The sequence below is a fragment of the Bacteroidota bacterium genome (assembly GCA_026391695.1).
Lineage (GTDB): Bacteria > Bacteroidota > Bacteroidia > Bacteroidales > JAGONC01 > JAPLDP01.
In genome coordinates, this window is sequence record JAPLDP010000031.1 from 57,672 (window position 1) to 111,613 (window position 53,942).

Genomic DNA, 53,942 nt, shown 5'->3' on the forward strand with positions numbered 1-53,942 from the left:
TCCCGCCGGATTACAGCATGGAGATAGGATTTGATTTTACCACCTTTGAACGGAATGCCGTCAGGGAGGTCAAGGAAACCATGCTGCTTGCATTCTTCCTCGTTGTCATGATCATCTTCTTTTTCCTGCGCGACTGGCGTTCAACGGTGATACCTGTGGTAGCTATACCTATTTCCATTATCGGCACATTTTTTATCATGTTCCTTACAGGAATCACAATAAATGTACTCACCCTTATCGGGATGATCCTCGCCATTGGACTGGTGTGTGATGATGCTATCATTGTCCTTGAGATCATTTATTCAAAGGTCGATATGGGTTTGTCACCAATAAAAGCCGCACACCAGGGCATACAGGAGATATTCTTCGCGGTTATTTCAACAACTATAACACTGGCTGTGGTGTTCCTGCCGATTATGTTCTTGCAGGGGCTGACAGGTCGGCTTTTCCGTGAGTTTGCCATCGTCGTGGCAGGATCGGTACTGATATCTGGATTTGTTGCACTTACCTTGTCACCGATGATGGGATCACGCATACTCAAGTACCAGCGACACCTCAACGTCAACTGGTTTTTCCGCATCACTGAACCTTTCTTCCTGGATCTTAACCACCATTACCGTTATTCGCTTGCTGCCTTTATAAAACACCGGTGGCTGGTGTTTCCCATTTTTATTGTGATTCTCGGAATGGTCATTCTGCTGGGACGATCACTGCACTCGGAACTTGCACCGTATGAAGACCGTTCGAACATACGTATCCCGACACTGGCGCCCGAAGGATGCTCGTATGAATATATGGAGAAATACATGGATGAACTCAGTCAGTACGTCACGGATTCTATACCCGAATCGATAAGGAACTTCAGCCTGATTGCTCCCAGCCTGACGGTTCTTGATGCACCGAATAAAGGACAGGAGCTTTTCTATTTATGTGATCCTTCTGAACGTAAACGGACGCAGGAGCAAATCTTCCGGAAGGTTTCAAACGACCTGCAGATGATAACGGGGATTAGCGCCTTTCCTTATGAGCCACCAACCATCGGCAGCCGTTTCGGAGGCCAGGCCCTTCAATATGTGATACTGACTTCAAGCTTCGATTCACTTAAGCGGGTGCTGCCACTTTTTCTTGAAGAAGCCCGTAAAAGTCCCATACTGCGTTTTGTCGACGCAAATCTCAAAGTCAACAAACCGGAAATACGGCTCACCATTGACCGTGAAAGAGCCGCACAGCTGGGCGTTTCAGTGGCAGATGTGGCCAGGACACTGCAATTGGCCTTAAGCGGACAGCGTTTCGATTACTTTTACATGAATGGCAAGCAATACCAGATTATTGGCCAGGTGATGCGTGAGAACAGGGATTCACCTGAAGATCTTAAAGCTCTGTATGTAAGAAATACAGCCGGGGAGCTGATATCCCTTGAAAACCTTATCAACTGGGAAGAGGGCATCAATCCTTCCACCATTTTCTCGTACGACAGGTACCTTTCGACAACAATATCGGCAGGTACGGTGGAGGGCACAACACTTGGTGATGGCATCAGCGAAATGGACAGGATAGCAGATAAAGTCCTTCCGTCGACGTTCCGGACGGCGCTTGCAGGCCAGGCCCGCGATTACCAGGAGAGCTCATCAAGTCTGGTCTATGTTTTTATCCTCGCCCTGATCCTCATTTACCTGATCCTTGCCGCCCAGTTTGACAGTTGGGTCGATCCGCTGGTTATCCTGATAACCGTGCCGCTGGCACTATTTGGCGCACTGTTGGCACTATGGTTTTTAGATCAAACCCTCAATATTTTCAGCGAGATAGGCATCATCATGCTGATAGGACTGGTGACAAAAAATGGCATCCTGATCGTGGAATTTGCTAATCAACGGAAAAAAAGAGGTTCCGGCAAACACGAAGCTGTACAGAAAGCCGCGACAGCACGCTTACGCCCAATCTTGATGACAGCCTCAGCCACCATTTTGGGAATTCTTCCTATCGCCCTGTCGCTGGGTTCTACTTCGGGAAGCAGACGATCGATGGGCGTGGCTGTGGTTGGAGGAATGATATTCGCTACATTCTTCTCACTGTATTTTGTTCCGGCTTTTTATACATATTTATCGCGCGAGAAAGTGAAACCTGTTAAAACTAACGAAAAAAAACATGATTGATCATCTCATCAAAATAGGCTTTCTTATGATAAAACAGGCCATTCTAATTGTATCGGCATTTCTGGTACTTCATTACAATGGCACTTGCCAGGACGTCATGAGCATGAATGATGCCATCAGGATAGGTCTTGAGAACAACTATGGCGTTTTAATAGCCCGTAATGAATCGCAGATTGCCGCTAATAATGTGACATGGGGAAATGCCGGTCTTTTGCCTTCGGTAAATATTAATGCAGCGTATGATAAAGCCATTAGCTCAGCAGATATCAAAGTTGTCTCCGGAACTGAGTTGCAGGACACTAAAGCCCAAACGGATTGGATCAACGCAGGCGTAAACCTGAAATGGACACTGTTCGATGGATTGAACATGTTCATCAGATATGACAGACTTAAGAAGATGCACGATATGGGCGAGGTGGAATTCAGAAAAGCAGTTGAAAACACGATGGCGAACATTATCATCACCTATTTTGATATTGTTCAACAGCAAATGGTCAAGCGTGTCCTCGAAGAACAGGTAGCCCTCTCACAGGAACGTGTAAATATAGCTGAAACAAGAAAAAGCGTTGGGTCCGGTTCTGAGCTGGATCTGCTTCAGGCGCAGGTTGACCTTAATGGTGATGCATCTGCGCTGTTTAACCAGAACACCAGCCTTGCAAATGCCAAGACCGGTTTGAATGAATTGCTTTCGAGGGACGCAAGCCTTGATTTCCGGGTGATCGACACAGTCATCCTTGGCCCTCAGCTGGCGCTGGATACATTGCGAAAGTATACGTTGCAACATAACAAGGATCTATTGCTTCTTTCCATGCAAAAGGATGCTGCGCTGCTTGATATGAAATCATTCAAGGCAGAACGGCTTCCGGTGATCAATTTCAATTCCGGCTATAATTTTCTCAGGAATGAAACACAGGCTTCCTTTATCCAATACAACCGGCAGCTTGGCCCGCATTTTGGCATTTCAGCCGATTTCAATCTTTTTGATGGTTTTAACCAGCACCGTAAGGTTCAGAATGCTCAGATCGCATTTTTAAATTCCGAGCTTCAGGTCCAGCAGACCTGGAACCAGCTGGATGCTTATCTCATCAGACTTAATAATGATTATCAGAATGATCTGCAGCTCATCGGATTTGAGAGCGAGAACCTGAAGCTGGCAATAAAGAACATGGACATTGCCAAAGAAAGTTATTCGATAGGGACCATTTCACCGATTCAACTGAGGGAGGTTCAGAAAAATCTCATGTCGGCAAACAACCGGCTGATCTATGCTCTGTATAAAGCAAAGGTGAAGGAAACGGAGCTGTTGCTATTAAGCGGGCAATTGGTGAAATAAGTTTACACGAATGGACAGGTTGCCATGCCGGCCTTTAGCTGGCGCGCGTTTCCGAACGCGTGCCTGGTATCAGCGCGTTTGAAACGCGCAATCCGGCTATTCCATTGTTGTTTTGTAATTGAAAAAGGTACAAACCGCTTTCCATATCCTTATTCTCAATTTCAACCGCCATATTTCTAATCAGTTCCCTTGAGGCCCATTATTAATTAAACTGAAATTTATTTGACCTCAAAAGCTGTTCTTTTGTATCTTTATATTTTCAAGCTATCTAATTTGTTATCCATGAGAAAATTAGCATTACTTTTCAGTCTGGCTTCCCTCATCAGCCTCACACTTGCCCAGAATCAAACAATCAAATTGACCTTCACAGGTGTTAACAACACTACTTATGTCCAGCTCGACAGCATCAAAGTGATGAACCGAACCCAGGGTGGTGATACGGTTTTGTATTGGCCTGATACAGTACTCGTGTTGAATTATGTGGGCATCAACGAAAATCCGGTCATGTTCAATGGTTTCAGGATGATGCAGAACTATCCAAATCCTGCCCTTGATCAGACTACGATCAGCATCTACGTCCCTGAACGGGATAACGTGAACTTGAGGATTACAGATATACTTGGGCGGCAACTCCTCACCACGGAGAGATTACTGGATAAAGGATATCATTCCTTCAGGTTTCTCCCGGGAAACGAGGAACTCTATTTTTTCACAGCTTCCTGGAGAGGGGTTAATCAGTACATTAAGATCCTCTCCACAGTGACTGGTTCAGAGCGGGATTGCAAGCTTGAATACTCAGGAAGCCTTGGTACTACTTCAGTGCCATTAAAAAGTATTGCAGCTGACCGGGACTTTACATTTACTCCGGGTGATGAGCTGCTTTATATAGGGTATATAGATACTTTGGAATCCGGAAGGATTGATAAACCTGAGACCAGTCAAACATACACCTTCCAGTTTGCCATCAACATCCCCTGCCCGGGAATTCCGACGGTTGAATACGAAGGCCAGGTATATAATACCATACAGATATTCAGCCAATGCTGGCTGAAGGAAAATTTGAATGTTGGGACAATAATTCCCGGTTCACAAGAAATGACCAGTAATGGAATAATTGAGAAATACTGTTATAATAATCAAGAGGATAGCTGTGAGGTTTATGGTGGGCTTTACCTGTGGAAAGAATCGATGCAGTACTCGTTCGATGAAGGTGCGCAGGGTATTTGTCCGACAGGTTGGCATCTTCCGACAGATGATGCATGGAAAATTCTGGAAGGGAATGTTGATAGCTATTATGAAGTTGGGGATCCAGTATGGGATGGCTGGATGGACAGAGGATTTGATGTTGGTCAGAATCTAAAATCACAAAACGGCTGGGATGATAACGGCAACGGAACTGATCTTTATGGTTTCACTGCTCTTCCAGGTGGTATTCGTTGGCCCACTACTGGATCTTTTGACCATCTGGGTATTAGTTGCAATTTTTGGTCGTCAACACCACCTGGTGTGAGTGCATTGTTTCGTTATCTTTCCTACTCTAAATCAACTGTGTTCAGATATGATATTGGGTGGTCTAATGGGCTATCAGTCCGCTGCCTCAAAGACGACTAATCCTATATTACTCACCTGTGCCACCAGGTGAGGGTCATGTCAGGTGCCATAATTATTTTCTATAATGGCTAAACTTGAACGATATATATTCAGCCAAAAGTGGACTAATTCAGGAGTAGATTAAGGGTTTGTCCGGATTTGGCAGAAGACATTCAGTGCTTGCCACCCCGGTGATGTACCTGTTTGAAGCAGAATCGTGTGAAATCGTTACTCTACCTAATTCAATGACTGAATTGTCCGCAGCTATGAAATAAGTTTATTCTTTGGTTTTTCCCAAAAAGAATACAAAACTGAACCTCATGCCAAAAGCCCCGACTACTATCCTGTCGTTATCCTCATTATCTTTTTTGTTCTTCATCGTATTGGAATTATATCCGAGCATAATATCAAACGACGCCTTATTTCCGATAGGAAGTGCAACCCCGAGTCCCCCACCATAGGTATTGTTGCTCATTTTACTATCCCAATTTTCATCATAGCCCTCTTCATTATATTTAGCAATCCCGAAATAAGAATAGCCTTCCAGGAAGGGCTTAACTTTCTTTGTGGGAAAATAATACCTGACAAATGGACCTGCACTGAATATGGTGTAGGTGTCTTTGTGCTTTGAATCACCGTATTTTTCGCTCCACCTGCTTAAATTGAGGTCAAGACCGGCTACAAAATTATTTACTAAGAAATACCCATACCTTGGTGACAAGTTGAAGGCGGTGATTTTATCAGATTCTGGATCTTCATTGTTATCACTTTTGTATTTGATATTAGCAAAACCAAAGCTCATGAAGTCAGGACCAGTCCCAACAACATTGAGCCCAAGCCCAATCCTGGAGGAAACGCCTACCAGCATTTTGCCTTTTTCGGTCTGGGCATTTGTTAATGATGGAAAGATGAAGCAAATCGCTACGATACATAAAATTACTTTTTTCATGGTAGTAAAGGTTTTAATTACCATCCCTGTAAAGGACGGCGTTGTTAATAAAATATCGAAAAAATTGCAATGAACTGGCATATCAAAAGCAATTTAGAATGCTATAAATATATAAAGAAAAATTTAGAAAATGCAAATCTTCAGCTAATAATGGACATATTCAAGAATAAATAAATGCCTGTTTTACCATACCCATTACCTCCTTTTTTGCATGATCACCGAACAGTAGTACCTGATATCAACTTTTCTAAATGACGCATGATTTGCTTATATACAACATAACCAGCGGGCATTCCTGAGGACGTTGACCACCAAGATGGAACATAATAGTAATGGTTATCACTTCGCTGTCGCTCATAGTAAAGACTTTGTTGCGTTTGGGCTTTCCGTCACTTATTTGATGTTTTTTAAGTTCGCTCTTAAAAACATTGCAAAAATCATCGACCGAGCAAAAAACTTCTATAACTTTATCCTGTGGTACTATACATCGGACTCACGTTAATTTATTCACCTGACATGAAAAAAATACTTTCTGTTCTACTTTGCAGCTACTCATTCTTATTTGTATACAGTCAAAACGATAATCAGTCTGTTTTTGAAGGGCGCAAAGTCACTGTAATCACAACTGCCGACAGCACAAATTTCAGGCTTACAGAAACTGCAATACTTCAGTTTTCACCACACGGGCAGCCCTTCGAATATGAGCCCTGCATTTTTGTGGATTCATCGAAAGTGTTTCAGACCTTTATCGGAATCGGTGCAGCGCTGACCGACGCCTCGGCAGAAACTTTCGCAAAATTGTCACCCGACAGGCAAGAGGCCTTTTTAAAAGCCTATTTTGATAAAAACTCAGGAATTGGATATTCACTCGCCCGCACCAATATGAACAGTTGTGATTTTTCAAGCAGCAGTTATACCTACGTAAAGGAGAACGATAAAGATTTGAAGACATTCAGCGTAGAGCACGATGAACAATTTCGTATACCATTTATCAAAAAAGTCATTGCCGCTGCAGGAGGCCAGATCAACCTGTTTGTCAGCCCCTGGAGCCCACCTGCCTGGATGAAGGACAACAATAATATGCTTAATGGTGGTAAACTTTTACCTGAATACTACACGTCGTGGGCGAATTATTATGTCAGATTTATTAAAGCCTATGAAGATCAGGGCATTCCTGTGTGGGGATTGACAGTGCAAAACGAACCGATGGCAAAACAAACCTGGGAGTCATGCATGTACACTGCCGAAGAAGAGCGCGATTTCATTAAAGAATATCTCGGTCCGGCGCTATGGAAAAACGGCATGCAAGGTAAAAAACTTATCGCCTGGGATCACAACAGAGATCTCATTTACCACAGGGCATCCATCGTTCTGAGTGACACCGCAGCAGCCAAATATATCTGGGGCATCGGCTTCCACTGGTACGAAAGCTGGACCGGCGCTCCTATTCCGGAAAATGTAAAACGCGTGGCTGAAGCCTATCCCGACATTCCACTGTTGCTTACCGAAGCATGCAATTCCCCTTTCAGTTGGGATACGTTTAACCAGTGGCAGTGGGGCGAAAACTACGGATCGGCCATGATCAGCGATTTCAACAATGGCGCATCCGGATGGACAGACTGGAATATCCTCCTTGATGAATACGGTGGTCCCAATCATGTGAAAAATTTCTGTTTCGCACCTGTTCATGCGGATACACGGAACAATAGCCTCCATTTCATGAACTCTTATTATTACATTGGACACTTTTCGAGATACATCCGCCCCGGAGCTAGGCGAATTGCCTGTTCTTCAAGCCGGGCACAGCTTCTCACAACCGGTTTTCGCAATCCCGACGGATCAATAGCCATCATAGTGATGAATACGGGGAAGACAAAAGTAAATTATCACTTGTATGAAGGAAATCAGGCAGTAGAAACGGTCAGCCTGCCACATTCGATTACCACCCTGGTGATTCATTAGGTGAGAACCGAATATTTGCAATCCAATGCCTCAGTGGCGATTAACCTTACTTCAGCTTCTCCACTATCTCCCTGAAGCTCTCCAGCCCAGCCTCCAGGTTCTCGACAATTTCCTGTGCCAGAACGTCGGGGTCAGGCAGGTTGTCAAGGTCGGCAAGACTCTTGTCCTTCAGCCAGAATATATCCAGGCTGGTCTTGTCACGTGTCAGGATTTCCTCATAGGTGTATTTCCTCCACCTGCCTTCAGGATTGTATTCCGACCATAACTCCTTCCTTTCATGCCTGTTTGCCGGATTATAACATCCGATGAACTCCTGAAGGTCTTCATATTTGAGAGGATTGGTTTTCAGGGTGAAGTGCACGTTGGTGCGCAGGTCGTAAAACCAGACGTCTTTTGTCCAAGGCTCTTTGCTGGCCGGCTTGTTATCGAAGAAGATGACATTGGCCTTCACACCCTGGGCATAGAATAAACCTGTCGGTAACCTCAGGACGGTATGCAGGTCAGTGTTCTGCATCAACTTTTTACGGACTGTTTCACCGGCACCACCTTCAAAGAGGACATTATCTGGCACCACGACAGCCGCTTTGCCTGTCGTCTTGAGCATGGTGCGGATATGTTGAACGAAGTTCAATTGCTTGTTTGATGTCGTCGCCCAGAAGTCCTGGCGGTTGTATTGCATCTCTTCCCTTACCTGTGTGCCTTCATCGTTGGTAATGGTCATGGAGCTTTTTTTGCCGAAAGGGGGATTGGTGAGCACATAATCAAACCGTTCGCCTGTGTCAGCCAGAAGGGAGTCGTTGGGTGATATCATCGATTCGCCTGTCAGCTCGCCGATGTTGTGAAGGAACATATTCATCAGGCAAAGCCTGCGTGCCGACGACACGATCTCATTGCCGGAAAAGGTGCTGTGCTTGAGGAATTCTTTCTGTGCTTTATCCAGTTGGTAGTGATTTAACAGAAAGTCGTAGGTAACCAGGAAAAAGCCTCCAGTACCGTTGGCCGGGTCGGCAATGGTCTTCATTGGTTCAGGATGGATACACTCCACCATGGCTTTAATCAGCGCCCTGGGAGTGAAATACTGTCCAGCGCCGCTCTTGGTATCCTCGGCATTCTTCTCCAGTAATCCCTCATAGATATCACCTTTTACATCAGTGCCCATCATCACCCAGTTCTCCTTGTCGATCATGTCGATGATCTTATACAGTTTTGCCGGGTCTTGTATCTTGTTCTGTGATTTGGTGAATATCTGACCAAGCATGCCTGTCTGTTTTCCAAGCTCACGGAGAAGGGTCACATAGTGAGTATCCAGTTCAGCGCCTCTCTTGCTGCGCAGGCTTTCCCAGTTATATTCCGGCGGTATAAAGATATTCCGGTTATACGGTGGCCTGTTGAATTCATCGGCCATCTTCAGGAAGAGCAGGTAGGTGAGCTGCTCGAGGTAATCGCCATAGCTGACGCCATCATCCCTGAGGACATTGCAGTAAGACCAGACTTTAGAGACTATTGTGGAAGTATTCATATTGGAAAATATATTTATTTTGTAACAAAGTGAGGGTAAATTTCTTTTTATTTTGTATCAAAGTGAGGGTAAAGTCATCAGCATTCATAATTCATCATTCATCATTGTCCACCAGCCTTCCCTCAAACGCCCTCTTCAATATCGACTGCCGCAATGCTTCCGATTGTTGCAGGCTCTCATTAATGCTTTTCTCAAGCTTATCCGCAACAAAGAAGCGAGATTCGATTTCTTGAACAATAATACCTTGTTCACTAATTGAGGGTACCGGTATACTGATATCTATTAATTGTGTTGATGATACACTCGGAAACGTTGAACCTGTTCCTAAGTCATATATTTTTTGTCTATTGAATAATACAAAATAATTCAAGTAGAACTGATTGTTGTAAGCTCTTATAGCAGCTACGCCTCGACCAATACAGGCTTTGAAACCTGATAAATTAATACGACCAGTTGTAGAACCACGTACACAAAGAATGAGATCATCCTTCTGGCAAAGTTTCGTCGGTTTAGTTGTCCACTTAGATTTTACAGTACTTGAGAACGGTTGCGGTCCAAATTCAACAGGACCGTTTATCAAGGGCATACCTTCTCCGATTATATTATAGGAATCCCCTGGAGGGCTTTGCCCCATAATTACTTGTGAAATTCCTCCGAGCTTAACCCATCTCCACCCCTCCGGCAACACACCATCCTTCACATCCTCATTCGTCAACATTCCTTCGAACGCCCACTTCAAGACACTCTGGCGGTACACTTTTAGTTGCTCTTTGGCTTTCTTTAAATTTTCCAGCCCGTTATCGAGGTCGGAAAAGAGTTCTTCGAGTTTTACCACAATTCTGTTCTGCTCGGAAAGCGGAGGAAGGGGAATTATAACCTTACTTGTGAAATTTGTACTAATACCTCCTTGCGCCGCTCCTCTAAAATCAGATAGGATATCCTTTTTACCTGATTCAGACCAAAGTTTGAAAAATACGAATTTAGGATTTATTCCTTCTTTTAGTCTACAAATAAAAACATGCTCATTGATGACAGCATTATCAAATGGAAAGTTAGCTCTGACAAGGGAAGTTTTTCCAGTAGTAGCACCATCTTTAACAATAATAATATCATGAAGTTTAATGTTGCCCTTTTTCATTCCTTTAGCAAAGTCATCAGGAACAAACCTTATATTCGATAAATTGAATCCGCCATTTGCATTTAAATGTTCTCCGCCTATACTGGGAATACCTGAGTTTATGTTTTGAACTCCACCTTTTGGTCTTTTACCACTTTCGAGAGTAGATATTAAGACAGAAAGACTTGTATTTTTCCAATGACTGGACATCATTAATAACTATTTATGGGTCATCATAATAATGCGTACCTAGGATTAGAATTCGCGATTTAAATGTCCCCGGACTTCAGTCCGGGGTTAAAGGCAGATAAATAAAACCTGGGCTTCAGCCCGAAACAAAAGCATGTACCCAGATTTTCACATATGCCATATCGTTAACAAGGTTTTGGGCTAAAGCCCGGTTTTGTGTTGTTTTTTAACCCCGAGCTAAAGCACGGGGTAATTCATATTAACTTCTTTAACTTAGAAGTACGCATTTCTGCGATGACCCATATTTATATTCAAAACTCCCCATGGTTCAATCTTCTATTTTTCTTTGCAATTACTTTCCCTGATGGATTGAGGTATCCTCATTTACTTATTTTGTTTTCGGAACATATTCGGAACCGATGTTATCAAAGGTAGTTTATCTTATTTACTGATAATCAATTTATTGATATCTCATTACTCTGTAGTCGGACCTTTCCCATCAAAATATTCTCTTATTTTGGATGAAGGTGTTCCTCCTGATGAAATTATACCTATATCACCAAGCTTTACAGTTTTCCAATGGGTTGGGATATTTAACGGCAATTCCGGCATCTTTTCAGATTACATTAAACTCGGGCATTTCATCATAAATTTTACCATATAGTTTCCGGCCGGTCTTCTTTTTATTAGTACCTCCCCATTGTTTAAAATAAAAAGCAACTCCGGCTTTCTCGCACTGTTCTTTTATATCCAGAACCCATTCTATCTTCATTTGACGAGGATTTCGTCCGCTTTCGCCGCCTACAATAATCCAATCAATATTATTCAATATCATTTCCGGTATTGGGCTCAGCAGGGGTTCGCATGATAAAAATTTTACCCTTGCTCCGGTTTTACTGAGAAGGTCTATCCGGTGTTGGACTTCGTCATTTTCAACCGTTACACCCATCCAAAGGTTGTGAGTCCATTCAAGCCAACCTTCGCTGTCATAATAGCGTAAAATATCTGCCCTTTTTGTCAATATCTGAAATACATGCTGAGGATTCTCTTTTATTACCTTGAAGACTTGCTGTATGTATTTTAATGGAACATCTTTATGAAACAGATCGCTCATAGAATTCACAAAAATCATTTTAGGCTTTTTCCACAAATAGGGTTCATTGAGTGTATCGGGATGCATTGTAAGATTAAAGCCATTCCTGTATTTATTCTGACCCATAGCCTTTAATCTGCGAGCCATTATTTCGGCATAGCAGAATTTGCATCCAGATGTAATTTTTGTGCAGCCTGTGATCGGATTCCAGGTGCTTTGTGTCCACTCAATTTTAGATTGTGCCATTCTTAAACGGTATTTATAATATCTCCTGCTATCTTTACTGCATTCACGTTGTTGGATGCAAATACGAGATGAAAAAGAGGTACTCCTTTTGAATTATCAAGTATCAGAGGCCGATCAGTCACATAATTCCATATTGATCTCAGTCGAGAAATATAGACATCCGCAATCGCTTCAATGGGTTTCATGATCTTCTTTATGACCTCCTGCTCACCGAATAGGGTGTTTTCGGATTCATACCTGTAAAAGTATTGTTTTATTTCACCCGGGGATAATCCGAAAAACATACATAGTTTTCCAATATGGATGTTTTTTCATTATTGCCAGGTATGACCAGACATATTTTGAAAAAGCATCAAGTTTTTTAATTGTCCATACACCGCCCCATACTGGTGGAATATTATCATGAACAACATCCTTCTTAATCATCTTTTTAAAAATAATTATATATTGACAAAAAGGTACTTATGAGCTAAATATTTTGATGTGCAGGAAATTGAGTAGTGTAGTTCTGAAATTAAAGATGTATTTCATAGATGCAGACTTTTTCAGCATATTTTTTAAAGGCCTTAGGGTTTGCAGGCGGGGCACCCACTGGGCGAAGATTCCGTTAAAGCCAGACGGAGAAGTGAGGGAGCGAAGCGACCGAACGGCTTGGCTGGCTTAGGAATCGAGCCCATAGTGGGTCGCCGAAAACCCAGGCTGTCCTTTTCTTTCGTACTTTCTGGAGTTTATCCCGCCGAAAGGCGGGAGACACTCAAAAGAAAGTACATAATTAAAAAACATTCTCAATCCATTTCTCTTTTTCATTGAACATCAGCTCTATTCGCATTGAAACATAGCTGAGACGCAGGCAATAAAAAAAAGAGGTCATTTCGCATTCAGTCCTCAAAATCAATTTACCTGGTACATCAAAACATTATTTACCATACTTATGCTACCAATACTTCATTCAACTCATTAATAACTACATCCAGCTCCTCACCAAAAAGTCGATGCATTCTTCCAATCCCACCCATTGCATCAAACGGAGCAAAATCCAGGTCTTCTTTATCCAAATGGATACTGCCGGCAATGTGATCCTTTATCATCCTCAGCCAGCTCATTTGCTCTTCATTGAACTTCACCATACCTGCCTGTTTGCGGAATACCCATGTCTGGAAGTTCTTGTCAACAATATTGTCAAATGGTGTAAGTTGTGTGTCAATCTCAGTCACCCGACGTATAAGAGAAACAAGCGCCGTTAACTCATTCTTTGGGCTGCGTTCATCCACCTTTTCTATCTGCCTGTATGCCTCCCATATCCTCATAGGAGCAAGGGCAGGTTTCTCCCGTTTGAGGACATCAAGCACCTCCCTGATCATCTTAAAGGTGATTTCCCTCCGGTTATAGGGTTGGTTATAAAAAATACTCAGCGCTTTTATCTCATCCCTGTGTTCTTCAAGGAATATCTTAAACTCTGAAATGAGGTCAACTGATTTCTCTTTGGCATCTTTATCCCACCCGGCAAAGGTCAAATGATCAGGATTGACGTTATCCATGATCTGTTCGATAGTCCGCCTGACATTCTCGATATAGTCGATAAGCTTTGAATTGAAGTTAGCCTTGGAATCATAGATCAGTTTCTCTTTAGTCTGTGTGAACTCATCATCAGATATTTCAGCCTTATCAGAACGGTGTAATATCTTTCGTGCATGTTCCAGCACCCTGTCAGGATCGAAAGGAGCAAGTAATTCACCGGTGACCTGATTGATACTTTTACCACTGGATAATCCTGTAAATTGCTGCTTCTGATCGCTATTCATCTGTTTACCAAGTCGTGCGAGTCGACCGGCAAGGGATAAGAATACATCTTCATCCCTTGCACCGAACATGACAGCATTCAGAAGATCTTTCAGCGGAATGCCCTTCTTCCGCTCCAGCGGCCTGCTGTCGGTCTTCAGGGATTTTGTGACACCAATAGCATCCACAATCACAAAATGGGTCTTGGAAGTCCTTACCGATGGAGTTACCTGTCTCAAGTCTTCGTAATCGAGTGTCCGTGTACCCCTGCCTTTCATCTGCTCAAAATAATTCCTCGATTTTACATCACGCATGAACATCAGGCACTCCAGTGGCTTGATATCCGTACCAGTGGCAATCATATCCACGGTGACAGCGACGCGGGGGTAATACTCATTCCTGAATTGGGCAAGAACCGATTTGGGATCCTCCAGTGATTTATAGGTCACCTTTTTACAGAACTCATTGCCCTCATTGAACTCCTCCCGAACGATGTTGATGATATCATCGGCATGGCTGTCGGTCTTGGCGAAAATAAGTGTTTTGGGTAGCTCATCCCGGCCGGGGAATATCTCCGGCAACGATTCCATGAACGTGCGTATGATCTCGCGTATCTGGCTTATATTGACAATTTCATCATCGAGTTGCATTGAGGAGTATTCCTGGTCTTCATCTAATTGTTTCCAGCGCTTTTCACGTGTAAGTCTGTTACGGATGTCAACAAATTCCTTTGCCCTGAGCACAGCGCCATTCTTTGTGATCTCCGTTTCGATTGTATAAACGTCATAGCCGACATTCACGCCATCGGCGACAGCCTGTTCATGTGAATATTCACTGACGATGTTCTCATTAAAGAAACCAAATGTTCTTCCGTCAGGAGTAGCAGTGAGGCCGATCAGGAAAGCATCAAAATAGTCCAGTACCTGCTTCCATAAGTTATAAATAGACCGGTGGCACTCATCTATCACAATGAAATCGAAGAATTCGGCAGGTACCCTGGGGTTATAGACGACAGGCAATGGCTCCTTTGGTTGCCAGGTACTCTCATTCGGGTTTATATCCTCCACCTCCTCTTCCAGTTCTTCCCCCTTGAGTATAGAATACAGCCGCTGAATTGTACTAATACATACCTGGCTGTTGGGAGGCACATACGAAGACTTGAGCCGCTGCAGCACGTATAACTCAGTGAACTTGCGGTTATCATCCTGCGGGATGAACTTCATAAATTCCTGCTCAGCCTGCTCGCCAAGGTTGCGGGTATCCACAAGGAACAGTATTCTCCGGGCATTGGCAAACTTCAGAAGTCTGTAAACAGAAGTGATTGCCGTATAGGTCTTGCCGCTCCCGGTAGCCATCTGTATAAGGGCACGAGGCTTGTTGAGTCTGAATGATTTCTCAAGCTTGTTTATAGCACTATACTGACATTCACGAAGGTTAACGTTGCTGAGTTCCGGGATATTATCAAACCTGGCGCGCAACGTTTTATTTTCATGCAGCCATAACTGAAGCGTTTCGGGACGGTGAAAAGTAAACACCGGATGTGAGCGTGGTTTAGGATCGCTATAATCAGTAAATCGGGTAACCGTACCGGTGCTTTCATAAACAAACCGAAGGGGTTCATTGTCAAAGTACTTCAGTTTGCTTTTTGCATATCCGGACGACTGTTCCTCAGTAACCGTCAGCCTGTGTCCTTCTTCTTCCTTCTTGGCCTCGATGACACCAATGGGTTTCCTGTCGATGAATAGTACATAGTCTGCAGGGCCGATGGCAGTTTGATACTCACTAATTGCAAGTCCGTTACCAGCCGCGAAGTTGATGTTATCCTTAGATTGCACGACCCATCCGGCCTGTTCAAGCTGGCGGTCGATCTGTTCTCTGGCTTTCTGCTCCGGATTGAGATTCACGGTGATGGATATATTTTGCGGTAAAGTTAAGGAGTTACATGATAAGTATCGTTATAGGAGGCAGAAAATGTGGGTTGTTTATGTATTTGTTAGGATAGTGATATACTATGAAATAATTAATAAGTGGCGATGCAGTATGCCTAATAGTCATGGAAAACCATAATACCGTTTCCATCTTTTCCAATAGATAAATGCCTAAGGTAAGTATAATAGTTTATTAATGAATAGCTTTGTGATGTGTAGTAATTATATATATCTTGACTAGGTTCTACAGAATGGATTGACCTGTAAAAAAGATAATAGTGTTTACTATTTGCTAAAGTATTATAGTATAATAATTTTAGCTGTAATGATTTTGATATATAATCAGAATAGTTGTCATTATTTATTTCTGAAATGAATAAAGAAAACTCAAGCAAGGATTCTGCATCTGTAGTAATAATATTTATATCACTGTTTTCTTTTTCAGAAGATGGTAATAAGCTATCTGAAAGTATATATAATTTGAGTAAGCGAAATAGGCCTTCTGTGATTTGTTCTTTGAACTTGAATTGATGAAGTTGCCTTTGAGTAATCTGAATTCGATTTTCATTTATGAACCCCTTGGTTAATGCGATATTAAACTCTCCTGATTTATGTATACTAAGTTTGAATACTCCAGCAAAAGGTCTAATAGCGAAATATATGTCATTTTTATTATGCCAAATCCGCCAGACTGATGATTGATTACCTTGATTGTCATTTACGACAAATCGAAAATGAGCAGTTGATTTCATTTTGTATTTACTTCTAACATGTGGCAGGCAACCTCAATTAGGAGGATTTTTGTAATATAAAACAATGCGCTATCATAGTTGCGGTTCATATTGTTGCGTGTAGTGCTTATAATTCGACATCAGTTTCTTCATTAATTTTAAGATCAATGCCTTTTGATTTAAGAAATGAATCGGTTTGTTTATCAACTTCAATTGGATAATCTGGGGAATTCAAATTAATAGAGGACACAAGATCTTTTTTAAATAATTCAATGTCTCTCTTAAACTCCCAATTCTGCATTTCAGGAGAGGCATAGTTTATTATTCTATCCATAATTCGAGCACCAGCTGATAAAGTTTTCTCACTAAATGTTGCTACTGAGTGAAGAAGCGAAACAAATTGAGTCTCAGAAAGTGGTTTACTGGATTCCGTAATATCAATGAACTTACTTGGATTTGTTACCCAACCATTATACTTGTCTGTTTTTGCAAAAGAAATAAGTGACCTATCATAAGTTAGTATAATCCAGTGCTCATTATTATTAGTAATTCTGTCATTTGTGAATTGAAGTCCCCAAATATCATGATTAATAAGATGGGAAGGTTTTTCAATTCCAATTTCATTTAATTGGTATAAATATTCCTTTTCAAAATTTGCACAATCTTCATGATTATAAAATGGAACTTGGACAAATTCTATACCTGATTTATTGAGAATTGATTGAAGATCTGTCATTAATGAACGAACCCAGGATTTGACATCAATTCGTTCTGTTTTTAATGAAGAGCTATATGAACACAAATAATCCATGAAACTTTCTGGTATTCTTGCACCTTGAAGTTTTAAAGCATAATAATTTGCCACAAACGCATTACCTGAAAACTGAAGTTCGTTTTTATCCAATTCAATCCCATCATATTTTCTCGCCTGAAGTAGATGACCGGCACACTCATTTATATAAAAATATGGAATATGTAATCTAGCACCTAACCTTTTGGCTCTTTTAATAGACTTAACACTCATGTCAAAATATCTATTGACAAACCCTTGATATAGTTGAGAGCATGTATATGGAATAGCCACAGTTGGTTCTACCATTATATTAAAATCAGACCATCTATTTCCACCCAAGGATTTAGCACTTGAAACTGGATTGGAACCTTCTAAAGCTAAATAAATAGACGCCCTTGTAATTTTAGTAATTACTGGGTGGTTTGAAGCAAGTTTTAATAAATCCTCAATCAATTTATCAACACTTTCAATATCAACACGTTTCTTTTTGATTAGAAATTCTTTGATTTTGTCTAAACTGTTATCATCAACTTTAAAGAGAGGATGAGAAACAATACTTGCCTTTATTTCCTTTAGATTAGATATTTGTTGTGCAATAAAGGCTTCAGCAATCCAAACAGATATTTTCTTAGAATCATCAACAGTCCAATCTATATGATAATCATTTCGCATCAAATCAGTTTGAGCTGAAACGATGTCAGCTAGTTCTATTTCATATACTCTTTTTCGAGAGTCAATATCATTTTTTGATTTTTCACTTAGTATGATATTACCATTAAAATTTCTTTTCAATTTTTCCCTTCCGAAAAGAGCTCCAATTCTTTTCTTTAGAATTTCTTCTTTGATTGAATTTAGCCCAAGAAACCCTTTTACTTGGGTTATTATCTCATCTTCACTTAGCTCTCCAGAATTTGAAAGGATAAATAAAACTGTATCGTCATAAATGCCTTCTTTTAGATCACTTGCGTCACTGGATAACAAAGTATATGAATGAAGGGCTATCTCTCTATAGTCAATACTTTTTGGTGAGTAATCTCTAGGCAAGGGATAGTTGTTTTCATCAAGAAATTGATTTAATAATCCATCAGATAAGATTAATCCAGCTATTAAATTAGCACTTAAGCATGTACTTGGTATATTGAGATCAGAGGTAATTTGATTTTCAATTTTTCTAGCCTCTGTTTCACTTAACACGAATGTAGTTAAGTAGAAGAATCTGTTTATACCTAATTTGCGGAGTGACTTTTCGGCATCCTTATAAGCTTTTCTAGCAATATCAGTTTTTTGAGTAGTTATTTGATATGCTACGAGAGTTCTTTCACCAGAATCCCCTAAAGCAATGAAGTCAGTACCCCCATCATTCTTACCATCAACATTTATTGCTTTCAAGTTGAATACTTGGTTCAATACCAACTTACAAGCATTATCGAAATAATACTTCCCTAATCTTGTAATATGATTTGTTAAAGTTTCTTGATCCATGGTTTTATCTTTTAGTATAACATGCAATATATTTGTATACAATTGTATTTATGTATACCATATAAGAGTATTTTGTAAACTTAAACAAATTTAACAATTTTAAATTAGTAATATAGCTTTTTCAGACGATTATATCCCACTAAAAAATACCAACCCGTCGGAATGCTATTTTGACGAATCTGAAAGTGGAGACAATTCACACAGCACTTTTGGGAGCAAAAAGGCAAAAAATGGCGAAGAAAAACTTTTAAATGAACTCTCTCTTATTTCGTTTCCTTTTCTTCTTCCTTCTTTCTCCTTAGTATGATTCCACTTTCTCATGAATCACAACATATCATTTAAGAAATCCCTAGTCTCAATTAAGAAATTTGTTCTTGCAAAATGACTCTTTTTTGACGTGCTTTACCAACTGGCCAGAAAGTGCTCATATTTACTTCTCTATTCCCATGTTTTACACACGATCTCTATTCAGGTGGTATAAGAATATCATCCTGGGATGACATCTCATGTTTCTGCACAACGATAGGTGAATAAGGGCATTTTATATTATCGGAGAGAATATTCTTTCCTATGTTTCCAGAATTCAAGAAAACCAATGGGTTTTGCCCCATACCCCAAGTAGTCATGTAGTCAAATAGTCTAATAATCCCTCACGCACCAGACACTAAAACCGTAGATCCTAACCTGGACAAGCCAGAACCAAAAAGGGGAAATGCGTAACTTTATTGCATGGAACTATTAACTAACACATACAAAAGGGATATAACCTGCGTGCTCTCATGTTACGATAGACTTATCATCAGCGGTACAATGCCAGAGATATCCTTTAGCCAAGGGATGACAAGATATATGTATCAAAATGAGGTTAAGATATTTGATTATCCCAAATTTGCTGAGCCATTTAAAGATGCCATTCGGGCAAATGCTGAACGTATAGCCAAAGAACATGGAGTGGAAATTGAGTTCATTCGCAAAGCCGGCGTTAGAAAAGAATCAATTATTTCCGAGAAAATTAAACAGCGGGGCGATCATCCTGGCATTGTCCATATTATCTCAGCAATGGAGACATGCAATACATATAAACCATGGCACGACAAAACAACAGGAAAAACATTTTTAAAACCAGACCAAAGCAAATGTTTGCATTACTATTTTTATTTCATTGACCAGCAGGTTGGTTTAGGATATGTACGCGTACCTACATGGTGTCCTTTCCGTTTGCAGATTTATATTAACGGGCACAATTTATTGGCCACAGAATTGAAACAAGCAGGGATTAAATATACCATGATAGACAATGCTTTTGATAGTCTCGAAGATGTTGATAAAGCGCAAGAACTTTCGGACAATATCAGTATTGAGAAACTTCACCGAAAATTAGATGAGTTTGCATGGCAGTTCTGCCCTGTCTATAAAGACTTTAACCTGAGATACCATTGGAGTGTGGTGCAAGCAGAATACGCCACCGATATCGTTTTTAAAGAGCAGGACGATTTGCAACAAATTTACAGTGAACTTATAGCCACAGCCATACACACGGTTAAACCTGAAAATATCGCAACTTTTTTGGGTCAAAAACTTGACAACCGATATCAAGGTGAAGTTGGCAATAATTACAATGTACGCATTGAAGGCAGTCGCATAAAACATACGATGGGATCGGTGTCTATAAAAATGTACGACAAGTTCAGTAAAATACTGCGCATAGAAACAACATCCAACGATATAAGTTTTTTTAAACACTTCCGGGAGGTAGTACACCGTGACGGGTCAAAGTCGCATGAAATGGCTCCGCTGAAGAAAAACATCTACAGTCTTTCATTTCTAACAGATAACCTGAAAGCTTCGAATAAAAGATATTTGGAGTTTATTTCAGCTTTCGATAACAAAGAAGTCGGAAGAAAAAGGCTTGGGAAAATTACTTCATCAAAAAGTGACAATAATCGAAACTACAAAGGCTTTAACTTCTTTAGTGACGATGATTTATCAGTTTTAACAGCCATTGTTCGTGGTGAATTTAATATTAATGGTTTTAGAAACAAAAACCTGCAAAAACTACTCGGATTTAAGGGTGGCAAAATAAGCAGGTTAATCAAACGGTTGAGGGTACATGGGCTTATTAAAAAAGCTTCAGATTCATACAAATATTATATGACTAAAATCGGTAAAGAAACCATTATTATGGCCCAGAAAATTAAAGAGTTGCTGCTAGTTCCTGCTTATTGCTACTGAATATTATGCCAAAATAAACATCAAAATAAAAGATAAGGTACTAATGTAGTCGAGCTGGAAATCCATTCCATCTGGTAAAAAGGTAATCGGCCTTAACTCCAAAATTTAAAGAAACTTAACGCAATCCACATAGAACCAGTGGTAACTACCTTTGGTTCCCTCGCAAGCGGGGCAGGCAGTGCAACAGGGCGTTCATCGTTCGTCCTACGGACGCAACGAACGCTTAGTTATTAGGTGCTGTGCATTTCCTTTCTTAGTTTCTTAATTGTTCTGTATATATGTATATGGTGATTAAACACTGACTTGATTCTTACACTATATTCGTTACGTCTCTGCAATTTAGCAGCAAGCTTATCATCAGCATATATCTTCAGTTTATTTCCTTTGTTCGATTCATTGCATATTTCTACCCAAACTTCCCATTCATCTTGCACAGGATCCTTTCTGAAGATATGTATATGTAATTCTTTTTTCTCGTGGAGTTTTGTGTAATTAATCTCATTTCCGTCATATTTCCTTTTACCTATTTTTTCTCCTTTCTTTGAAAGCCGGTCGGTTTTTATTCCTTCTTTTTTCCCCGATTTGGCAAGTTTATCAGCGATTTTGTTTTGTTTCCTCGGTCTAAATTCAATATTTACTCTAGCATATGTTTTATCAGATAGTTTCTTCCGAGTTTTATCAAGTTCATCCAGTAATTTATGGTTTTTAATGGGTTTACCTTCATAATTTTTCCACTTATTACTTCTCCAATTCTTTATTTTATTAGGAGAAGTTTTTTCTGATTCACTTAATCCAAATCTATCCGTTATAAAAATTATCTGCTTAATATTCCTTAACAATACCCTATATTCACTAAATACATCAATAGTTTTTTTCATTGCTTGTATAAGTGCCTCTAATTCTAATCTTTCAATATTACCACCAGTATATCGACCTATAGATATAGGGATAGGCTCAAGAGGTATAGAGTCTGGAAATGTAATGACAAATCCAACCCCTCCAGAATTCTCGGAATTATAATCCATAGCACCATCGCAATTTACATATACAGCATGTGGATTTAACATTATCCTTTCATTTAGATTTTAAAGTAAATGTGCAGCATGAGGAATCGAACCTCAATCGCCCCTTGGACAAGAAACCTTGGATTCCTTCTCCGAGGGGGTGCTTTACCTTTAAGCTATACTGCTTATAAGTTGTTCAATCATTTCTTTATCGGGTTCTAATCCAAATTCTAAGACACAATATCTTTTGAATTTAGAAATTATCCTGTCTTGATTATTATGATTTATCTTACTCTGTTGTTCTTTTTTAAAGTCTGGTATCATAATTTTCTCAACAATTTTTCTTGTAGTCAATTTTGAAACAATTTTGCTATCGATCTCCAAAACAATTCTCCTGAGAATATTAATAGAATCAATAATTATACTAAAATTAAGCATATTTGCATTCTGTTTATTTGCGAAGTCAATTCCTTGTCTAGGATGAGAAAGCTTTGAATCCCAAAACTCATTTATTCTTTGTCCTTTTGTTTTTATTAATTGATTTAAGCTGTTGCTTATATTGACAGAGTTCTGATGAGTTAGTCTATTTCTTTTTAATCGTAAATAATCCAAGGTATCTATTAATTCAGCAATAAAGTCAATTTTGTCAATTGCTAATCTATTTAGCATTTTATCAAATAAAAGTGAATCAGATTCAACTTCTTCTAGTTTTTTATCAAAGGACTTTATATTCTCATCTACTTGTTGTGAAAAATCTAGTATGTTTTTTAAGTAACTCTCAAAATGAGAATATATTAAAAGAAATATACCTTGTATTAAAGTTGCATCAGTCTTCGCGTGCTCTTTTTCTAACTCCTTTAGCTTAATATTATGTTTTCTTTTAAAAGGGTTTGAAACAAAATAGTCCTGTGTTAGAGTTTCAGGTTTTTTATCAATCATTTCAAAATAATCAATACAGAATTGATTCCACACAAATGAGTAATGCGTAAAACTGTTATTTAACTCAGATAAAATTCTATAAAAATCACGAAGTTCTCTAGTTTTCATTTTATGCTGTAATGTTTAGTCGGGTAGGTCAGGGGCATTGCTGCCCCTTTCCCCCCTAAGAACCGTACGTGCGACTTTCACCGCATACGGCTCAAGTCCTCATAAATCGGATTTAACCGACCGGCAATCTTACAAATACAGATAATGCCTTTGCAATACTGCGTTGTAATGATTTAACGAGTTTCCTCAGTTTCAAGTGCACATCCTTCTTGCGACGGATTCATTTGCTTTCCTGAATTGAAAATCTTATTACACCTTTCTTGCAATTGAGAACCAGATGGAAGTCTGCCCCCTTTCGGGTCTGGTATAACCAGTATCCCGGCGATTACAGCCGGGCATTTGCTTGCTCCATCCTCCCATACCTGCAATACATTGTATGCGTCTCACGACGAACCTACCCCGGAAGCCGGGGAGTTTTACAGGCTTACCACGTTCCGCTCAAATAACAAAATGGGTTAGGTGCTGCCTATATACCGGAAGATCCACATCCATGTGCTCATAGCAAACGTACTTGCATCTTGTCTTCTTGCCATTTTGGTTAATGTGTATCAGCAACTTTCACATTTCGCAGCATGACGATACGTCAACGGCAGTTCACTTGCATTCACCATGCCATCCAAGCCGACACCTGTCCGGACGTTACTATCTGACAGGGAATCTTATCCCGGCAGCTTCACACCTCAACGTTGCCATTGACGCATGTGCCGGTAGGCTACTCATGATGGAACATGAGGTTAATTCAGTCTGTAAAAGAACGATTAACAGTTATTTAAGCGACCTCGTGTCGCACTTTGTATTACACTTAACGCCAGTCCGTCTAATAACTTCCTCGTCGTTTTAACGATTAAGAAGTAAAGATACAAATATTCAGAGGAAAATGATATGGCGTAGCCTTTTATAATTTTTGAGCAAGAAGGCAAAAAAGGCGAAAAAACCTTTTAAAACCCTCTCTCTCCTTCCTTTCCCTTTTTTCCCTCTTTCTCCTTAGTATGGTTTCACTTTCCCCATAACTCTCAACATGTCAACGAATAATTCCCTGGCCTCGACCAAGGAATTTGCTCTGGCAAAATGACCCCTTTATTGAGATGCTTTACCGACTGGCCAGAAAGTGCCTTTATTTAGTTAGCATACTCGTGTTTTACGTATGATTTCCTCACAGGTGAACCATATGCTTCTGGGAAAAAATCGTGCGTGTTTTGTCATATCGCACAGTTAAGAAAAGCAATTAATATTATCAGAGAGAGGATGTCCTTTCTTATACTTTTGTGATTCAAGAAAATTAGATATAGCCACTCTATCCCCCAAATTGTCAATAATCCCTGATGCAACGAACGCTAAGACCATACTGAAAATAATAATCACCACAATCGACCCCTGAAGCGTAACAGTGTAAATAACGGTACCTAGCGAAGTCTAAAAATCCCTTTGTTGATGTCCACCAATAACATTCATAACCGACCCATGGAAAACTACCATCGAGGCTTCGACTTCCTACTGCAAAACCAGAAAATCCAGTAAGATCAGTGCCACTATTTGGTTCAAACCAACTAATAGTGGATTTCAGGTTAGTTCCTGCATCATATCCTCGATAGTTCCAATCAATGTCCCATTCCGGATCACCAATCCCATAATAACTGTCTGCAGCTCCTTCCAGAACTTTCCATTCCTCCTCAGTTGGAATATGCCAATTTGGTGGGCATATCCCCTGAGTGCCTTGCTGTGTAATATATTGCATTAATTCCTGCCATTGATAATAACCACCATAAATCAAACAACTATCCTCAATGTTATCGAAACAGTATTTTTCGATGATTCCATTATCTGTCATTTCCTTTGTTCCCGGAATCATTATTCCTACATTCAGGTTTTCCTTTAACCAGCATTGGCTAAATATTTGAATTGTGTTGTAAACCTGTCCTGCATAGTCCACTGTTGGTGTTTCAGGGCAGGGAATGTCGGTGGCAAACTGGAAGGTATAATCTTCACTGGTTTCAGGGGCATCCAACAAGCCTGACTGGAGTGTATCCATATAGCCAATGTACAGTAAAGTATCTCCTATGCTGAATAAAAAGTTACGATTAGTTGAAATACTTTTTAACGGTGTAACTGTATGACCATCACATCCAAGGTACTCAAGTTTGCAATCCATATCTGAGCCATTACCGGCAGATAGGATCTTAATATACTGGTTGATCCCTCTCCATGAAGCTGTGAAAAAATAGAGTTCCCTGCTTCCTGGTTTAAACTTGAATGAACGGTACCCTTTATCCAATAATCTCTCCGAAGTGATGAGATGACGTCCCAGGACATCTGTAACCATCAGACTCACCTCATCCCTTTCAGGAACATAAATGCTGATAGTGGTCTGGTCGACCACTGGATTCGGGAAGTTCTGCATTATCCTGAAATTACTTTTTATATCCTGATTGTCATGGATACCAACATAATAAAGTGTCAGCACTGTATCTGGATAATACAAAACTGTATCAACTCCATGGGTGCGATTCATTACTTTGATACTGTCGAGCTGGACATAAGAAGTGCTGTCAATAGCAGTGAAGGCTAATTCAATTGCAGGCTTCTGACTAAAAGCATACCATACAATCCCAAGAGTTATAACAATGAGTAAAATTTTTTCTTTCATACGACCTGATCTTTAAATGTTAAATACCTGGCTGTTTTCATTGGTAGTTTTTATTCTTTAATTATTTTTCCTGTGAACGATTCATTCTCATTTATAACACGTACTATATAAACACCTTTTAATAAACCGCTTATGTCTATTTCAGATTTTTCCTGGAGTAATTGCTGTTGGAGGATAGATTGACCCTGAATGTTATAAATTGTAATTATTGCTTCTTTGTTTTCCTTAAAAGAATGACATTCAACAGTAATCATTGCGGTGGCAGGATTGGGAAAAACAATAATATTTCCCTCATAATTCATCAATTCATTTATTCCAGACACAGCATGAAAATAATAGTGGGTACTATCACCAAGTAAAATGACAGTGCCACCGCTTTCCCATAATCGACCTGTAAAGCTTAGCATAAAATTGTTTTCATCGTAAGTACTGGTATATAGGTAATTGTTCACCCAGGTATTGACATTCCAATCCTGATAAAATTCACTTGTCCGATTATTATTGGCATCAAATGTATACGTGTATCTGCGGTTATTCTCCCAAATGTTGGTATTCCATCTTTGTTCTAATTTAATGGTCAGATTATTTCCGGCGTCATATGTATAGGTATAAAGGTTGCTATTATCCCAGGCACTTTCATTCCAAAATTGCCATAATTCAGTTGTCAGATTATTATTGGCTTCATAGGTATAAGTATAAAGAAAACTATTCTCCCAGGCACTGCCATACCAATATTGCCATAACTTACTTATCAGATTGTTGCTTCCATCGTATGTATAAGTATAAAGGCAGCTATTCTCCCAGGCATTGCCATTCCATTCTTGCCATAATTCACTTGTCAGATTATTGTTGACATCGTACGTATAAGCATACCAGTGTTCATTTTGCCAGGCAATTTCAAACCATTCCTGAAATAATTCACTCGTCCGATTATCGTTGGCATCGTAAGTCCAGGTGTACAGATAGTCATTTTCCCAGGCGCCACTGTTCCAGTTTTGACCTGATTCACTGATTTGATTATTATTTTCATTGCAAGTATAGGTACAAAGTTTATCATTCACCCAGGACGTACCAAGCCAGGTTTGATCTAATTCACTTGCCAGATTATTAAAAGCATCGTAGGTATAGATGATGAGTGAAGAATTAAACCAGGTGCTGGCGTCCCAGATCTGGGATAATTCACTTATTAGATTATTACTGGCATCGTAAGTATTGGTGATAAGGGAGAGATTTTCCCAGGTATTTCCATTCCAGATGCGATATAATTTACTTAGCAGATTATTATTGCCATCATAGACCATATCGGTTATTTTATAACGAGATATCCATACATTGCCGGGTACATTCAAATCCCATGTGTAGATGCTATCATATAACTGGATCAGAGAGGGTCGAAGAGATATGTGATGATTGGCTTGTTCTTGTGAATTCATAGCACTAAAGAAATAGGGTGTCTCCAATTCCTTATTTCTTATCACGCCCTGAAAATTTCCCAATGATTTTGATGTCGGATGTGGTAGGTTAAATGTCGGTTTGTTGATTTGTGCAATAGCATTTATTGATAATGCGATGATTACAAAGAGTAAAGCATTTCTCATTTTAAAGTGATCGTTGGTTTCCCTTCTATATTTTATATCCCTGTATGTCATTCTTTAATTATTTTCCCCACTTCAACGGTCCTATCATTGATGAGCCTGACAAAATAAATCCCGCTGGGCAGATTACTGATGTCAATCACCGTTTTTGAGTCTGTTATCCGGCGATTGATGATCTCCTGACTGTTAAGGTTCAATATTGTTAAAAGCCTTTGTCGAGGTATGTCAGATACTTTGATGGTTAATAAAGTTGAAGAGGGATTAGGATAGATTGAAATTGAATTACCAGTATTAATGTCATTTACTGATATCTCTTCACAAGCCGTAGCAATTTCTTCTTTACTATTACAACCAGTTGCATTATCCCAGATTTCATAGCCACCTAGACTGGTTAAATAATCACAGATGCTTTGCACTTCACAGGTTGACAAAGAATTATTATAAGTCATTTGTAAATATGTAATCGATCCACTATGAATATTGTCCAACCCCACTAGGCTGATCAGGCAGTCATTGTCATGAATTCCAAGTATACCGCCTATGGAAGTTACATTATGCAATCCTGTCAAGCTAGTCAAAGCGAAATTATTCCTGATACTAAGATCACCCCCGATATAAGTTATATCCTCCAATCCTGTCAAATTAGTCAGAGCATTATTATTTCCAATCTGAAGATCACCACCGATTACAGTTAAAACACTTAATCCTTGGAGGCTTGTAATATTATTACCACTTATTATTACATTCCCCTCTATTTCAATGCAGTTGGGATAATTCGTTTGGAAGCTGTCAATATCGACTTGAGTGAAAAAATAATAGTTACCATAGGGCAAACATGGTAAAGTAATACCACAAACATCTGCCAATTCGATGGGGCTGTTACATCCAGGTGCATTATTATAAATATCTACTATTCCGTAAGGATTGGCTAAATAATTACAGATACTTTGTACTTCGCAGATCGATAATGAAGTGTTATCGTGGATGTTCAGATTTGTGATAGAGCCTGCATCAATATTGTCTAACCCCGACAAGCAGGTAATGGCATTATTATTGGTAATAGAAAGGCTTCCACCGATGAAAGCTAAATCCTCCAATCCTGTTAAATTGACTAAGATGTTGTTATTATTAATATCAAGATAATCCTCAATAGAAGTCAAACTCTCCAGTCCCGTCATACTTGTCAGACTGTCGTTGGATTCAATTGATAAGAAATCCCCAATTGAAGTCAAATTTTCCAGCCCCACCAGGCTGGTTAGAGAGTTGTTGTATAAAATAGAAAGACACCCCCCGATGAAAGTCATATTGTCCAATCCCTCAAGATTAGTTAAAGCATCATTATGATAAATTTCGATGTATCCCCCGGATGAAGTCAAGCCTTCCAGTCCCATCATATTCATCAGAGAATTGTTTTCTCCTATTGATAGTACTTCCGAGATTGAAGTCAAACCTTCCAACCCTATTAGGCTTCTCAGTGAGTCATTATAATTTATACAAAGGTTTCCTCCAAGGGAAGTCAAACCTTCCAATCCCTCAAGATTGGTTAAGGCATTGTTGTATGCAATATGAAAATCACCCCCGATATAAGTTATATCCTCCAGTCCTGAAAGATTTTCAAGGACAGGATTCATAATAATCCAAAAATTACCTTCCACAGAGGTCAAATTATTCAATCCACTCAAACTCGTAAGGGCAGAGTTATCTTCATAATAGTCTCCAATAGTAACCTTACCTCCAATAGAGGTCAAATTGTTCAGTCCCGTCAGGTTGGTCAGAGCGATGTTGCCGCTAATTCCAAGATCTCCCCCGATGGATGTCAAATTCTCCAATCCCGTCAGGCTGGACAGGACATAATTGCCACCAATCCTAAGGTCTCCTCCGATAGAATTCAAATTCCCCAGTCCTATTATGTTGGTCAAGGCATAGTTTAAGTAAATTAGAAGGTTATCTCCGATTGAATTTAAATTATCCAATCCTGATAGGCTTGTCAGGGTATCGTTATAATCAATTTCAAGGAATCCCCCGATAGAAGTTAAAACATGTAATCCATTTAAATGGGTAATATCATCTCCCGATATTGTTACATCACCCTCAATTTCCGTGCATCCAGGATAGTTCGTCTGAAAATTATCTATCTGCTCTTGTGTAGCAAATGTAATTCCTTCGGGCAGGCAGCCCTGGGAAAAAAGACCTGTGTTATTAAGGAATACAGTTGTGAGTAAAAGAATAAGTTTTTTCACGACTTTTTCGTTTTGGCGGGATAATATTCAATCCGCTAAGATATGAAATACTGAAGCCAAAAACAAGTACTTTTTTGAGATATTGGTTGGTATAAAAATTATCAGGTGGGAATCTGTTATGCTTAACCCTATTTTAAGTGGCATGATACCCATGTTTTACGCACGATCTCACTACAGGTGGCATAAGACATAACCCTGGGATGGCATCTCATGCTTTAGCATAATGGTAGGTGAATAAGGGCATTTTATATTATCGGAGAGAATGTACTTTCCTGTGTTTCCAGAATTCAAAAAAAATTGATATGGCTTCACTCCATACTCCAAATTGTCTAATAATCCCTGATGCACCGGACACTCATACCGAATTCATTATTGTAAACGTCGCGGCATACATTTGAATTGAGGAAATACAGAGCGCGGTACCAAGCGCAGATGGTAACGTACTCCCTAGTCGACCACCAGGGACCAATTTCGCCAATGTTGCCGAAGAGACCACTGCTGTTACAGCCGCCACCCGGAAGACCCGAAAAACCAAACAAATCGGTGCCGTTCCCACTACTATACCAACCCCAGGTAGATTTAAGATTTAATCCCGCATCAAAACCTCTATAACCCGATTCATCCCACATAAGGTTTCCTATGCCATACTGGCTGTCAACGGCGCCTTCAAGCACCTTCCATTCTTCATCTGTTGGAATATGCCAGTCACTTGGACAGATCCCTTGTGCGCCTTCTGTCGTGACATATTGCATCGCCTCATGCCAATCATACAAGCCCCCGTAAGTGGCACAATTAGCAATATCGTTGTCGTAACAGTACTTTTCTATTACCCCGTCGTCGCTCATTTCCTGCTCTCCAGGTATCATTGTCCCTACGTTTAGGTTTTCTTTCAACCAACACTGACTGAATATCTGAATGGTATTGTAAACCTGTCCTTCGTATTCCACCGTTGGCGTTCCCGGACAGGGGAGGTTGGTGGCAAATTGGAAGGTGTAGGATTGGCTGGCTTCAGGGACATCCAGCATGCCGGATTGAAGTCCGTTGGCGTAACCGATGTAAAGCAGTTTATCTCCTAAGTTGAAGAAGAAGCTTTGAATATCTTCCGTTGCCTTTAGCTGTGGGAATGAATCCTCACTGCCTGCGTATTCAAGTGTACTCGTCCCGCTTGAATTGAACACCGTCTGCAGGATCTTGATGCTGCTGCTCATTCCCTTCCATTGTGCGGTGAAGAAATTAAGGTTTCCGCCTCCGGGCGTGAACCGGAAGGAATGAATCCCTTTATCCAGCACCCTGTCAGTTTTGAGTATCACCCTGCCCAAAATATCCGTAATAATGATACCCACTTCGTCTTTTTCAGGCACAATCAACGATATTGTTGTGCGGTCCGTTACCGGGTTAGGATAATTTTGACGTACCTGGAATAAATCTTCTACCCTACTTGCTTCACCCAGCCCAACATAATACAGGTTCAGGACCGTATCGGGCCAATACAATACCGTATCGCCTCCCTGGGTGCGGTTCATGACCTTAATGCTGTCAAGCTGTGCATAAGTTGCGCTGTCAACAGCAGTGAAGGTCAATTCGATTATTGGACGTTGACCAAATGCCATCATAGATGCAAAGGCAAGGATTAAAAGGAGAGTGATTTTGGTATTCAAAGTCTTTGGATTAGTGATGAAATATTCAGCCTTCTAAGATACGAAGTATTAAAGCCAAAAGCAAGTACTATTTTGAGGTACATGAAGGTTTAAGGTCATTAGGTGGAAATCTGTTCTGTATAACTCTATTTTAAGCTATACCATTCCCATGTTTTATGCACGATCTCACTACAGGTGATATCAGTGCCTCTGGAAAAAATCGAGCGTGTTTTGGCGTTATAGTGAGTTCATGTAAACATGTGGTGTCAGGTTAATCTGGTAATGAGGGATGACATCTCATGTTTTAGCATAACGGTAGATGAATAAGGGCATTTTATATTATCGGAAAGAATGTGCTTTCCTTTGTTTCCAGAATTCAAAAAAACCGATGGGCTTTGCCCCATACCCCAAGTAGTCATGTAGTCAAATAGTCTAATAATCCCTCACGCACTAGACACTAAAACCGTAGATGCTAATGTAGTCGAGCTGGAAATCCATTCCATCTGGTAAAAAGGTAATCGGCCTTAACTCCAAAATTCAAAGAAACTTAACGCAATCTGCATTGAACCGGTGGTAAATATCTTCGGTTCCGTGCAACAGGGCGTTCATCGTTCGTCCTACGGACGCAATGAACGCTTAGTTATTATGAGCTGGTTTGGTTTTCTGTTATTCGTTATGTGTTTTAAAAAGGATCTTTTTCTTCATGAAGTGACTTATAATAAAAAGAATACCCACAATAACGAATGGGAAAGTAATTCCCAGGATGATGCCAAAGCTCATACCAATAGAGTGGTTCATATTATAATTGTGCTGAAAGATAAAAGGGCTCAGCACAAGACCTATTACAATAAAGATGATACCACCAATAAATTCCCATTTCCATGCAACGATAAGGAAGGCGAGTAAAATAAAAGATGGAATGAGATGGATGAAGAAAGCACCAAGTTATTCCCAGTATATGTTATTCCTTAATCAGTTTCTTCTGCATTGTCCAATCTACACAGGAAATTTTAATTACATAAATCCCTTTTGATAAAGAACTAATGTCAATTGCTTTAGATAGATTGTTTAATTTACCTTGTATTACGCACTCTCCAACAACATTGAAAATTTGCATTTTCAAATCCTGATTTTCAGCATACTCAATTGAAACTTTGTTAATTGCAGGATTAGGATATATTTTAACTTTTTCTATATAATTAATATTGCCAAGCCCAGTTCCAATATCCTTCACGCACCGTATGCTAAACCCGTATTTTTTAGTGCCGGGGTTATGGTCAACACCAGCATTTAAATACCACATGTAAGTGCTCCAAGCACTTGATGCATTGTACGCTGTAGCTGTCCACCAAAGACCGTTTTCATGAATGTATTGGAAGTTATTAGTGGGGTCACGCATACCACCAGGAAGACCTGTAAATCCGCTACTATTTGTAGCCCCGGTATTTGGGCTGTTCCAATGCACTATGCCGGCTTCTTTCATTTTGCCTCCGGCAATGGTTAAACCGCCAAGATATGTTTCAGCTGTTTGCCATTCAGCATTTGTGGATACATGCCAGCCTGCAGGACAAATATTGTTGATGTCATTTACTGCATACCAATTGTATAAAGGTCCATAAACCGAATCATATGCAATAGAATCGTTGCTATAATAGCACCTCGCACCCGTTGCCAGGTTAGCCCATTCCGTGTTGTTAAGAACATTGGGTATGGGGACTCCATTGTCGTAATGTGTTACTTTCAGGTTTTGTTTCATCCAAACCTGGGTACCAATAATTACGGTATCATACACATTACTGTCATAGTCGATTACCGTTTGGGCTTGATTTATAAATGTTAAAAATGCAAGTCCTGCAAAAAGTAAAATTATTTTTTTCATAGTCATTAGTTTTAATTGTCATTGTTAATTCTTGTCGTTAATTTATATTGGGCATAACATATATATAAACGCACCTATTCATTTATCCGCCCATTGGGTTTAGGTGCTGTTACCCAACGTAATTATTTCTTTCCGTGTTCAATGCACCATTTTATCTTTCCTATGTTTCCAGAATTTAAAAAATTCGATGGGGCTTCTCTCCATTCTTCAAATAATCAAATTGTCAAATTAACAAATAGCCTAATCATCCCGAACGCAACGGACACTATACCCACTCCCATCCTGAGACGTTACCCGTTCTATATCGGTGCTGTTATAATTCAGCCAACGATCCCATTTGAAGTAAGGATTATACTCAGGCCACGATGAAGTCCAGAAGGAAGCGTATGTGCCCATGGCAGCGAAGTTACTATACACATAATTGCGGTACCCCCCCGGGAGAGCTGTGAAGCCACTTTCGTTGGTTGCACCCCAATTTGGATTAAACCAATGAGTTGTTCCGGTTTCTCTCAGGTTGGCTCCTGCATCAAATCCACGCCACCATTCTTCATCCCATTCAGGATCTCCGACAGGATACTGGCTATCCACAGTCCCTTCGAGTATCTTCCATTCATTATCTGTGGGTATATGCCAATCTGGCGGGCAAATACCTTTTGTGCTCTGCCGTATTGAGTACTGCATCATTTCGTTCCATTGATAAAGACCTCCGTAGATAAAGCAAATGTCTTCCTCATCATTGTAACAGTATTTTTCAATGATCCCATCATCTTCCATTGCTTGTACTCCCGGTATCATTGTTCCCACATTCAGGTTTTCTTTAAGCCAACATTGACTGAATATCTGAATGGTGTTGTAAACCTGTCCTTCATATATAACAGTTGGTGTTCCCGGGCAGGGAATATTGGTAGCAAACTGGAAGGTGTATATATGATTCTCAACAAGTTCATCAAGTATACCGGATTCCAGGGTATCTGCATAGCCAATGTATAGCAGCTCATCTCCAGGATTGAAGGTAAAGTATCGGTTGATTGTACCAATTTTTAGGAGTACCTCCATTCCTTCGCTTCCCATGTATTCAAGCCGGCAGGTTCGTTCTGAACCCATGCCGATGTGGAGGATTTTGATGGAATGACTGGCCCCTTGCAAGGTGGCCGTGAAGAAATAAAACTCCTGGTCCCCAGGTATGAACCGGAAGGAATGATTTCCCTTTTCCAATAGCCTTTCCTGGTTAATGAACTGCCGTCCCAGCACATCAGTAACCCTGATATTTACGTTGTCCTTTTCAGGGACATAAATACTGATGATGGTCTGGTCAACCACTGGATTCGGGAAGTTCTGCATTACCCTGAAATTACTTTCTATATCCTCGTTGTCATGGATACCAACATAATAGAGAGTAAGCACTGTATCTGGGTAATACAAAACTGTATCGCCTCCCTGGGTGCGATTCATTACTTTGATACTGTCGAGCTGGACATAAGAAGTGTTGTCAACAGCCGTGAAGGTTAATTCGATTGTTGGACGCTGACCAAATGCCATCATAGATGCAAAGGCAAGGATTAAAAGGAAAGGGAACATGGTTTTCATAGTTGTTGGATTTGGTGGGAAAATATTCAGCTTTAAAGATACCAAATTCTAAGGCTAAAAGCAAAGAATATTTTCTCTGGAACTATTCCGGGTCCTTTCGGACTCTGGAAGGTTGCAGTGTCAAATTAATCATCCGGAGTTATAATTGTACCATCTTGATTCGACTCCAAACCGATAATATCTATCTCCTGATAATCTTAAGATTCAGTGGTCTATTTAGGATAAAAGCCTGACTATTCTGGCACTTAATTCTTCCAAGCCAGTTATTACTCCGTTATAGACCATAGTTAAAAATGACATTGATAAGCCAATATACAAAATTGATCAACTTGTCGTATCTTTATATACTTGTTCAATAATTAAAATCATTAGCCATGTCCCGAAAATATAACATCCTGTTGTTTTCAGTCTTGAATTTTGTACTGAATAGTTCAATCCTTTATTCTCAGATCTATCTTGACAGCACAGCCACAGTGGAAGCCAGGACCGAAGATCTGTTGCAGAGGTTAAGCCTCAGCCAGAAACTTCAGTACATCGGCGGGTATAATGATTTCTACATCAGAGCGGTTACAAACCCGGCCATACCCATGATCAAGATGTCAGACGGACCCGTTGGTGTGAGGACATGGGGACAAACCACAGCCTATCCTGCCGGGATTTGTTCAGCTTCAACGTGGGACACTGCGCTGATCAACGGGCTGGGAGTTTCATTAGGCAGAGATGCCCGTGCAAGGGGGGTGCACATCCTGCTGGCGCCAGGTGTAAACATGCACCGTGCACCTATGTGCGGCCGTAATTTTGAGTATTTTGGTGAAGATCCTTTTTTGGCAGGGGAAATAACAGCTGCATATATCAGGGGCGTGCAAAGTGAACGCGTCATAGCCACAGTCAAGCATTTTGCAGCCAACAACCAGGAATGGGACCGCAATATAGTTAGTTCCAATATGGAGGAACGCACCCTCCAGGAAATTTATTTACCTGCATTCAGGGCGGCTGTGGTAAACGGAAAGGCCGGAGCCATTATGTCTGCCTACAATTTATTAAATGGGAGTTATTGTTCGCAAAACAAGCACCTGCTTACTGAGATACTGAAACAGGACTGGAATTTTGATGGTTTCGTGATGTCAGACTGGGGCGCAACGCACGATGGGCTGAAGGCAGCCCTCGCAGGGCTTGACCTTGAAATGCCATCAGGTGTTCACATGAACAGTGCCATTCTTTTGCCTGCTATCAACAACGGGACATTGAACCCATCGGTTATTGACGATAAGGTGAGGCGAATCCTCAGTACATTATTCCGGTTTGGTTTTTTTGACCATCCGCAGCTTGATCCGTCTATTCCACTGGATAATCCTGCCAGCGCTGCAGTCTCGCTGAATATTGCTCGTGCAGGTATTGTCCTGCTTAAAAACGAGAACAATATCCTGCCCTTCGATAAAAACAACATGACTAAGATCGCTGTCATTGGACCAAATGGAAATAGTTACGTTGCAGGCGGGGGCAGCTCTTATACCGACCCATTTCATTCGGTAAGCGTGCTGAGCGCCATAGAGTCAATTGCCGGACCTGGCATCACGGTTACATTTGACAAAGGTTTTACCGATGATGATACCGTTTTTCAAACATCCCAGTTTTATATTGGTAGCGGGTCAGGCCAGTCGGGACTGCATGCCGAATACTTCAACAACCAGAATTTATCTGGTACAGCCTATTATATAAGTACAGACAACAAGGTTAATTTTAATTGGGGTGCAGGTAGCCCTTCCATTGCAGGATTTCCGGCAGACCATTTTTCGATACGGTGGACCGGTGTGATTCGTCCCCAATCAACGGGAAATTATGAATTTATTTTGCGTTGTGACGATGGCGGCAGACTTTATCTTGATAACCAGTTAATCATCAACCAGTGGCACGACCAGTCAGCTACGACCTATCGCACCACCATGGTATTTGTCGGGGGTACCGAGCATAGCATTAAAATTGAATATTATGAAAATGGTGGTGACGCTGAAATAAGGGCGGGATGGCACCTGCTGGATTTTACTAATTCGCTGGCCATACAGCATGCAGCAGAAGCCGATGCAGCTATTGTATGCGCCGGCTTCAACAGCGATCTTGAGAGCGAAGGCTTTGACCGCACATTTGAGCTTCCAGCTTTACAGGACAGCCTGATTAACGCTATTTCCTCAGTAAACCCCAGGACAATTGTTGTCCTGAATGCAGGTGGGAATGTTGCAACATCTAACTGGCTTTCGCATGTGAAAGGATTGTTGCATGCCTGGTATCCGGGTCAGGAAGGCGGAACTGCTGTTGCAGAGATCATCTTCGGAATAACCAATCCATCGGGTAAGTTACCGGTATCATTTGAGAAACGATGGGAAGATAACCCCACATTCAACAGTTATTATGATGAAAACCATGACCAGAATGTTTATTATTCAGAAGGATTGCTGATGGGCTATCGGTATTACGACACAGAGAATGTAGAACCATTGTTTCCTTTTGGTTATGGGCTTTCATATACTACATTTGAATACGGCAATCTTTCCATAACCCCGGATACAACAGGTAACCCAAATGAAATTACGGTCAGCTTTGATGTGAAGAATACCGGTAGCCGCGATGGAGCAGAGGTTGCCCAGCTTTACATCCACCAGCCTGTTTCGAAATTGATGCGCCCTTTCAAAGAATTGAAGGGTTTCTCAAAAGTATCCCTGCTTGCAGGTGAGACAAAGAACGTGAGCATCACTTTAGACAGTAGTTCATTCTCTTACTATAAGACATACACTAAAGCATGGGGACTAGATTACACAGATTTTGTGATAATGGTTGGTGCTTCTTCTCGAGATATTAGGCTAACAGGGTATGTAGAGTTGACAAGTCCTGATATAACCAAACCCCAGGTAACAGCGCTGACACCTACTGACAGTACTTCCAACCTGAGCAGCCATGTGGATTTTGTGATGAATTTCAATAAACCTGTTAATTTCAACCAGGATAAAATGATCATTATTAGGGAATACGCCACAGATAAAGTGAAAGAAATTATAAATGCCGGGAATATAGGTGGATCGGGAACAAGTACCATTTCTTTCTTCAATAATTACAGTCTTTCACTTAACACAAAATACTATGTGGTGGTCGATTCTGCTGCATTTCTTGATCTTTACGAAAACGCATTTGCTGGTATTTCTGACAAAGATACCTGGTCGTTTACAATAACTGTGAGCGGAATGGGGAGTATTAACGGCAATGCGCCTTTGCTAAATGTTTACCCCAATCCGGCGAAAAATGTGCTTATGGTTGAATACCGATTGCCATCCAAATACCAACCTTCTTTGCAAATTGTTGATATTTTCGGAAGGGTTATGGTCACGATGAATCTCTCATCAAACCTTGCCGGTACAAAGGAATTCGAATGCTCGGCGCTAAAAAGTGGCATTTATTTCGTAAAAATAACTTCGGAAAAGGGAATCCTGACCAGTAAAATTGTTAAAGAATAGAAATTTGGGGAGTAAGAGGCAGCGTGTATTATGTGCCCTTATGGTTAATATCTTATGATCATTAAAGCTTTTAAAATGCACTATCATTCAAATCATAAAGCTGGCAATATCATTATGCTGACGTTGCTTTCAGGAATTTTCACATGCCTCCTGAATTGCAGCAACAATGATAATTCCGAGCATCAGGAACCACCAGTTCAAACCGACATTGGTAAGGCACATGTCTGGCTGACCAAAGGTGATAAAACAAAGCTCTTGAATAAAGAAGGTGATCTTTCAATCAAGGAGCAGGATTCCTCTAATTGGCCAGTCATTGTGGTGGATACGACCATCGCGTTTCAGGCCATGGAAGGATTTGGGGCAGCCCTTACCGGTTCCTCAGCTTACCTGCTTCACAAAAAGATGAATGCAGCGACGCGGCAAACGACACTTCATAATTTATTCGATCCGGTCAGCGAAATAGGTATTTCATATCTGCGCCTTACAATTGGCGCCTCAGATTTTTCTCTTTCTGATTTCACTTATGATGATATACCAATATCCGAAACCGATTTTGACCTTAATCAGTTTTCACTTGGGCAGGATTATGAAGATGTGATTCCGGTTTTGAAAGAAATCATTCAGATTGCACCGGACATAAGATTGATAGGTTCGCCCTGGAGCCCGCCACCCTGGATGAAAACCAACGGCAGCATGAAAGGTGGAAAACTTAAAACAACCTGCTATGATGTTTGTGCTGACTATTTTGTCAGGTATATCCAGGAGATGAAAAACGAAGGGATCACCATCACGGCTATAACACCGCAAAATGAACCGCTTTATTTTACGGCAACCTATCCATGCATGGAGATGCAACCCGGGGAGCAACTGGATTTTATTAAAAACCACCTCGGGCCAAAATTTGAATCGGCAGGTATAGACACTAAAATCATTATTTACGATCACAATTGGGACAATATGTCTTACGCTATTTCCATTCTTAATGACCCTGAGGCAAGTAAATATATTTCCGGCACGGCTTTTCACGCCTATGCAGGAGATGTTTCGGCCATGAGCACGGTTCATAACGCACACCCGGATAAAGACTTATATTTCACGGAGATTTCCGGTGGCGCATGGGCTACAGATTTTAGCTCTAACCTGATGTGGTTCATGAGGAACATTTTAATAGGTACGGCTTTGAACTGGTCGAATACCAGTATTTTCTGGAACCTTGTTCTCGATCAGAACTATGGTCCTCAAAATAATGGATGCTCCAATTGCCGCGGCGTAGTGACGCTCAATCTACAGAACGGGCAAATCACCAAAAATGAGGAGTATTATTCCATCGCCCATTTTTCAAAATTTGTTAGACCAGGGGCAGTCAGGGTTTCGTCAGATGTGCCTCTTACTTTGGTAAATATCGGCGTGGTGGTCTTTTTAAACACCGACGGGACAAAAGTCCTGGTTGTCAGTAATTACGGCTCTAATTTTAAAACATTTAGCGTAAAACAGGGTAAAAATAATTTCGACTATTCCATCGCACCGTTATCGGTAGCCACTATTTTATGGTAATACCATCCCCAGGGAATCACAAAAAAAACAAGATTTTAGGGGGTTATAATTTATTTTCTCAGCATAAAAAAAGTACTTTCTTTTCTCCTTTGCAGCATAGGCAGGTTTTCTTTCATCTATTTCAAGTTGATTTCTATTTTTTACTTTTGCAACTTAAAATAATTTATTTCTTTCTATCCTTTATTGCTTTAAAAATTTGAGTTAATAATACTCCTGATAATACTCCGATAATAAATATTGATAGAAATTCAACAGTCCGAATACTTCCTTTAGAAAAAATTATAAAATAATTCCCTAATGAAATTATTAAAAGAACGGCTGGAATTACAATTACTTTATTTTTCATCTTTCATCCTATTTTTTAATACTCGTATGGCTTTTCGGTAGCGCCCCGTTTTTAAAGTGTGTTCTGGTTTCCACTTTAATTTTTTTTATAATGGATGGTCAGTTCGATTTTAGACCGCTGTATCATTTTTTTAACTTGCCCATAATGAAAGTGTATACGGTTGTATTTATATTTCACTTATCAACGCGCTCAGTAAAATTAAACATATTCAACGATTTTAAATCGGTACGTTATTTTGACGGATCTGATACGGATGCCATCTCTTTTGAGAGATGTCATCCGATTTGTCCGGATGACATCTTTTGCAAAGATGGCATCCGTGTCTACTATAAAACGCAGAAAACGTGAAGTGTTTTCGTATTTGTACGGCTGGCGCCACACAAAGCGTTACTTATCAGGCGAAGCTGCTTTCGGTTCTGGTTTGTATAATGCAACGGTTCAGCGGTAAGAGGCAATTGTCGAACCTACCATGCCGTTCCCACCGATTTGTGGAAATGGACAATCTTCCAGTCCTTGCCGCGTTTCTCCAGAATCCAGCTGCAGCGTACTGGCAGCTGCATGACTTGCCCTTCCATTGTGGATTTGAAGTCCCAGAGGCAGGTAGCCCACGCAAACTGTCCTTCGGGTGACAAATTGATGGTGACATCGCTAGAAGTTATCTTTGTCTCTGACAAAGCAGCATTTTGAGCTTCAATTAACTTTCTCAAAGTATCCCACCCGACAATGCGTTCGTTAGCGCCAGTACCGAAGTTCACCATGTCGGTGTCGTGAATGAAGATTTTGCCATAGAGCTCAATGTCTTCATTCTCAATACTTAGTATGTAACTATCGAGGACAGCGTTGATTGCTGACTTCTCGGCTGCAGTGTCTACTGCCCTTTGGCAGCCCATGACCAGCGTCAGAGCTGTGATGATGAAGATAATGGATACATGTTTCATGATGCAACTCCTTTTAATTTTATTGTTTGCTTAAAATTAAAAATAATTTTCCTTTTTTAAATTTTCCTACAAAAATTTATTAATGAGACTCAAATTTTACAAATAAAGTGCAGTAAAATTTGTAAGTCGGATTAATCCCTGATGCACCGGACAATAAAACCGTACGTCTTAGTATTTGCAAGGGGTGAATAGTTACTTCCTTCAGAGTTTAAAGAACTCTTTAAGTTCAGCCTATGCCGGGCGGAAAAAAAAGAAGCCGCCCTTTTTTGGACGGCTTCCTCTTAAAGAAAGAGTGATCTTTTTTTAGTTTTTGATCAGTTTTTGTATTAGCTGACCGCCCGATTTCGCATAGAATGTTATCAAATACAATCCTTTATCCAGGTTCGAAATATTGAAGGCAGCCGTTCCGGTTGCCAGGTTTTCAAAAACTGCAACCTGTTGCCCAACCGTATTGGTGATCACTACCTTGTTGATTTCAACAGTTGAATGGATATTCAGGATGTTGACCACAGGATTTGGATAAAACTGCACTTTCCCGGTAAGGGAATGATCAGGAATACCGTATACTTGGTTGTTATACCAGGCGCTGTATTCACTTGGTCCTGCAGGTACTGTATATGTACGATTGGGTCCGCCGCTGGGGAATTCAGAGGTGGAATCGGCCCAACTCCCGTTGATCCGGAATTTGAATTCGAGTAATAGTCCGAAAGTCAGGCTATCGACCGTAATGGTGTAAATACTGTCGTCGGTCGTAGTCAGATGATGGTTAGCGCCATCCCAGCCATTGAAATTGCCGGCAACATCAACAAAATCGGTAGCCGGGTGGAATATCCCCATTAGTTCATAATTCGACATATTCACCTTGAACGTAACCGGAGAAGTGGAGTCGTTGTTATACCAGGCATTGTAAATATTAGCGCCGGCAACAACAGTGTAGGTACGGTTGGGGCCGCCACTTGGAAATTCGCAGGTGGAATCGGCCCAACTGCCGTTTATACGGAATTTAAATTCAAGGAGAGTGCCAGCCACGAAACCACCTAAAGTGATGGTATAAATGCTGTCGTTTGTGGTAGTGAGGTGATCGTTGGTGCCATCCCAGCCATTCATGGTACCAGCAACATCAACAAAATCGGTCGCCGGATTAAAGATTCCAAGGTCTTTCCAGTATAACATATTTACATTCATTGTAACTGATTCCAGCACGGTGGGATTGGGATCGTTGTTCAAAATGATGTCGTCGAAATACATCGTTATATTCTCTGTAAGGGTGAGAGGATCCTCAAAGTCAGGCATGAAGGAAATGGTAGGATAGGCGCCAGTTTTGGAGGAGAAATCGAAAACCATGTCTTCCCATACACCGGTGCTGGTTTGCGGAGATATCGAAAGAGTTTCGAGGGGACCGGCGGTGCCACCTTCAATTTTGAATTTAATGGGGCTGATACGTGGTTTCCACACTTTTACATGCATATATTTATCGGTTGTCACGTCGACACCCGTCGGTGACCAGAAACCACCCCAGGGTACACCATCCTTATCGCGCAGAAATTGGATTACATACAAGCTGGTATTGATCCCGCTTGGATCCGGATTGGGTACCAGCGTCATGGAACTAAAATCAACCAAGGGATCGCCTATCATCAGGTTTAAAGGCATGATCTCATAATCTTCGATGACATAAGCAGCTGCAGTGTTCGGCGTCGGATCGTTGTTTACCATAATGTCGTCGAAGTAAATTATAATATCTTCAGTAAGGGTAACCGGATCCTCAAAGTCAGGCATAAATGATATGACAGGATAGGTCCCGGTTTTAGAGGAGAAATCAAATACTATGTCTTCCCACGCACCGGTGCTGATTTGGTCAGAAATTGAAAGAATTTCGAGGTTACCGGCGGCGCCCCCTTCCAGTTTAAATTTTATAGGGCTGATCCGGGGTTTCCATACTTTTACATGAACATACTTGTTAACAGTCACGTCGACCGGTGTAGGTAAAGCTGACCAAAAGCCCCCCCAAGGTACACCGTTTTTATCACGCACAAATTTAACAACGTAATTACTGGTATTAATACCTGATGCATCAGGGTTAGGAACGACAGTCATGGTGCTTTGATCATCTGCCCCTCCCAACATCACATTCATCGGGATGCACTCATAATCTGCTATGACCTGGGCTCGCGAAAAACCGGCCATTGCCATGAAGATCACGAAAATGAGTAGATTTCTTTTCATAGTTTTATGTTTTTAGTGAATAAAAATAATTTTAACTTCCAAAGATAATAAAAATAAGTAATTAATCAGTTAAAAAAAATAAGCGTTATTAACATTTGTGCGTTTGCAGTTTTAAGAAAGCAAATAATAAGACAATTCTTTTCATAGAAATAGATATTAAATATAATTTATACTGCAAATTCCTCCAAAAAAATTATTGAATTCTGCAAAAATTACCCATAAATTATGGATTGTCTGGTCGGTTTTGGCAATTAATTGATTAATGGCCATAATGGACTATCTCTTTTACAAATTCTGCAAATTCAACCTGTTACTTCCGGAAAACCAATTCTGATATGCCTGTCAGCAGGGATACCTTTGTTGAAAACTTGATGAGTTGATGAGTTGATAAGATGTAAAAAATCGATAATGAAAACAGTTGCACATATCATACTGAACCCGGTGGCTGGTGGTGGAAAGGCAAAGAAGCTGAAAAGTCAACTGGTGCCTGAGCTGGAAAAAAGATTCGACAGAAATTATTTGTTGATGGAAACTACCAGACAGGGTGATGCCACCATCTTTGCCCGTGAAGCTGCTGGCGGGGGTGCAGGCCTCATTATCGCAATCGGGGGAGATGGAACGATCAATGAAGTTCTCAATGGCCTTTTACTAAACAAAAAACCGGTAAGTGATCAGTGTGAGTTGGGTATTCTGAACTGCGGAAGCGGTAGCGGACTGGCACAGACACTCCGGCTGCCGGGTTTAATCAGCGACCAATTGGATCTGATCTGTGACTCAACTGCAAAGCCATTGGATGTGGGGTTTGTGAACTACCTTGATAAGGACAACAACCCTTGTGAGCGTCTCTTTGTAAGTGAATGCCAGGTCGGTATCGGAGGATCTGTTGTATCGAGGGTTGGTATGAGGCTCAAGTATTTCGGGGGAAAGATCGCCTTCGGGTCTGTGGCCTTGTCACACCTGGTTCATTATAAGGCATCCCAAATGACCATCCGGCTTGATCAACAACCACCGGAATCGAAAAGGATGATAGGTGTTACCATCGGCAACGGGATCTATTGCGCAGGAGGGATGAGATTGACACCCAACGCCAGGATAGATGATGGATGGCTTGATGTGCTTCAGATTCATGAGATGAACCTGCTGCGACGATTCCTGAATTTTGGGAAGGTCTACTCGGGAAATCATATCAATTCAACCTATTTTTCCATCAGGCAGACCAAAGAGATCTCAATTGATTCGGAACGACCTATATGGATCGAGACCGACGGGGAACTGATGGGTAAAACTCCATGTAAGATCGGGGTCATACCAGGCGCAATTAGAGTAAGATATAAGCAAATAGTGAGTAGTGAGTAGTGAACTGTGAATAGTAAAAAGCAAACAGCAAACAACTTCACAAACAAATAGTTAATATATAAAACATGAAAACAATGGCATTAAATATTCACCGGGTTGAGTTTGAAGCAAGAATCTTCATCTCGTTAAGTATCGTTCTGATCGTTTGTCTCGTTTCTTTTTTGGGATTTCCAGGGGTTCCGGGAAATATGATACTGGCAGGGAACCTATTTGGATTATCCCCGGAACTGTTTGTCAAAACGGGATTCATCTTCGTGGCTCTGCTTATGATAATAGCAACATTCCTGCGAATGTGGGCAGGAACTGTGCTTTCTTCAGAGTTTGTGATGTCATTCAGGGTCCGTAAAGATATCCTGATATCGACTGGACCATATAAAGTCTCCCGAAATCCCATTTACCTGGCCGATCTGATCGCTTTTTGCGGATTTGCCCTATGCCTCTCCCCCGTCGGTTTAGCCATGCCGGCGCTGCTCTATCTCCATTACAACCAGTTGATCACTTATGAAGAAAAGAACCTGGAACATCAATTCGGGGATGCGTTTCGTGAATATAAAAAGGCCACCCCGAGGTTTTTACCGAATATTCGAAGCATCCTCAGGTTGATTGCAGATATGAAAAGTTTCCGGATCAACAGTGACGGTTTCAGGCACAATGCCCTTTATCTTCTTTTTATACCCGGATTCATTCTGGCTGCTATCATGGGTAACCTTTTCTACGCAATGGTCATTGGTCTCCCTGCCGTATTCGACTGGGCTGTGATCCACACATGGATCGGTCTGAAACCACTTCCCGAAGCTAAAAATGCTGATAAACCAACACGTCAGGCTGGGAAACTGAAAAGATCAAAAGTATTCAGCGACATCATTTATGCACAATGCTGGGAAGATCCGGAGATCGACCGGAGGGCATTTCAAATCGGACAGGATGATGTCGTCTTTTCAATCACTTCAGGCGGATGCAATACACTTGCTTTTCTCGCAGATAATCCCCAAAAAGTCATTGCCCTGGACATCAGTCCCTACCAGAATTATCTTCTTGACCTGAAAATGGCTGCTTTCAGGGAATTTGATTATGAAGAACTATTAGAGTTCCTTGGATTGCTTCCCTCTGACAGGCGCCTTACATTGTATTCCAGGTTTCGGATGCACATGAAGCCGGAAAGCATTCAATACTGGGATGATCAGGAAGATAAAATCCTGATGGGAATTATTTCCAGCGGACGGTATGAAAAATATATGCAGATGTTGAAAAAATGGCTGAAACTGCTTGTGGGAAAGTCGCTGCCTGAACAACTCTTCGCTTGCACAACAGAAGAGGAAAGACAATTGTTATATGACAGGAAATGGAACAATTTCCGGTGGCGGTTCTTTACGAGAGTATTTCTCAGCCGTACAATGATGACCCTGCTTTTTACCGGGAAGTTCTTCGATCAGTTAGAAGAATCCTTCTCCTTCGGTGACCATTTCCGGTCAAATATCAAACGGGCGATCACGACGATGTCGCTGAAAGAAAACTACTTCTTAGCTTATGTTCTCCTGGGAAAATTTTACAATCTTATTAACATTCCGGTTTATCTGCGAAAAGAAAACTTTGAGAAGATCAAGAGCAGGATCGATCGTATTGAGATCGTAACGGGCAGCTGTGAGGATTATTTTCGCGGGATTCCGGCTGATTCGATCTCAAAATTCAATTTTTCGAACATTTTTGAATGGATGGAGACTACCTCTTTTGAACATCTTCTGAAGGAGACGGTACGTGTTGCGAGGGATGGATCCATCCTTACCTACCGGAACCTTCTTGTTAAGCGCTCCAGGCCGGAATCATTGGCCAGATGGATCAATCCGCAAAAAGAGCTGTCAGAAACGCTCTATGCTGCCGACAGGTCTTTTATTTACAGGGCTTACGTTGTGGAACAAATAACCAAAAACTGATGTCGTACCAAGTCAAAATAATCAGCGATCGCAAGGGGATGCAGGATTTCCTGGATCTTCCTTTCAGGATGCATCATAATGATCCTGATTGGGTTCCACCACTGAAATCAGAAATAATCAGAACCCTTGATCAGACGAAGAATCCCTATTTTGCCGGAGTTGATCTGAAGAAATTCGTCTGTTATAAAGGGAATGAACCGGTCGCAAGGGCAATTTCAGTCATCAATCCGGAGCATTGGAAGAAGTTTCATGAAAAAACCGCCTTTTTTGGTTTTTATGAATCGGTGGAGGACGAACAGGCTTCTGCCATACTTCTGAAAACAATTGAAGAGTATTGCCAACTGAAAAGCGCTGAACGCCTGGAAGGCCCCTTCAATCCAAACCATTATTCCGAATTAGGCATGCTGGTTAAGAATTATGAAAGATCGGCTTTTTTCGAAACACATAATCCGGAATATTATCCCTCATTCATAAAAAAATCAGGCTTTGAAGTGGTCTATCGCATTCATACCCGGATCAATACTGAAACAAGAGATTTCCTGAGCCAACGCCATAAGAATTATAAAATCCCACCTGAATCGAATGGTTTTACCGTACGTCATTTTGACTTGTTCGACATGAAAGCCGAACTCGAACGCATCCGGGAGGTTTTTAATGATGCCTTCTCCGAAAACTGGCATTTTCTGCCGGTGAGCCGGAAAGAGTACCTCTTTTCAGCCAAATCTTTGTTTGCTGTTACTAATCCGTCACTTATACAGATCGTGGAACACCATGGAAAACCGGTTGGAGTGCTTCAGTGCGTGCTGAACATCAATCCGCTCCTGCAGTCATTAAAAGGCAGGATAAGGATAACAGATATCTATAAATTACTGGTTCAACGGAAAGCGATCCGTGAAGTCGTGGTATATGCAGTCGGAATCAAAAAAGCTTACCAGAACAGTCGTGTGTTTATCCTGCTGATCGATGCAATGTTGAAGATCGCTCAACGCTACCCTGTGGTCTATTCTACCTGGATGTCGGATGATAATATTGCCGCTGTGAGGGCATCGGAAATCATCGGATTAAAACCATATAAATGGTTTGAGGTTTATGGAAAAACATTAAAAAGCAGAACAACATGAAAGCAGGATCGAAAAAAAGTCATTTAATGCCAGAAGATTGGGGATTTGGGGTAAACGGCACCGGGGAACTGACTATCGGGGATTGCAGTTGTGTCGATCTTGCTGGTATTTACGGAACACCTCTGCACGTTGTCGATGAACATCGTTTAGCCTCGACTGTTGAGGATTTTCTCCATTCATTCACTGATGTTTACCCGGGTCAGGTATCGGTTCATTATGCCTTCAAGTGTAATCCGGTGCCGGGTGTGATTGATGTAATAAAGAAGAGGGGCTTCAAAGCAGAGGTGATGAGTGAATTTGAGCTTAACCTGGCCTTGCGGCTGGGATATAAAGGCCGGGATATCATTGTTAACGGGCCATTCAAACCGGACAGATTGCTATCGGCTTGCATGGAAAATGATGTTCGCTTTGTAATCGTCGATTCCTTGCAGGAGCTGCAACGGCTGAATGTAATGGCAGGAAGATTAAATAAGAAAGCCGACATCCTGCTCAGGATCAATCCGGATTATACTCCTAAAGGAATGAACAAGGGATCGGCCACCGGGAGCAGGAAAGGATGTTCTCTGGGCTTTGATCTGAAAAGTGGTGAGGTAGTGAAGATACTTGATGAACTTCCAGGGCTGGATCATGTTCAGTTCTATGGTTTTCATTTTCATATAGGTACCGGTATCCGTCGCCCGAATGATTATCGCAAGGCATTGGAGCTTTTAAAAGATCTGATGGATCAGACAATGAGCCGGGTCATTGAGGTGAAGGTATTGGATATTGGCGGAGGATTTGCAGCATCCGGGACCTGGGAGATGACCACCCGGGAGATGCTCCTTTACCAGGCGATGGACCGTCTGCCAGGCATCAAAAAGAAACCGGATAAGCAGGGTTTCAAAGATTTTGCGAAAGAAGTGACCAAAGGTATCAGCATGATCTTTCCTGAAGGCCATTGGCCTGAACTGATCACCGAACCCGGGCGTTGCATTGCAAGTTCCAGCCAGGTTCTGTTACTTGGTGTACACCAGGTAAAGGAGCGTGCCGGATTAAAAAAATGGTTGACCACCGATGGTGGCATCGGTACGGTGACTATGCCAACATTTTATGAATATCATGAAGTATTCTTATGCAATGAAGTCCGTCGTCCACGTAGTCAATATGTAAACATTAACGGTCCCGGGTGCTTTGCTTCAGATATGGTCTACCGGAACAAGTATATGCCGGATGTAAAAACCGGGGAAATTCTTGCCATCATGGATAGCGGGGCATATTTTACATCATGGGAGTCGAACTTTGGGTTTCCCCGTCCAGCCGTCATTGCCGTTGCGGATGGAATGCATTGGTTATTTCGTCGAAGAGAAACATTTGGAGATATGATGATCAGGGACGTATTTGATGAATTATTGATTGATAGAATGAGTAATTGATTGATTGATATTAACAAAAAATAAAAAAAACGTGATATGAAATTTTCAATAAATTATAACGGTAGTGTTCCGCTGAGGGATCGGATCGTAAAGGAGATTGTGGCTGAACTGGAAGTTCATGGCCATGTTTTGACTTCCATGTCAAACGAACTGAATTTTATCATCAACCTGACCACTTTTGATAATCCCAAAGCGGTATTGCGCAAAGCACAGAACGAATTCGTCATTTCGATTTCAACACTATCGAATGAATTGGATGACCAGCGATCTGTCTGTTACGGCATGCTGGTTAAAACACTCTCCAACCTGCTGCTTTGCATCAAAGAAAACGGGGAACATGCTCCCGAAATATACTGCATAACACCAGAGGTCGGATATTATCATTTCTCTTATAGTCCGGGAAAGATATATGAGAGCATGTTACCTGTCATCAATGCAAGGATGATGATCACGAACAGGCTTACCGCAAATCTTCCGGCTGCATACTGCAAGACTGCGGTGACAGAAAAACTCAAACACTATGGAGGTGTGCTCGATTCTCTTGGCGTGCTGCCTGCCCCATTTCCATTGACCGATCTGCTAAGCCAGGAAAACATTGATCACCTGTACCGCCTTTTTAAGATAAAGGGACTGAGTTACGGGAATCTCAGCGCCAGAGAAGATATCCCCGAAATCGGAACAGACACCTTCTGGATGACTGCCCGTGGCGTGGATAAAGCTCATCTGAAAGGCCCGGGCGAGGATATCCTGCTGGTTACCGGGTATGACCCGGAGAATGGAGAGATCGTGGTAAGTGTTCCTGCGGAACATAACCCAAGAATGAGAGTATCGGTAGATGCTATTGAGCATACCCTCATTTACCAGGCATTTCCTGAAGTTGGAGCGATTTTGCATGTACATGCCTGGATGAAAGATATTCCCTCAACTCACCAGAATTTTCCCTGCGGCACGTTGAACCTTGCCGAAGATGTGGTGGCTTTGCTTAAAACAACTGACCAACCCGGCAGAGCGGTCGTGGGGCTGAAGAATCATGGCCTTACTATTACCGGGCCGGATCTGGATGATATATTTTCAAGGATCGAAGGTAAATTATTCAAGGAAGTTCCAATGATCCCATAGTCATGTATGCACTAAAAACATTGATAGACCAGCCATTCAGATTCATCATCACGGCATGTGGTGTGGCCCTCTGTGTGGTGTTGATATTGTTCCTGCTTGGAATTTATAAAGGAGTATCTGTCGGATCGGTGGAGTACGTCCGCTCAAGCGATGCTGATCTGTGGGTGCTGCAACGTCATGCGACGAACATTTTGCGGTGCACCTCGCTACTGACACCCGAGTATAGCACAACATTGAAAGAGACTCCCGGAGTTAAATCCGTATCACCCGTGCTATTTATCCTGGCATCGGTGAGGCTTCCCGAAGGGCCGGCTACACTTTACCTTACCGGGTATGATCCCAAAACAGGTCGCGGAGGTCCACCAGAGATTTCCAGGGGCAGGAACATTAAATCGAGTGGTGAAGTTGTATTGGACCGTTCGTTTGCTGCCAAGCATCACATCAATATCGGTGATACCCTGCCGGTAAAAAACAACACCCTGGTGGTAGTAGGTTTTAGCAAAGGCACGAACATGTTCGTTATCCAGTATGCATTCATCACTTTAGCCGATGCACACAGAATCATAGGTCTGGCCGGCATCGTGACCTGTTACTTGGTAAAGGTGACACCAGGCGCTGACCTGAAGCGTGTTTCATCAGAAATTGAAGCCAGTTTACCCAATGTGGTTGTGTTCGATAGGACGAAATTTCTTGAAAACAACATCCGTGAAATGGAATCCGGAATCCTGCCATTGCTTTTTGTCGTCGCTATGATCGGGTCGGTCGTACTGATGGCCATTCTCAGCCTTATCCTTTCGATCAATGTGCTTGAAAGAAGGAAGGATTTTGCGATCATGAAGGCATTGGGGTCACCCGGTGGTTTCATACCAAGGATGGTGATCATCCAGGCTATGATCCTGTCGGGAACCGGATTGGTTGTGGGTATTGCCCTGTTTTTTCCCTTGATGGGAGCAGTTGAGAGACTTTCACCGGAAGTGTCGGTATTGACATCGCCTTTCCAGATCCTTGCAGTTATTTTGAGCGTGACGGTCATAAGCCTGATCAGCTCGATTTTCCCGAACCAGAAATTAAGGAAAGTTTATCCATTGGAGGCATTCAAATGAACCAATCAAAAAATCATCAGCCAATAGCACAACTGATGGGAGTATCAAAAATATACCAGGGACAGGGAAGGGAAACCAGTGCACTGAAAGATATCTCATTCCAGGCGTACCCCGGAGAGGTCATATTGTTCCTGGGCCCCAGCGGAAGCGGAAAATCGACCTTCCTGACGATATTGGCCGGTCTTCAGCGGCCCACATCCGGCGAGGCCTGGCTGTTCGGTAAGAAGATTCAGGAGTATTCACCTGCAGGACTGCAAAAAGTTCGTGCAGCCCGCATCGGGTTTATATTCCAGACCTTTCACCTGCTCGATTCCCTGAATGCGCTGGAAAACATACTTTTAGTCATGAGATTTAATCATACAAATAAAAAAGAGGCAAATCTTCGTACGGTTCAATTGTTAGAAAGGTTTGGCATTGCACATCTGGCAAAGGACTACCCCCGCACGATGAGCCAGGGAGAGAAGCAACGCGTAGCGGTTGCACGTGCATTAGCCAACAATGCAACCCTTATCATTGCAGATGAGCCGACCGGCAACTTAGCCACAGAGCAGGGCATGAATATCGTAAACCTGTTAAGGGAATCTGCAAAAACCGAAAACCGTTGCGTTATCATCGCCAGCCATGACCATCGGATTGCTGATTTTGCAGACAGGGTGCTCTTTTTAAAGGATGGTGTATTTTCGGAAAAGGGTGACATGTGACGACATCACATCCAGCACGCGTCACTCGTGGGGGATGACTCATTAATCGTTATTAACAATTTTATTATTGAAATTACTGGTTTTTTTTTTGCTCATATTATTAATTTTCAAATTCAGCAGATACTAACAAAAAGGGGTTATAACCATTGATAAATAAGCGATTACGTTCTTTGAAATAATGGATTTCAGGATTAGTTTTGCAGTATATATTATGCGAACTCCTGAGCAAATAATCATCGATGAATTGAAGCGTATCGTCGTGATGCAGCTTAGTTACACTCCTTTAAATAATGCGGTATAACGTGCCGCCGGCAGTTTTAACTTTTCATAAAAGACTTCAATTTACTAAAAAAAGATCTGGTTTTCATACGTTTTAATGAGTTCACCCATTCTTCTTCTGATTTTATTTTTCTTTTAGTAGCTTTTTTCTCTTTTTCAATGAGTTCTAAAACTCGGTTCTCTTCATTAGCATCTAAATAGAATCCACACGAATCAGGACAGATTTCTAATTCCAGATCATAAAAACGATATTTTATTTTTTGCATCATAATTCCACATTTAGGGCAATGGATTGTGGAAGGTTGGGTTCCAAAAAACAATGACCCTTTTAATTCATCATGGTCCCACACAGTATCTTCCAATTGATCAAGTTCATTATAATCGAGCCAAATACTTTGACAACCCGAACAGTGATCTATTTCTATACCTTTTAATTTTTTGGTCTTAAATTCGCCACCACATTTTGTGCATTTCATATTGCAGGTTTTTAAAGGGTTAATATATTATTACAAATATTTTATTGGTCATAAACTTATCAATTTTTAAAATTGCCACCAACGCGAGTCCGTCTAAATACTTCCCCGTCGTTTTGAGATTAGGGAGTAAAGGTACAAATATTCAGAGAAAAATGGTATGACGTTATATCACGGATGCCATCTCTTTTGAGAGATGTCATTCGTCGTGTCCGGATGACATCTTTTGCAAAGATGGCATCCGGAGTTCAAGAAAAATCCGGCCGCCTTTTGATGTCAAAAATTAAAACAAATTAAAAAATTAATCCCTCACGCACCTCACAGAAGCGCCATGCCTTTTAAAGTTGAGATCCCTGTAAACATCGATGTTACCATAGTCCAAATACCTGGTCCAGGAATCATTGTCATTTTCAGAAGTAGAACTCCACCATACACCGCCGAGGCCGATGTAGTCGAACAGACCATCGAAGTGCCGGCTTCCGCCCGGAAGGCCTGTAAAACCGGTTTCATTGGTCGCTCCTGAATTTGGATCTTGCCAATGAGTTGTGCCGGTTTCTTTTAGTTTAGCACCGGCAACAGCTTCACCTCCCACATAAGTTGTCAGTATTGTCCATTCGGCATCGGTGGCCACATGCCAGCCTGTTGGGGCTATATTGCGGTTGTCGTTTACTGCATACCAGTTGTAGAGCCTGCCATAGGTTGTACTATTGCCTGGTGTATTGTTATAATCACAATAAGCACCTGTTGCTAAATTTTCCCACAGCGCATCAATGATTACATTGGGTATAGGGTTGCCATTGCGGTAGTGGGTCACTTTCAGATTTTCAACCAGCCAATCCTGTGTACCAATGGTTACAATGTGGTAAACATTGCCGTCTATGTCAACTACCGTGTCGGCAGGAGTATTGTTGTTAGTGTCATCGTCTTTCTTACAACTATTAGTAAGAGTTAATAAAAATCCTATTACTATTAATGGGTAAATCCAAATGCTGATGTTTTTTTTCATGTTAATTTAACCTGAATTATTCATAAAAAAATGGAAAAGTTTGTTATCTCATTGATAATCATTATCTTTGAGGTGTATAAACTTTTAAACAAACTTTTCCATGAGTAAAGATACAAAAAGCCCAAATACCCATCTTGTTTCTGAT

Annotated in this window: 39 protein-coding genes and 1 tRNA gene (1 of these 40 only partly in view); 16 read left to right on the forward strand and 24 right to left on the reverse strand. The window is 41.1% G+C overall.

Going from position 1 to position 53,942, the window contains the following annotated elements; all coding sequences use genetic code 11:
- Both NT175_03365 and NT175_03370 read left to right on the forward strand, forming a co-directional pair.
- Positions 1-2,153 carry the 3' portion of an efflux RND transporter permease subunit gene (locus tag NT175_03365; GenBank protein ID MCX6233747.1) on the forward strand. The gene continues 928 nt to the left of window position 1, outside the view, so 2,153 of the gene's 3,081 nt are visible here — the last part of the coding sequence; the start codon falls outside the window, past its left edge; it ends in the stop codon at positions 2,151-2,153.
- Entirely contained in the window at positions 2,146-3,486 is a 1,341-nt protein-coding gene (locus NT175_03370; protein ID MCX6233748.1) for a TolC family protein, read from the forward strand. The genes NT175_03365 and NT175_03370 overlap by 8 nt, the downstream gene beginning before the upstream one ends.
- 34 nt (positions 3,487-3,520) lie before the next feature.
- On the opposite strand, the gene NT175_03375 is transcribed toward NT175_03370, so the two are convergent.
- Positions 3,521-3,658 carry a hypothetical protein gene (locus tag NT175_03375; GenBank protein ID MCX6233749.1) on the reverse strand — a complete coding sequence of 46 codons (138 nt, stop codon included), beginning with the start codon at positions 3,656-3,658 and terminating at the stop codon, positions 3,521-3,523.
- Positions 3,659-3,768: 110 nt separating this feature from the next.
- On the opposite strand from NT175_03375, the gene NT175_03380 reads away from it, so the two are divergent.
- Positions 3,769-5,097 carry a hypothetical protein gene (locus tag NT175_03380; GenBank protein ID MCX6233750.1) on the forward strand — a complete coding sequence of 443 codons (1,329 nt, stop codon included), beginning with the start codon at positions 3,769-3,771 and terminating at the stop codon, positions 5,095-5,097.
- A gap of 256 nt (positions 5,098-5,353) precedes the next feature.
- Here the strand turns inward: NT175_03380 and NT175_03385 are convergent, their stop codons facing one another.
- A complete protein-coding gene (locus NT175_03385) occupies positions 5,354-6,025 on the reverse strand; it encodes a hypothetical protein (protein MCX6233751.1) in 672 nt (223 codons plus the stop codon).
- 316 nt (positions 6,026-6,341) lie between these two features.
- On the opposite strand from NT175_03385, the gene NT175_03390 reads away from it, so the two are divergent.
- Complete coding sequence (locus NT175_03390) at positions 6,342-6,527, forward strand: hypothetical protein (protein ID MCX6233752.1); 186 nt, start codon at positions 6,342-6,344, stop codon at positions 6,525-6,527.
- A 14-nt stretch (positions 6,528-6,541) separates the two neighbouring features.
- Complete coding sequence (locus NT175_03395; GenBank protein MCX6233753.1) at positions 6,542-7,987, forward strand: glycoside hydrolase family 30 protein; 1,446 nt, start codon at positions 6,542-6,544, stop codon at positions 7,985-7,987.
- A gap of 46 nt (positions 7,988-8,033) precedes the next feature.
- Here the strand turns inward: NT175_03395 and NT175_03400 are convergent, their stop codons facing one another.
- From NT175_03400 to NT175_03435, 8 genes are all read right to left on the reverse strand, one after another.
- Positions 8,034-9,506: a class I SAM-dependent DNA methyltransferase gene (locus NT175_03400; protein ID MCX6233754.1), complete on the reverse strand. Its 1,473-nt coding sequence runs from the start codon at positions 9,504-9,506 to the stop codon at positions 8,034-8,036.
- 94 nt (positions 9,507-9,600) lie between these two features.
- On the reverse strand, positions 9,601-10,836 hold the full coding sequence (locus tag NT175_03405) for a restriction endonuclease subunit S (GenBank protein ID MCX6233755.1): 1,236 nt from the start codon (positions 10,834-10,836) through the stop codon (positions 9,601-9,603).
- Between the two features lie 592 nt (positions 10,837-11,428).
- A complete protein-coding gene (locus NT175_03410; protein MCX6233756.1) occupies positions 11,429-12,151 on the reverse strand; it encodes a phage Gp37/Gp68 family protein in 723 nt (240 codons plus the stop codon).
- Positions 12,152-12,153: 2 nt separating this feature from the next.
- Positions 12,154-12,435 carry a hypothetical protein gene (locus NT175_03415; GenBank protein MCX6233757.1) on the reverse strand — a complete coding sequence of 94 codons (282 nt, stop codon included), beginning with the start codon at positions 12,433-12,435 and terminating at the stop codon, positions 12,154-12,156.
- Positions 12,410-12,577, reverse strand: a complete 168-nt coding sequence (locus NT175_03420) for a hypothetical protein (protein MCX6233758.1) — start codon at positions 12,575-12,577, stop codon at positions 12,410-12,412. The genes NT175_03415 and NT175_03420 overlap by 26 nt, the downstream gene beginning before the upstream one ends.
- Positions 12,578-13,080: 503 nt before the next feature.
- Positions 13,081-15,840: a DEAD/DEAH box helicase family protein gene (locus tag NT175_03425; GenBank protein ID MCX6233759.1), complete on the reverse strand. Its 2,760-nt coding sequence runs from the start codon at positions 15,838-15,840 to the stop codon at positions 13,081-13,083.
- 134 nt (positions 15,841-15,974) lie between these two features.
- Complete coding sequence (locus tag NT175_03430; protein ID MCX6233760.1) at positions 15,975-16,610, reverse strand: hypothetical protein; 636 nt, start codon at positions 16,608-16,610, stop codon at positions 15,975-15,977.
- A gap of 106 nt (positions 16,611-16,716) precedes the next feature.
- Complete coding sequence (locus NT175_03435) at positions 16,717-18,864, reverse strand: hypothetical protein (protein ID MCX6233761.1); 2,148 nt, start codon at positions 18,862-18,864, stop codon at positions 16,717-16,719.
- An 810-nt stretch (positions 18,865-19,674) separates the two neighbouring features.
- Between NT175_03435 and NT175_03440 the strand changes: the two genes are divergently transcribed.
- Positions 19,675-21,096 carry a MarR family transcriptional regulator gene (locus tag NT175_03440; protein ID MCX6233762.1) on the forward strand — a complete coding sequence of 474 codons (1,422 nt, stop codon included), beginning with the start codon at positions 19,675-19,677 and terminating at the stop codon, positions 21,094-21,096.
- A gap of 230 nt (positions 21,097-21,326) precedes the next feature.
- Here NT175_03440 and NT175_03445 read toward each other — a convergent pair whose 3' ends face one another.
- The 7 genes from NT175_03445 to NT175_03475 all read right to left on the reverse strand — a co-directional run bounded on the left by NT175_03445 (position 21,327) and on the right by NT175_03475 (position 31,284).
- On the reverse strand, positions 21,327-22,163 hold the full coding sequence (locus tag NT175_03445) for a hypothetical protein (GenBank protein ID MCX6233763.1): 837 nt from the start codon (positions 22,161-22,163) through the stop codon (positions 21,327-21,329).
- 30 nt (positions 22,164-22,193) lie between these two features.
- Positions 22,194-22,285 (reverse strand) — tRNA-OTHER (locus NT175_03450).
- On the reverse strand, positions 22,272-23,147 hold the full coding sequence (locus NT175_03455; GenBank protein MCX6233764.1) for a hypothetical protein: 876 nt from the start codon (positions 23,145-23,147) through the stop codon (positions 22,272-22,274). The genes NT175_03450 and NT175_03455 overlap by 14 nt, the downstream gene beginning before the upstream one ends.
- Positions 23,148-24,456: 1,309 nt before the next feature.
- Positions 24,457-25,791: a hypothetical protein gene (locus NT175_03460; protein ID MCX6233765.1), complete on the reverse strand. Its 1,335-nt coding sequence runs from the start codon at positions 25,789-25,791 to the stop codon at positions 24,457-24,459.
- A 50-nt stretch (positions 25,792-25,841) separates the two neighbouring features.
- Positions 25,842-27,440: a T9SS type A sorting domain-containing protein gene (locus tag NT175_03465; protein ID MCX6233766.1), complete on the reverse strand. Its 1,599-nt coding sequence runs from the start codon at positions 27,438-27,440 to the stop codon at positions 25,842-25,844.
- Complete coding sequence (locus NT175_03470) at positions 27,437-29,626, reverse strand: T9SS type A sorting domain-containing protein (GenBank protein ID MCX6233767.1); 2,190 nt, start codon at positions 29,624-29,626, stop codon at positions 27,437-27,439. The genes NT175_03465 and NT175_03470 overlap by 4 nt, the downstream gene beginning before the upstream one ends.
- Positions 29,627-29,955: 329 nt before the next feature.
- Complete coding sequence (locus NT175_03475; protein ID MCX6233768.1) at positions 29,956-31,284, reverse strand: hypothetical protein; 1,329 nt, start codon at positions 31,282-31,284, stop codon at positions 29,956-29,958.
- Between the two features lie 570 nt (positions 31,285-31,854).
- Between NT175_03475 and NT175_03480 the strand changes: the two genes are divergently transcribed.
- Positions 31,855-32,169, forward strand: a complete 315-nt coding sequence (locus NT175_03480) for a hypothetical protein (protein ID MCX6233769.1) — start codon at positions 31,855-31,857, stop codon at positions 32,167-32,169.
- 55 nt (positions 32,170-32,224) lie between these two features.
- On the opposite strand, the gene NT175_03485 is transcribed toward NT175_03480, so the two are convergent.
- Both NT175_03485 and NT175_03490 read right to left on the reverse strand, forming a co-directional pair.
- Complete coding sequence (locus NT175_03485) at positions 32,225-33,142, reverse strand: T9SS type A sorting domain-containing protein (protein ID MCX6233770.1); 918 nt, start codon at positions 33,140-33,142, stop codon at positions 32,225-32,227.
- 240 nt (positions 33,143-33,382) lie between these two features.
- On the reverse strand, positions 33,383-34,729 hold the full coding sequence (locus NT175_03490) for a hypothetical protein (protein MCX6233771.1): 1,347 nt from the start codon (positions 34,727-34,729) through the stop codon (positions 33,383-33,385).
- Between the two features lie 374 nt (positions 34,730-35,103).
- Between NT175_03490 and NT175_03495 the strand changes: the two genes are divergently transcribed.
- Together NT175_03495 and NT175_03500 are read left to right on the forward strand one after the other, a co-directional pair.
- Positions 35,104-38,232 (forward strand): glycoside hydrolase family 3 C-terminal domain-containing protein, encoded by a 3,129-nt coding sequence (locus NT175_03495; GenBank protein MCX6233772.1) that lies wholly within the window; start codon positions 35,104-35,106, stop codon positions 38,230-38,232.
- Between the two features lie 75 nt (positions 38,233-38,307).
- Complete coding sequence (locus NT175_03500; GenBank protein ID MCX6233773.1) at positions 38,308-39,786, forward strand: glucan endo-1,6-beta-glucosidase; 1,479 nt, start codon at positions 38,308-38,310, stop codon at positions 39,784-39,786.
- A 163-nt stretch (positions 39,787-39,949) separates the two neighbouring features.
- On the opposite strand, the gene NT175_03505 is transcribed toward NT175_03500, so the two are convergent.
- The 3 genes from NT175_03505 to NT175_03515 all read right to left on the reverse strand — a co-directional run bounded on the left by NT175_03505 (position 39,950) and on the right by NT175_03515 (position 43,296).
- Positions 39,950-40,132: a hypothetical protein gene (locus tag NT175_03505; protein MCX6233774.1), complete on the reverse strand. Its 183-nt coding sequence runs from the start codon at positions 40,130-40,132 to the stop codon at positions 39,950-39,952.
- Between the two features lie 464 nt (positions 40,133-40,596).
- Entirely contained in the window at positions 40,597-41,070 is a 474-nt protein-coding gene (locus tag NT175_03510) for a nuclear transport factor 2 family protein (GenBank protein ID MCX6233775.1), read from the reverse strand.
- Between the two features lie 303 nt (positions 41,071-41,373).
- Positions 41,374-43,296, reverse strand: a complete 1,923-nt coding sequence (locus NT175_03515; protein ID MCX6233776.1) for a T9SS type A sorting domain-containing protein — start codon at positions 43,294-43,296, stop codon at positions 41,374-41,376.
- Between the two features lie 408 nt (positions 43,297-43,704).
- On the opposite strand from NT175_03515, the gene NT175_03520 reads away from it, so the two are divergent.
- The 7 genes from NT175_03520 to NT175_03550 all read left to right on the forward strand — a co-directional run bounded on the left by NT175_03520 (position 43,705) and on the right by NT175_03550 (position 52,039).
- Positions 43,705-44,652 (forward strand): YegS/Rv2252/BmrU family lipid kinase, encoded by a 948-nt coding sequence (locus tag NT175_03520; protein MCX6233777.1) that lies wholly within the window; start codon positions 43,705-43,707, stop codon positions 44,650-44,652.
- A gap of 74 nt (positions 44,653-44,726) precedes the next feature.
- Positions 44,727-46,583: a DUF3419 family protein gene (locus NT175_03525; GenBank protein MCX6233778.1), complete on the forward strand. Its 1,857-nt coding sequence runs from the start codon at positions 44,727-44,729 to the stop codon at positions 46,581-46,583.
- A complete protein-coding gene (locus NT175_03530) occupies positions 46,583-47,704 on the forward strand; it encodes a hypothetical protein (GenBank protein ID MCX6233779.1) in 1,122 nt (373 codons plus the stop codon). The genes NT175_03525 and NT175_03530 overlap by 1 nt, the downstream gene beginning before the upstream one ends.
- Before the next feature lie 26 nt (positions 47,705-47,730).
- Complete coding sequence (locus NT175_03535) at positions 47,731-49,116, forward strand: hypothetical protein (protein MCX6233780.1); 1,386 nt, start codon at positions 47,731-47,733, stop codon at positions 49,114-49,116.
- A 36-nt stretch (positions 49,117-49,152) separates the two neighbouring features.
- Complete coding sequence (locus tag NT175_03540; protein ID MCX6233781.1) at positions 49,153-50,235, forward strand: class II aldolase/adducin family protein; 1,083 nt, start codon at positions 49,153-49,155, stop codon at positions 50,233-50,235.
- Between the two features lie 2 nt (positions 50,236-50,237).
- Positions 50,238-51,338, forward strand: a complete 1,101-nt coding sequence (locus tag NT175_03545; protein MCX6233782.1) for an ABC transporter permease — start codon at positions 50,238-50,240, stop codon at positions 51,336-51,338.
- Positions 51,335-52,039: an ABC transporter ATP-binding protein gene (locus tag NT175_03550; protein MCX6233783.1), complete on the forward strand. Its 705-nt coding sequence runs from the start codon at positions 51,335-51,337 to the stop codon at positions 52,037-52,039. The genes NT175_03545 and NT175_03550 overlap by 4 nt, the downstream gene beginning before the upstream one ends.
- 317 nt (positions 52,040-52,356) lie before the next feature.
- Here NT175_03550 and NT175_03555 read toward each other — a convergent pair whose 3' ends face one another.
- Together NT175_03555 and NT175_03560 are read right to left on the reverse strand one after the other, a co-directional pair.
- Entirely contained in the window at positions 52,357-52,794 is a 438-nt protein-coding gene (locus tag NT175_03555; protein MCX6233784.1) for a zf-TFIIB domain-containing protein, read from the reverse strand.
- Between the two features lie 298 nt (positions 52,795-53,092).
- A complete protein-coding gene (locus tag NT175_03560) occupies positions 53,093-53,797 on the reverse strand; it encodes a fibrobacter succinogenes major paralogous domain-containing protein (protein MCX6233785.1) in 705 nt (234 codons plus the stop codon).
- Positions 53,798-53,942: the final 145 nt, after the last annotated feature.

Excerpts from the sequence above, each read along its gene's own strand:
- NT175_03460 (MCX6233765.1), bottom strand. The coding sequence starts at position 25,791 with ATGAAAGAAAAAATTTTACTCATTGTTATAACTCTTGGGATTGTATGG.
- NT175_03485 (MCX6233770.1), bottom strand. The coding sequence starts at position 33,142 with ATGAAAAAAATAATTTTACTTTTTGCAGGACTTGCATTTTTAACATTT.
- NT175_03505 (MCX6233774.1), bottom strand. The coding sequence starts at position 40,132 with ATGAAAAATAAAGTAATTGTAATTCCAGCCGTTCTTTTAATAATTTCA.
- NT175_03390 (MCX6233752.1), top strand. The coding sequence starts at position 6,342 with ATGGAACATAATAGTAATGGTTATCACTTCGCTGTCGCTCATAGTAAA.
- NT175_03415 (MCX6233757.1), bottom strand. The coding sequence starts at position 12,435 with ATGTTTTTCGGATTATCCCCGGGTGAAATAAAACAATACTTTTACAGG.
- NT175_03495 (MCX6233772.1), top strand. The coding sequence starts at position 35,104 with ATGTCCCGAAAATATAACATCCTGTTGTTTTCAGTCTTGAATTTTGTA.
- NT175_03510 (MCX6233775.1), bottom strand. The coding sequence starts at position 41,070 with ATGAAACATGTATCCATTATCTTCATCATCACAGCTCTGACGCTGGTC.
- NT175_03465 (MCX6233766.1), bottom strand. The coding sequence starts at position 27,440 with ATGACATACAGGGATATAAAATATAGAAGGGAAACCAACGATCACTTT.
- NT175_03410 (MCX6233756.1), bottom strand. The coding sequence starts at position 12,151 with ATGGCACAATCTAAAATTGAGTGGACACAAAGCACCTGGAATCCGATC.
- NT175_03490 (MCX6233771.1), bottom strand. The coding sequence starts at position 34,729 with ATGAAAACCATGTTCCCTTTCCTTTTAATCCTTGCCTTTGCATCTATG.
- NT175_03370 (MCX6233748.1), top strand. The coding sequence starts at position 2,146 with ATGATTGATCATCTCATCAAAATAGGCTTTCTTATGATAAAACAGGCC.
- NT175_03555 (MCX6233784.1), bottom strand. The coding sequence starts at position 52,794 with ATGAAATGCACAAAATGTGGTGGCGAATTTAAGACCAAAAAATTAAAA.
- NT175_03395 (MCX6233753.1), top strand. The coding sequence starts at position 6,542 with ATGAAAAAAATACTTTCTGTTCTACTTTGCAGCTACTCATTCTTATTT.
- NT175_03375 (MCX6233749.1), bottom strand. The coding sequence starts at position 3,658 with ATGGCGGTTGAAATTGAGAATAAGGATATGGAAAGCGGTTTGTACCTT.
- NT175_03455 (MCX6233764.1), bottom strand. The coding sequence starts at position 23,147 with ATGAAAACTAGAGAACTTCGTGATTTTTATAGAATTTTATCTGAGTTA.
- NT175_03540 (MCX6233781.1), top strand. The coding sequence starts at position 49,153 with ATGAAATTTTCAATAAATTATAACGGTAGTGTTCCGCTGAGGGATCGG.
- NT175_03525 (MCX6233778.1), top strand. The coding sequence starts at position 44,727 with ATGGCATTAAATATTCACCGGGTTGAGTTTGAAGCAAGAATCTTCATC.
- NT175_03435 (MCX6233761.1), bottom strand. The coding sequence starts at position 18,864 with ATGGATCAAGAAACTTTAACAAATCATATTACAAGATTAGGGAAGTAT.
- NT175_03535 (MCX6233780.1), top strand. The coding sequence starts at position 47,731 with ATGCCAGAAGATTGGGGATTTGGGGTAAACGGCACCGGGGAACTGACT.
- NT175_03420 (MCX6233758.1), bottom strand. The coding sequence starts at position 12,577 with ATGATTAAGAAGGATGTTGTTCATGATAATATTCCACCAGTATGGGGC.
- NT175_03560 (MCX6233785.1), bottom strand. The coding sequence starts at position 53,797 with ATGAAAAAAAACATCAGCATTTGGATTTACCCATTAATAGTAATAGGA.
- NT175_03445 (MCX6233763.1), bottom strand. The coding sequence starts at position 22,163 with ATGTTAAATCCACATGCTGTATATGTAAATTGCGATGGTGCTATGGAT.
- NT175_03430 (MCX6233760.1), bottom strand. The coding sequence starts at position 16,610 with ATGAAATCAACTGCTCATTTTCGATTTGTCGTAAATGACAATCAAGGT.
- NT175_03530 (MCX6233779.1), top strand. The coding sequence starts at position 46,583 with ATGTCGTACCAAGTCAAAATAATCAGCGATCGCAAGGGGATGCAGGAT.
- NT175_03440 (MCX6233762.1), top strand. The coding sequence starts at position 19,675 with ATGCCAGAGATATCCTTTAGCCAAGGGATGACAAGATATATGTATCAA.
- NT175_03545 (MCX6233782.1), top strand. The coding sequence starts at position 50,238 with ATGTATGCACTAAAAACATTGATAGACCAGCCATTCAGATTCATCATC.
- NT175_03400 (MCX6233754.1), bottom strand. The coding sequence starts at position 9,506 with ATGAATACTTCCACAATAGTCTCTAAAGTCTGGTCTTACTGCAATGTC.
- NT175_03385 (MCX6233751.1), bottom strand. The coding sequence starts at position 6,025 with ATGAAAAAAGTAATTTTATGTATCGTAGCGATTTGCTTCATCTTTCCA.
- NT175_03550 (MCX6233783.1), top strand. The coding sequence starts at position 51,335 with ATGAACCAATCAAAAAATCATCAGCCAATAGCACAACTGATGGGAGTA.
- NT175_03405 (MCX6233755.1), bottom strand. The coding sequence starts at position 10,836 with ATGATGTCCAGTCATTGGAAAAATACAAGTCTTTCTGTCTTAATATCT.
- NT175_03380 (MCX6233750.1), top strand. The coding sequence starts at position 3,769 with ATGAGAAAATTAGCATTACTTTTCAGTCTGGCTTCCCTCATCAGCCTC.
- NT175_03520 (MCX6233777.1), top strand. The coding sequence starts at position 43,705 with ATGAAAACAGTTGCACATATCATACTGAACCCGGTGGCTGGTGGTGGA.
- NT175_03500 (MCX6233773.1), top strand. The coding sequence starts at position 38,308 with ATGCACTATCATTCAAATCATAAAGCTGGCAATATCATTATGCTGACG.
- NT175_03515 (MCX6233776.1), bottom strand. The coding sequence starts at position 43,296 with ATGAAAAGAAATCTACTCATTTTCGTGATCTTCATGGCAATGGCCGGT.